This is a genomic window from Chitinophaga sp. CB10 (assembly GCA_001870995.2).
Taxonomy (GTDB): domain Bacteria; phylum Bacteroidota; class Bacteroidia; order Chitinophagales; family Chitinophagaceae; genus Chitinophaga.
Map to the genome: position 1 here is coordinate 1 of MLAV02000010.1, position 57,671 is coordinate 57,671.

Below are 57,671 nucleotides of genomic sequence, written 5' to 3' on the forward strand. Positions count from 1 at the left end.
CAAATTAAAACTGAACGGCTTGAGTCCAGTACAATACCGAACTCAAGCCGCTTAATCAAAAAAGCCGTCCAAACTTTTGGGTTCACTTCACAGGTTCCGGCCTTTTTTATAAGGTAACCTGGTTCTCCGACGGTAATCCTTTTTCGAAGCAGGCGATATTATGCAGCGTTGTTTCCGCAATCTGCGTGAGCGCTTCATGCGTAAAGAAGCCCTGGTGGGAGGTGATGACCACGTTGGGAAAGGTGATCAGCCGGGACCATACATCATCCTGGATGATGGCGCCGGAGAGGTCATGGAAAAACAAATGCTCTTCCTGTTCATACACGTCGATGGCGAGTGCGCCTATATGCCCGCTCTTCAGCGCGTCCACTACTGCCGGGGTATCAATCAGTCCACCCCGGCTGGTGTTGAGCAGGAACACGCCCTGCTTCATTTTCGCAATCGTACCGGCATTGACCAGGTGTTGGGTTGCGGGGGTTAGGGGGCAGTGGAGAGATATAATATCTGCCTGTTCGAATACGGCATCGGCGGAGGCATACGATACGCCGGCTGCTTTAAGCCGGGGGTCTTCATGCATATCATATGCAATCACCCTGCAACCAAAGCCCAGCATTATGCGGCAGAATATGGCGCCGATGTTCCCGGTGCCAATTACCCCTACGGTTTTCCCGTAGAGATCGAACCCTTCCAGGCCGTTAAGCGTAAAGTTATTATCACGGATACGGTTATACGCTTTGTATATTTTCCGGTTGAGGCCCAGCAGGAGGGCCACGGTATGCTCGGCCACGGCGTGGGGCGAGTAAGCCGGTACGCGCACTACCGGCATTTGCAGGCTGGCGGCTGCTTTCAGGTCCACGTTGTTAAAGCCGGCAGCCCGCAGGGCAATGAGCCGGATGCCTTTATCGTACAGTTGGCGGAGGATGGGCGCGTCCAGGCGATCGTTCACAAAGGCGCAGACTACGGTTTCCCCGGGTTTCACGAGGGCGGTGTTATCCGCATTGAGCGGGTATTCCAGGAAGCGGAGGTGGTACCCGTATTTTTCGTTGGCAGCGGTGAAGTACTTTACATCGTAGGGTTGTGCGCTGTAGAACAGGATATGCATGGCCGTTGGGATTGGTTAACAGCAATATACTAAAAGAACGGCGCTCCGGTGGACCGGAGCGCCGTTCTGCAACAGATAAATTTATCTCTTATTTGATTTCGCCTACCATGTGTGCAGGCACTACCCACTCGTCGAATTCAGCAGGGGTTACATAACCCAGTTTCACTGCCATTTCTTTCAGTGTAGTACCTTCTTTGTGGGCTTTCTGCGCGATTTCAGCGGCTTTGTAGTAACCAATTTTGGTGTTGAGCGCTGTAACGAGCATGAGGGAGTTTTCCACGTGCTTTTTGATATTTGCTTCGATAGGTTCGATGCCTTCGGCGCATTTATCGTTGAAGCTTACGCAGCCGTCGCCGATGAGGCGTGCGGAGTGCAGGAAGTTATAGATCATCACCGGTTTGAACACGTTCAGCTCAAAGTGGCCGGTAGCGCCGCCGATGTTGATGGCCACATCGTTGCCCAGTACCTGTGCCGCGATCATGGTGAGCGCTTCGCACTGGGTTGGGTTCACTTTACCCGGCATGATGGAAGAACCTGGTTCATTGTCCGGGATGTGGATTTCGCCGATTCCAGCGCGCGGGCCGGAGCTCAGCATCCGGATGTCGTTCGCGATTTTCATCAGGCTTACGGCAACGGTTTTCAGGGCGCCATGCGCTTCCACGATAGCGTCGTGCGCGGCGAGGGCCTCGAATTTGTTTTCAGCGGTGATGAACGGCAGGCCGGTTAATGCGGCGATATTTTTAGCTACGTTTTCAGAGTAGCCTTTAGGCGTATTGATACCTGTACCTACGGCAGTACCGCCCAGGGCGAGTTCGCTCAGGTGAGGCAGGGTATTGTTGATGGCTTTCAGCCCGTGATCCAGCTGGGATACATAGCCGCTGATTTCCTGGCCCAGGGTGAGCGGGGTAGCGTCCATGAAGTGGGTACGGCCGATTTTTACGATATGTTTGAAGGCTTCCGCTTTCTGGTGCAGGGTATCGCGGAGCTTTTTGATGCCCGGGATGGTGGTTTCCACGAGGATCTTGTAAGCGGCGATGTGCATCGCGGTAGGGAAGGTATCGTTGGAGGACTGTGATTTATTCACGTCATCGTTTGGATGCAGGAATTTTTCTTTATCGGTCAGCTGGCCGCCGTGCAGCACGTGGCCGCGGTAGGCTACCACTTCGTTGACGTTCATATTGGACTGGGTACCGGAACCGGTTTGCCATACTACGAGCGGGAATTCGTTGTCCAGTTTACCTTCCAGGATTTCGTCGCAAACGCGGCCGATGAGGTCACTTTTTTCCTGTGACAGTACTCCTGCCTGGAAGTTGGTCATGGCTGCTGCTTTTTTCAGGTAAGCAAAAGCCTTGATTATTTCCTTAGGCATCTTGTTGATGTCCTGTGCAATTTTGAAATTTTCAATGGAGCGCTGTGTCTGAGCGCCATAATAAGCATTTGCAGGCACTTTCACCTCGCCCATTGTGTCTTTCTCTATTCTGAATTCCATAGCGTAAACTTTTAAGGCTACAAAAGTAGCTATTTCAGGATTATTCGCCTTTGAAATTCGGACGTCTTTTCTCCACAAAGGCGCTGGCCCCTTCCTGGAGGTCTTTGGTGGCGAAGCAGGCCGCAAACTCCTTCACTTCGGTTTCAAACCCGTCCACATCCTTATCCAGTGCGGCATTGGCGCATTTTACGACCCGGGCAACGGCCAGCGGGGCTTTGGCGTGGATCTTTTCCAGCAGGCTTTTGGCTTTGGGCAGCAGTTCCGCCAGCGGGGTTACGTGGTTGACCAGCCCCCATTGCAGGGCTTCGGCGGCGTCGATCATATCGCCGGTCATCATCAGTTCTATGGCTTTTCCTTTGCCGATGAGCTGCGTCAGACGCTGGGTACCGCCATAGCCGGGGATCAGGCCCAGGTTGACCTCCGGCTGGCCAAAGCGGGCATTTTCGCTGGCGAGGCGGAAGTGGCAGGCCATGGCCAGCTCGCATCCGCCGCCGAGGGCGAAGCCGTTTACTGCGGCGATGATGGGCTTGGGACTATTTTCTATCCTGTGGAAGATGACATGGCCTTTTTTAGCCAGTTCTTCACCCTCTTTAGGCGATAATTTGAGAAATTCGGATATATCGGCGCCGGCCACGAAGGCTTTTTCGCCTGCACCGGTGATGATGGCGCTTTTGATGGCAGCGTTGCTATATACCTCGTCTATAGCCAGTGCCAGCTCAGCCATCACCGTCTGGTTCAGTGCATTCATTTTGTCCGGGCGGTTGATGGTAATAATAAGTGTACTATTCTCCAGTTGTGTGCTTATAGTTTGATACATGAACCGTAGTTTTAGTGTATTCAATATTAAGCAATTTGTTTGATCCGCCCTGAACCGGATTTTTCCTAGTATTCGATTTCCATCTTGGCATTGCCGCTCTTAAAGCGCACGTAGTTGCTTTTTTTGTGGGCATGTTTGTAGAGATGTGTATTGAAGCTGTAGCTGAGGGTCACGAAAAGTAGCTTGGCATCGAGGTTTTGATACGGCTTAACGTTGTTGCCGGTAAGCTTATCCTTCATGGTAAAATCCTGATTGAAGAAGTTCTGCGGATAGTACTGTACTTTCAGCCCGAAGCCTGGAGCGAAGCGCATACCGGCGAAAACGGAAGGCATCAGGAGCGGTGTACGGTCGGAGAACCATTCGTTGAATTTATCCACTTTATCGCCGTTTTCGAAGCGTTTTTCCTTGTAGTTGAAGGCCAGGTCGCACTCAGCGCCGGCGAAGAAGAACCAGGTGCCGCGGTGAACGTCCCCTACTTTGAAGCCCAGGGGCACGCCGAGGGTGTACACGCGCTGTTTCAGCTTCAGGCCATCTGCCGGTTTGGTGATGATACCGATATTTTTGATGTTGAGGCCGGAGAAGATCCCGAAGTTACGGCCAAAATCCTTGTTCACATTGGTTCCAACGTTGAAGAAGAAGGTAAAGCGCGGCACCATGGGTACGTGGGCGCCATTATCCTTTACCTGTGCAAACGACAGCAGGGCTCCATCGCCGCCGTTGGTTCTGTAGATGCCGGTACGGGATTTAGGGTATCTACCGAAGATAATACTGAAAATCGCTTCTTTTTTTGAATCAGTCGTGTCTACAGCGGATTTACTTACAGTGGCAGAATCGGATTCCTGGGCAAAAGCCGGGCTGATGGCTGCAATCAGCAGCAAAACAAATAGCGTGATAGATTTAGAGCTCATAAAATGGCGGTTGTTATATTAGGTAATTGGATGATTTCTACCCAAAAGACGACCCACCAATTGAAAAGTTACGGCTACAAGATAAAAATATTAGAAATTTCTGTGAGATGCCACCCAATCGCCGATATAAGCGGCAATGTCCTGGGTACTGGTACCTGGCGGGAACAGCGCACCGACGCCCATTTCCTGTAATGCTTTCATATCTGCTTCGGGAATAATACCGCCGCCTGTCAGCAGTACATCGTTCATATTATTTTCTTTCATCAGGGCTATCAGACGTGGAAAAACGGTCATATGGGCGCCTGAGAGGATACTCACCCCAATGGCGTCCACATCTTCCTGGAGGGCTGCATTTACCACCATTTCGGGGGTCTGGCGGAGGCCAGTGTAAATAACTTCCATACCGGCGTCCCTGAGGGCCGCCGCAATTACTTTCGCGCCCCTGTCATGGCCATCAAGGCCCACTTTGGCTACCAATACACGCACGGGACGATTCAACGGGTTGACCATACCTATTATCGATTAAGTTCCTAAAGGTAAGGAAAACCTTCCCACTATTCCTTACATTTGCAGACACATTTATATACATTATGAGCGAAGAAAGGTCACTCAATTTCATAGAACAAATCGTAGAAGAAGATCTGGCCAACGGATCAACAGGAGGACGCGTACTCACACGCTTCCCGCCGGAACCGAACGGCTACCTGCATATAGGTCATGCCAAGTCCATCGTATTGAACTTCGGCCTGGCACAAAAATACAATGGCGCTACCAACCTCCGTTTTGATGACACCAACCCGGTTACGGAAGATACCGAATACGTGGATTCCATCCGGGAGGACATCAAATGGCTGGGCTTTACCTGGGAAAAAGAACTCTATGCCTCCGATTACTTTGAGCAGCTGTACGAATTTGCCGTGAAGCTGATCAAAAAAGGCCTGGCATATGTGGAAGACGCTACGGCCGAGGAAATTGCCGCCATGAAAGGCACCCCTACCACCCCGGGCGTAAACAGCCCCTGCAGAAGCCGCTCCGTGGAGGAAAACCTCGACCTGTTTGAGCGTATGCGTAAAGGTGAGTTCAAAGACGGGGAAAAAACCCTCCGTGCTAAAATAGATATGGCTTCGCCCAACATGCACATGCGCGACCCGCTGATGTACCGCATCAAGCACGCGCATCACCACCGTACCGGCGATAAATGGTGCATTTACCCGATGTACGACTTTGCGCATGGCCAGAGTGACAGCATTGAGAATATTACCCACTCCATCTGTACCCTGGAGTTCATTCCTCACCGCCCGCTGTACGACTGGTTTATCAAGGAGCTGGACATCTACCCCAGCCACCAGTACGAATTTGCGCGCCTGAACCTGAACTACACGGTGATGAGCAAACGTAAGCTCAAACAACTGGTGGAGGAAAAACACGTGGCCGGCTGGGACGACCCCCGTATGCCTACGATCAGTGGCTTGCGCCGCCGCGGCTACACAGCCGCCAGCATCCGCAACCTCTGCGAGCGGGTGGGCGTGCAGAAACGGGATAACGTGATTGAATACAGCCTGCTGGAGTTCTGCATCCGCGAGGAGCTGAACAAAACCGCCAACCGCGCCATGGCTGTGCTGGACCCTGTGAAACTGGTGATCACCAACTACCCGGAAGGACAAGTGGAAGAGCTGGAAGCAGAGAACAACCCGGAAGATCCCAACAGCGGTAGCCGCAAGCTGCCGTTCAGCAATACGCTTTACATCGAGCGGGAAGACTTCATGGAGAACCCTCCGAAAAAATACTTCCGCCTCGGCCCTGGCATGATGGTGCGCCTGAAAAACGCCTATATCATTAAAGGGGAAGGTGTGGAGAAAGATGCGGATGGCAACATCACTACCATCTATGCGACTTATCTGCCGGAAAGCAAGAGCGGTGGCGACTCATCCGGGCTTACCGTAAAAGGCACCATCCACTGGGTGAGCGCAGCGCATGCAGTAGCCGCCGAAGTACGGTTGTACGACCGCCTGTTTACTGTAGAAAATCCGGGCGCTGAGGAAGGCGACTTCAAATCCTTCATCAACAAGGACTCCCTGCAGGTGATTGAAAACGCGTACGTGGAACCGGGCTTGTTGCAGGCTAAACCGGGCGACAGGTTTCAGTTTATGCGTAAGGGTTATTTCAGCGTTGACCCGGACTCTACCCCTGGGAAGCCAGTGTTTAACCGGACCGTGACCCTGAAAGATGCCTGGGCTAAGGAGTCCGCTAAAGCGGCGAAATAGTAAATTTTCTCCCTAAAAATAAAAAAAATGGTGCCACCGGACGGTGACACCATTTTTTTATGTACAAATTTAAAAATGCGTGTGATTAAGACTGGCTGGCCGCTTCCACCGCTTTTTTGTAAACATCCACGCCAATGGCTATACGCTTTTGGGTTTCAGTAACGCCGAGCGTGGCAGCGATGTCAAACACCGGAGGGCCGAACTTGCCGCCGGTGAGCATGATGCGGAAAGGCAGTTGCAGCTCGCCTACCTTGATGCCCATTTCCGTAGCCAGTTCCTTGAAGCTGGCTTCCAGGTCAGCCGCAGAAGGCTGCTTAGGCAGCTTATCCAGCTTAGGCAGCCAGGTGGTGAAGAACTTTTCCTTGTCGGCGTTCCACTTTGGCGCAACGGCGCCGGTATCGTGTGTGGAAGGCCGCTGGAAGAAGAAGAAGCTGTGGTCCCAGAATTCGGACAGCACGTAGAGGCGCTCTTTTACGAGGCCGGCTACGGTAGCGATAAAACCGAGGTCCGCATGAACGTCCTTTTCTGCCAGCATAGGCTGCAGGAGGGTGGCCAGGCTTTGGTTATCCTTATGATGAATGTACTGGTGGTTGAACCATTTGGCTTTTTCGAAGTCGAATTTAGCGCCTGATTTATGCACACGGTCCATGGAGAATTTCTCTATCAGCTCTTCCATGGAGAAGATTTCCTGTTCGGTACCATCGTTCCAGCCGAGCATTACCAGCATGTTGATAAATGCTTCCGGCAGGAAGCCCAGTTCGCGGAAGCCTTTGGTGAGTTCCTGCGTTTTGGGATCTTTCCAGTTCATGGCATACACGGGGAAGCCGAGGCGGTCCCCATCGCGCTTGCTGAGCTTACCATTGCCATCCGGCTTGAGGATCAGCGGCAGGTGCGCCCATTCCGGCATCTCTGATTCCCAGCCCAGGTATTTCCAGAGGAGGATATGCACGGGAGCGGAAGGCAACCATTCTTCCCCGCGGAAGGCGTGGGTAATTTTCATGAGGTAGTCATCCACTACCACGGCGAGGTGGTAGGTAGGCATACCGTCTGCTTTCAGGAGTACTTTATCATCTACGAGGCCGGTGTTGAAGCTTACTTCTCCCCGGATCATATCGTTGAAGACGAGCGTTTCATTTTCCGGCATTTTGATGCGGATCACATGCGGCGTTTGCGCGTCCAGCAGTGCTTTCAGCTCCGCGTCCGTCATATTGAGGGAGTTCCTCATTTTGGAGCGGGTCCTGTGATCGTACTGTGGAGAAGGATTTTCCGGAGATTTATATTTCTCGCGGAAGGCATCCAGTTCTTCCGGGGTATCAAAAGCGTAGTAGGCGTGACCTGCAGCCACCAGCTGTTCAGCGTACTGGCGGTATAATGCTTTACGTTCGCTCTGGCGGTAAGGCTCGTACGGACCGCCTTTTTCAGGGCTTTCGTCCGGCTCGAGGCCGCACCAGCGAAGGCATTCATTGATGTATTCCTCCGCACCAGGCACATAACGGGTCTGGTCTGTATCTTCGATACGCAGCACAAATTCTCCTTTGTGATGCTTTGCAAATAAGTAGTTGAACAATACGGTGCGCACACCGCCGAGGTGTAAGCCACCAGTGGGACTGGGCGCAAAACGCACTCTTACTTTCCTGTTATTCATAATCGACAAAGTTAAGGGTTTAGGCTATGGCTTCCAGCATTAATCCCGGCCGGATTAAAATTTTTTAATCCTGCGGAGGAGAAATAGGACATTAAGTATATTGCAGCGGGTAGCGTGTTAAAAGCTGCCGGATCCATGTTCTATCTGACAAAAACACCCGCTATACTGAAGGCCGTCTACAGCAGTTGTATCTGGAATATGCCTGCCGGCACCAACGCCGTTTATCTCACTTTCGATGACGGCCCTCACCCCGAAGCAACGCCCTTTGTACTGGACCAGCTGAAGAAGTATGATGCCAAAGCTACTTTCTTCTGCATCGGCAAAAATGTAATTGAGCAACCGGCTATTTACCAGCGTATCCTGGAAGAAGGGCATTCCGTGGGCAACCACACCCACAACCACCTCAACGGCTGGAAAACCGGCACGGATAAATATATCGAAAATGTACTGCTTGCCCGCGAATATATCCAGAGCAGCCTGTTTCGGCCGCCATATGGAAGGATAACACCTTTCCAGATCAGGATGTTGAAGAAGCAGATACCCGGCGCTAAAATCATCATGTGGGACATTCTCAGCGGGGATTTTGACCTGGACATCAACGGAGAAGCCTGTGTGCAGAACGTGGTATTCAAGCTAAAACCCGGCTCCATAGTGGTGTTTCACGACAGTACCAAAGCCTGGGACCGTATGAGTTATGCCTTACCGCGGGTACTGGAATTTTGTAAAAAACGGCAGTACGAGCTGCGGGCTTTGTAAAATAACGGAAGGCGCGCTGATGGTACAGCTGCGCCTTCTCCCCATAAAAAAATTTTAAACAACTTACAGGGTAATTTCTTTCACTTTATCGCCCACTGTAACGGTAGCCTTGTTATCACAATCTCCCGCTCCATAATCGATCACCCCGGATACCATTTCCGTTACCAGCTTTAACTGGCCGGACCTGATGTACTGGCAGTTCCAGGAGGTATGCAGTTTTACGGGGGTAGACAGTGCGATGGTCACGCTGGTACCGTTTTTATGCTTGTACACAAGTGTGCCGGTACCTTCCGTATCATATTCATCATCGCCGGGATTGCCGATGGTGTTGCCGCCGTTGGTTTGCTTCACGGTTTTGGTATGGTTGTACACCGCGGTGATACTATCGTTGAGCTGTACGGTACCATCCGTAATTTTTTGGGTGAAGGAGATGCCGCCCTTCGCGTCTTTCGTATAGCCGGTCACCGTGTACAGGATATTGCCGGTTACAGGCTTGCCATTGATAGTGAAGTTGGTTAACGTCACTTTCACGGTAGTACCCGGCGTGGTGAGGTAGCCGCTGAATACGGCCGTTATCTTCCCGCCACGGACGCGGTTGTTCAGGTTATTGGAGCAGGAGGTGCCGAAATCGATGTTTACGGTAATCGGCCAGGTGAGCGCGCCTTCCACTGACACCGCGGGGCAGGAGGTAGTGGTGAGCAGGCTGGCATCGCCGCCGGAGCGCCGTGCGGAAGGGTCAGGAATCTGCTGTGCAGCGCCTTCGGCCACTGCGTCAAAAATATCGCTGTAATAGAGATCTACCTCTGCCTGGTAGGCTGCGCCGGCCATCACTTGTTTGTCACTTTGCTCCGCTACTACCGGATCAGTATTTTTGGCAGCATCCTTTTTACAGGCGAAGAAGAGCGCTGTTATGGCAATTCCGGTGAACGTCCACGCCAGCACACGGTTTGTGCAGAAATAGCTTTTCATAGTTATAGATTTTTAGCAATTAGGTTTTTCTGGCTGTAACTTTGTACCACCTAAAGATAGGATTTTATATTAAAATAAATATTATGTTTTGGATAGACACCCATGCGCACCTGTATTCAGCGGAATTTGACGCCGACCGGCACGAAATGATTGGCCGCGCATTGTCGCACGGGGTGAACAGGCTGTTTCTGCCCAATATAGACGAGGATTCCATCACAGGCATGCTGGAGCTGGAAAAGGCTTATCCGGAGCATTGCTTCCCCATGATCGGCATACACCCCTGTTATGTAAAGGAGGAGGTAGGCCCGCAGCTGGAGCTGGTAAAAGCCTGGTTGCAACAGCATTCCTTTAAGGCTATCGGAGAGATAGGGCTGGATTTTTACTGGGACAAGACGTACCTCACCCAGCAATACCAGGCTTTCCAGGAGCAGTTGCTGCTGGCCAGGGAGCATAAGCTGCCGGTAGCGATCCATAGCCGGGAGTCCACCCGGGAGTGCATAGACGAAGTGAAAGCCTTGCAGAACGGGGATTTGACGGGGGTATTCCATTGCTTCAGCGGCACGCTGGAAGAAGCCAGGGAGATCATTGACCTGGGCTTTTACCTGGGCATCGGCGGCGTGGTGACGTTTAAGAAGTCGGGATTGGATAAGATAGTGGAGCAGCTTGACTTACAGCAGATCGTCCTGGAAACGGACGCACCTTACCTGGCGCCGGTACCCTACCGGGGCAAACGCAATGAAAGCAGTTACATTCCACTGATCGGTGAAAAGGTGGCAGATGTAAAAAATCTAAAAATCGAAGATGTAGCCGCCATTACAAGCAGTAATGCCCTTAAATTATTCAAAATGCTCTAACCATTTTAAGGATAACTTTGCATGCAACTGGCAGACTACGCACAATGAGTAAAATTCTGATTATTTACACGGGTGGAACAGTTGGAATGATCTATGACGATAAGACCAAAGCGCTTCGCCCGATAGGATTCAATGAGATAAGGAACAATTTACCTGAGCTTTACAGGATGGGAATAGACTTTTACGTCTATGCTTTCAATCCTCCCATTGACTCCTCCGACATGCAACCAGAGATATGGGTAGAACTGGCCAGCATCATCGAAGACAGATATGACCGCTATGATGGGTTTGTGATACTCCATGGCTCCGATACCATGGCCTTCACCGCTTCAGCGCTCAGCTTCATGCTGGAAAACTTATCCAAGCCTGTTATCCTTACCGGCTCCCAACTCCCTATCGGGAAGATCCGTACCGACGCTAAAGAGAACATCATCACGGCAATGGAGATTGCCTGCAGTAAACACAATGGCAGCAACATTGCGATGGTACCGGAAGTATGTATTTACTTCGACTTCTCCTTGTTCAGAGGTAACCGTTCCAAGAAGTACAATGCGGAGAAATTCGAGGCTTTCTACACCATGAATTATCCTATCCTGGCGGAAGCAGGGATTGATATCAAGTACAAGACGCAGGCCATCCTGCCGAATCCTACGGCCCCGCTGAAGGTGCATAAGGAGCTGGAAACAAACATCACGGTGTTGAAACTCTTTCCGGGCATTACCCGCAAAGCGGTGGAAGCCACGCTCAACATACCGGGCCTGAAAGGCGTTATCCTTGAAACATTTGGTAGTGGCAACACCACGACTCAATCCTGGTTTACAGATTGCCTGAAGCGTGTAGCCGACAACGGTGCATTGATCCTGGATATTACGCAGTGCGATGGTGGCAGCGTGGAGCTGGGGAAATACGAAACCAGTCAGCACCTGAAAGACCTGGGCGTGGTAAGTGGCCATGACCTTACGTTTGAAGCGGCGGTGACCAAGCTCATGTTCGTACTGGGCCAGGGCCTTACGCTGGAAGAAAGCAAAGCAATGATGGAAACGCCGCTCCGCGGAGAGCTGACGTTGACGGAAATATATTAGTGTATGGGTAGCAGTTAGCTGCTGCGAAACGGGAAGCCGGTTAGTAGGGCTTCCCGTTTTTTTATGATCTCAGCAATTTGCGATATATTTATATAGCATTTTTTAATTCCTCTATACCCCGCAAGATTTTACTAACCTCTAAACGATTGCTCTATGAATGCTACTCTTTCACAAAAAGCTATTGCTGAGTTTTTTGGCACCTTTGTGCTGGTTTTTATTGGTACCGGCAGTGCTGTGCTGGCCGGCGGCCATGTAGGCTTCCTCGGTATTGCCTTTGCTTTTGGGATTTCCGTACTGGCGATGGTCTATGCCATCGGGTTTATTTCAGGTTGTCATATTAACCCGGCCATTACCATCAGCATGCTGGCCTTCGGAAAGATTTCGGGTAAAGACGCGGTAGCCTATATCATCGCGCAGATTTTGGGGGCTATACTGGCATCCGGCATATTGCTGATGATAGCGCAGGGCAAGGCGGACTATTCCCTGGCGGCCAATGGCCTGGGGCAAAACGGCGTCGGCGATGGCTCTCCGGACAAATATTCCCTGGGAACGGGGCTGCTTGCCGAAGTGGTGCTGACCACGATTTTCCTGATTGTAGTACATGGCAGTACCAGCAAAAACACCGCTAACGGCGGCTTTGCCGGCGTGGCTATTGGTTTGGCGCTGACCATGATTCACATCGTGGGTATCCCGGTAACAGGCGTATCCGTGAACCCTGCCCGTAGCATCGGACCGGCTATTTTTGTAGGCGGCGAGGCGCTGGCCAACCTCTGGGTATTCATCGTAGGACCCATTGTGGGCGGGCTTATCGGCGGCGGAATCTGGAAGCTTTACGATAATAAATAAAAAATTCTTGGAAATTTAAATGAAAGGATTATCTTTGCAACCCTGATCGGAAAAACAACCATTCCGATTTAGTTCAAAGTTAATCACGGAAGAGTGCAGGAGTGGTTGAACTGGCACGCCTGGAAAGTGTGTATAGGTGAAAGCCTATCAAGGGTTCGAATCCCTTCTCTTCCGCAAGCTTTAAGCTCTCAGGTCGAAAGACTTGGGGGCTTTTTGTTTATAGCCGCTACTGTACTGCGTTCTACGCTTTTCCTCTCTGAGATACAGTAAGTAATTTCTACGTGTTTTCGATATTTCACGCTATCATTTCCGCTCTCGTAGGATGTTTTTTACGCTAGCATAAAAACATACTCTTATAAGCTGAATATCAAACTATTACATATTATCTGCTTTATTGTCAATTTTCAGTGCTGCACACAAATTTGCAACCATGCGCATAAATATTAGGCTTTCTTTTTTTCTGTATAAATCACGCAGAGGAAAGAAAGGAACGCCAGTCTACCTACGTATTTTCCTACCCACCGGAGAAGGGCAAATACATACAGGCATTACCGTTATTGAAAAATATTGGAACGATCAGAAAAATACGATTCGTGAAAGTTGCCCAGAACACAGGGAACTGAACAAACAGTTACAACAGCTCAAAAACAAAGTGTTGGCTGTTTTTAACGATTGTACCGAAAAAGATATCCCTGTATCCATCGATCTGATTAAAACCCGAATAAAGGGAGATACAGGAGAAGTACGCACCTTAATTGAAGCACTTCAGGTTCATAACGACGACCTGAAAAAGAAGCTGGGCATTGAAACCAGTAAAGCGACCGTTACCAAATACGAAACGCTTCGCAAAAAAGTAACACAGTTTATTCACCATCAGTACAAAAGGAAAGATATTTTCCTGAAAGAACTGGATCACCGTTTTATCGTCAACTTCGAAACCTACCTGAAAACGGTAGATAGTATTAGCCATAACCCTGTGGTTAGCTACATTCAGCTATTGAAAAAGATCATGAACATGTCAGTAACTTTCGGTTGGCTTCAGTTAAACCCGTTCAGGAGTTTCAAATGCACGAAGAAAGAAACAGCCAGAGGATTTTTATCACTCGACGAAATTCACGCTCTCAGAGATAAGGAAATAGTTAACAGGAGACTGGCAACGGTGAGAGATATTTTTCTTTTCTCCTGCTACACGGGTTTAGCTTATGCAGATGTTGCCAGCTTAACCACTGATAGTATTATCCGTGGGGTGGATGGTAAGCTGTGGATCAACAGCAGCAGAAAAAAAACAGGTGTACGTATTACCGTACCGTTGTTACATCAGTCGCAGTTGATCCTGGACAAATATGTTCCAGATGAAAAGAACAGGTTATTGCCCGTCATTTCCAACCAGAAGCTAAACGCTTACCTGAAGGAGATTGCAGACATCTGTAAAATAACGAAGAAGTTAACTTTCCATCTGGCACGCCATACTTTTGCTACAACCGTAACGCTAAGTAACGGTGTACCCATCGAAACAGTCAGCAAAATGCTGGGCCATACCAACCTGAAAACAACGCAGATTTATGCGAAAGTGGTTGATACGAAGATCAGCAATGATATGTTAATGTTGCAGGAAAAATTATCAGTGAAGTAAATTTTCAGGGGTAGTAATGAAAATTGCTCCCCTGATTATTACTTTCTCTGAGAGGAAGTAATAATACGATGAAAGTTAACACCACAGGATATTACGAAAGAATAACTCAGGAATACTCTGAAAAGAGTTTCAATTCTCACAATATTTTTTCCTCTCTCGGAGGTTCATTTGTAAACTGCGGGAACCTGATTAAGATATTTTACCCTCCTGATTATTCCCTAAAAAACATGTGACGAACACACGCTCAAAAACAGTTCCCATAAACGTTTTGATTGACTGTGTTACTACAGCCCTGCTCCAATACTCAGGAGTGTTGCACCTCCAGACATGAGATGCCTAGAGCCACTGGCACTACGTCATATCATTTATTTTCGTGGTAGTGTGAGCCTGTATTTCGCAGGTACTTTTATCATCCTCAGGTCAGGCAAGACACTGTCCGGATAAGAGATTCATCATAATTTAAATTACGAAGATATATGCAGTTGACGCAATTTAATTTTCAACAGGTGTGGAAAACTAAGACTGAAAAGTTGCCGAATAAGGGCAGCAAAGAATATAATAAAAGTATCAAAATGAAATTAAAACATTCTATTTGAACAAGTTACGGTTATACTCACTAAAATCACTTCAAATGCCCGAAATTACTGCGTTTCCTTTGTGTAACAAGGATATACGAAGGTGCTATTTAATGAAATTAAAATCCTCTCCATGAAAAGAAAATATTCGCTATCTTTTGTACAAAGTTCATCTCGGTGAACGTATCTGCACAATTTCAACTGGGACTGGAAGAAGCAGAAGTAATAAAACAAACGAATAAAGATGGTATTTTTGAAATAAAAAAAACATATTCCGATGATGAAACAAAAGTACCGACGTGGAAAAACAAACGGGAGAAAGCTGCTTTCATAGTGGGCTTTGACCACTATGGTTATTCCTCAATAACGATGATTATGTCTTATTCCTATATCGATTTGGACGCATGGATATTAACACGCAGCAGGTACGCTACATGTCAAAATAAAGAACTCTGGACGGCGCGGATAAAAGGGAAATTCTACACAATCAAACTGAAAAGATTCGATCCTCCGGGAAAGATGGTTTTCGTTATTGAGCAGGTGAAATCTGAAAATTATTAACAGTACTAATATTTTAATGCATATGAATGCGCAAAAAAATATCACACACTTCGCAGTGTTGCCTGATTTATCAAGGAAAGAGTGTTCGTCATTTGAAGAGGCATCCTTAGTTACAGACATACTTTATATCGTTATTCAAGAAGAAGAAAACATCCATGTACCAATGAAATATTCCGGTGGCAGCGGATATTCAGCAGGGACATACACTCATGGAAATGCAAAACTGGATTTAAAAATTGTTGATCGACAAAATCAACAGTTTGTAATAACAGAAAAGAAATGGAGGGCTGTATATCTACAGACGGTATGTAGTAATAGTAAACCGTTCAACATTACTTTCCCTCTGATGAAAATTACAGACCCCAAAGGCCAAAGCATAGAAGTTAGAGCATTAGCGCCATATATCGGAGGCATCATTCTTCTTCATGAACGATTGAGGCAATATTCCAAATATGATAGTTGGGATGATATAATTAAAAAAGTATCACTTGATGATCTCTGATCGCTAAACCCAACAAAACGAATATGCAAAACGAATAAAACGACCCCACATCATCACCCCATAGGGTTTGCTACGCAACGGTGTTGCCCCGAAGGGGTAGCATGCCATCGATGCAATTAATAACAGTAAAACCAGAAAAATGAAGAAGAAAAAAATTACACATTCTCTGAGAGGAAGGTACACAAGAGGCCGTGTATCACGTCCAAACGTACCACCATTCTAATTTTAACACAGTACGTTAATATAGCATTCTGTAGCCCTTAACTGCGTTGGTTAAAAAATAACCATGTGTGTTAGGGGCTTTTTCATTTAAATTTCAAAACGTCGCAAAATGAAATTTGCAGAATTCGTAAAAAGCTGTGTTTTACATGAACAGACGGAAATCGTAAGTGTTCTGATTGCCAACGAAAAAAAAATCGATATTCAGGAGCTGATGTATAATACTGAAGTTTTTACGGTAAATCTTCCCGAAGGGGAAGTTTCCATGGGTTCTACCATTTTCGACAGGAAATATAATAGTCTTGGATACAAAAACAGGGCCTTACATGAGTGCTACGAAAATGCTGGCAGCTATACACGTACCATTTATGCGTGGTGGCTCATTCCTTACTGGTTAGGTGAAAGTCTGATCGATCAGGGAGAACCTGTCTTCAGGCATTATGGCTGTTCATGGTGGGGAATCTACGATTTACAGTACTTAGGTTGGTTCAACAGTAAAGCCCTGCGAGCAGTATTCAATCAACTATACCCATCATGATAATTTCGCCCACACAGATGGAATAATTCCGTTACTACACAAAAACACTTTTTCACCGTGCAGCACTGAAACGCTAACAATTACGCAGACATTTTTACTTATCCTCTCGGAGAAACAATACTGTAGGGCTTTTCAGAAAAGGGTTCGAATCCCTTCTCTTCCGCAAGCTTTAAGCCCTTGTATCGAAAGATGCAGGGGCTTTTTGTTTTAAGGATATCCCATGCAACTTTTATATGCTTCCTGTTTCTTTATAGCATATCAGCTATAAAAAATCGCCCAAATGCCAAGAAAACTGCCTGTTTTACTCTTTTTGTTAACCTGTTCCCTTGTTTGCAGACCCTTAATGGGGCAACAACTGGCCCATCAGGCGGACAGTATTATTTCCACCGTTTTTAGCGATCCCACCGGCCCCGGAGGGGTGTTTATGATCGCACATAAAGGGAAGGTCATCTACCAGAAAAGCGCAGGAAAAGCCAACCTGGAACTACAGGTAGACCTGCGGCCGGAACACGTTTTCCAGCTGGGGTCCATGACCAAGCAATTCACCGCTGTCGCAGTGCTGATGCTGGAACAGGAGGGGAAGCTGAAAACAACTGACCCTATATCTGCCTATATACCGGATTACCCGAACGGCAACCATATTACCATCCACCACCTGCTGACGCATACTTCAGGCATCAGGGATTTTACAAAGATGAAGACGATTTCCACTATTGCCAACCGGGAATTGACTCCGAAAATGATGGTGGACTTTTTCAAGGATGAACCTTGTGATTTTGCACCGGGAGAAAAGTTTGACTACAATAATTCCGGGTATGTGCTGTTGGGATATATCATTGAGCTGGTAAGCGGGGAGACGTTTGAGCACTTCATCGCCAAACGCATCTTTGAGAAAGCCGGCATGACGGACTCCTACTATTGCAGCGACCGGAAGGTAATTACCAACAGGGCATACGGCTACCATAAAAAAGGCCCGGAATACGTCAATAAAACGGTGATCAGCTACAGTGTACCCTATGCGTCCGGGGCATTAATGTCTAACCTAAAAGATATGCTCAAATGGCAGCATGCACTCAATACGAACCTCCTGTTGAATAAGGAAGAATCAGAGAAGGCTTTCAGGGCCTATCAGCTGAATAACGGGACGCCCATAAGCTATGGCTACGGCTGGCATATCAGGGACATCAACGGAACGCCAGACCGGGAACATGGCGGCAGTATTTTCGGGTATAAAAGCATGGGGGTGTATATACCCGGTGAAGATATCTATGTATTAGCACTCAGCAATTGCGACTGCAACTCGCCGACTAAAGTTGCACAGGACATCGCCGGAATGGCGCTGCGAACATTGAGGAAACAAAAATAGTTAACCCTGATGATGTGTGGAATCCGGCAGTTCACTGTCCGGATTTCCCGCTTTATGGGATGGCCGGGGGATGCTTTGGGGATATGGCGGAGTAGCGGTAACTTGAGGGTGTAAATGCCTTATTGGTGGTATTGTTTTGATGGTTGTCAATAGGGAGACGCAGATGTAACGGACCATTTCATGCTTGCTTCATGGTAATAAGCGGGACTTGGAATGATAACCGGTAAGTCTAAATAAAACAATCCTTATGTATTTCTGCCAGTTGCTGTTATCGCTGTTGTCATTTATCCAGCCCATCCCGCAGGTAGATCATCCTGTGCGGGCATTCATGCAGCAATACCATGTGCCCGGAATGGCCGTGGCTATTACCTATCATGGCAAGCTCGTATATGCAAAAGGGTACGGTTACGCCGATACTGCCTCTAAGGAAAAAGTAACACCCCACAGTTTATTCCGGATTGCCAGCGTATCCAAGACTATAACGGCAACGGCTATATTTAAACTTGTGGATGAAGGGAAGCTGAATATCAATCAAACGGTGTTTGGGAAAGAGGGTATTCTTGGTAACAGCTATACGCCTCCCAACGCTAATCCCAACCTGTACAAAATCACCGTAAAGCAGCTCCTGCAGCATACTTCCGGCGGATGGCCGAATGATGGCCGGGATCCTATGTTCCGCTATCCGCACCTGGATAAGGATAGCCTGATCAAACGGATACTCCGGGAGGATAGCTTGAGGTATGCACCCGGTGAAATGTATATGTATTCCAACTTTGGCTATTGCCTGCTGGGAAGGATTATAGAAAAAGTAAGCGGAACAGGGCATGAAGATTACGTGCGTAAGCACGTGCTTCGGCCGGCCGGTATTGAGCACATGCAGATTGGCGGCAATACCATCTCCCAAAAGAAAACCAATGAAGTAACCTATTATGGGCAAAACGGCGAAAAGCCGTATATACACAATATTTCACGGATGGACGCGCATGGCGGATGGATTGCAGATGTGGTTGACCTTGCGCGTTTGTTAGTGGTTATGATGGTTATGGAGATGTTACCGATATCCTGAACAGGGAATCGATCCGGGAAATGACTACCGGTTCCACTGCCAATACAGGATATGCCTGCGGATGGGCAGTAAACATCTATAACAACTGGTGGCATGCCGGTTCCCTGCCCGGCACTGCCAGCGAAATTGTGCGTACTGCCAAAGGTTTTAACTGGGTTATACTCCGTAACACCCGTACGGATAAAGCTTTCTTCAACGACCTGGACGGCCTGCTTTGGAAGGCGGTGAACAACAATAAAACCTCATGGCCACAGCAGGATTTGTTTCTCTCCGAAAAGCAGTAGCGGTCAGCGATTCCCCTCGTCCTTGGTTTTACGGTTGCCCTGCATGACCAGGTACACAATGACCCCAATTATTACGACTATGAGTGCAATGAAAGGTATGAGCATATATCAATGTTTAGTTATCAATGTATCACCTTCCGGTGTTTGCGGTTTATAGTATGGTTCTTCAAAGCCTTTATAGGCTCTTTTTTCGGAAGCCATAGTGATTAATACGGCTGCGGCTCCGAGTATGGTCATCGTCCACGTAGCGGCGCGGCTGAGCCCCAACAGCCATGGCAGCAGGATAAACGCAATGCCGGCTATCATATCAATCCCCAGGTGGACTTTATATGGAATGATCCGAACAAACCCTCCTTCAAATCTTGTAAAGAAGGTCATGATCAATACCAGGGCCGCATAGCCTACTGAAATGAGCGTGGCCAGGTAATCGTGGTTATACAAAACGATCCATGGCGCAGCGGCCACCATCACGCCCATCATATAGTCAGCCGTTGCGTGTGTCGTGCTATTGATAGTCCTTTTCATAATCCAACAATTTTACTTACTGTAAGGCATCCACGAATTGTGCCATTGATCTGCCGGATTCTGCCTGTGGTAAAGGACTCTGCATTATTATCCGGCATGGTTTTACCGATCGTTTTTTCTAAAACAACACTCACAAAAAATCAGCTTATGAAACGCTTGCAAAAAACGATGTTAAGTATCCTTACTATTGCTTTAGTATTTTCTGCCTGTAGCAATGATGACGACGATGTTGTGCCTGGAAACGGCCTGAGCATCATTGACATTGATTTTATGACCAAGGCGGCCGCCGGCAATAAGAATGAGGCAATGGTGGGAACAGTGGCGGCGCAGCAGGGCCGTGATTCCTCCATCCGTTGGTTTGGCAGTATGATGGTTATGGATCACAACGCTGCCTACGATGAACTGTCGAAAATAGCAAACAGCGTGAGTACCAATATACCCACGGATGCAGATTCCGCCCACATCGCCCTAAAGCTGCGCCTGCAGGGGCTAAGCGGTTACAGCTTTGACACTGCTTATATACAATCCCAGATAAAGGATCACAACGAAGCCATCACACTTTACCAACACGAAATAGACGCTGGCAGTCATGCTTCCGTGAAAGCTTATGCAGTGAAAATACTGCCTAAGATCAAGATGCACAAAGCTTCGGCAGACAGTATAGCTGCATTGCTGAGGCCGTAAACTGCTTATTAATTCATTTAAAACAGTATGATTATGGAAAACATCTTAAAAAACGAACACCAGGAAGGACCAGTGGCGAAGGCCATTGAGGACAAAACAGCGAAAATACCAAGCGACTGTTATTTATGGGCAGCGGTAGGCGCGATGGGAGTTTCCCTGACGCTGCAATGCCTCGGCAAGAAGCATGCGAGCCTGTTTATCGGTCAGTGGGCGGCGCCGTTCCTCTTATTCGGTATTTACAATAAGATCGTAAAGACCTCCGGACACGATTAATGGCAGATTTGTGAGGTAGCAATGTACTACTGGCAACATGCTGGTTACATGGGAAGGCGATGCAGCAGTGGAATAAAGTACACTGCTGCATTTTTTTTGTGGATTTGCAGCGCTCAACTCTTTTGCGAAATGTTTGTTTTTTAAGGTAGCAGTCGCTTTTAAAAAGGCTGAAAATGATGAAAAGATTAATTATACTGGTTTATATGTTGCTGCCGCTGATGGCGGTATCCCAATGGAAAACGAATAGTCGCGGCTATGCTTACCTGATGCGGCACGGCCATAACTTTGGCGGCGGCATCCTGTACGATTACGGCTTTAACCCTTTCCTGGCCGCAGGCCTCGGGGTAGAGCTGACCGGCTACAACGGCAACCTGATGATTCCTACCTTTGCCGACCTCAGGGTGAAATACCCTGTGAATAAGGTGGAGCCCTTCATAAATGGGCAATTTGGCTACAACAACTACCGCGTAACGTACCAATATCACTACACTGACGGTAATAATAACGCCCAGGTGACCAACTATCAGAAAACGGGGAAATATTTCTGGGGCGCAGGCGCCGGTGTTTCTTTTTTAATTGGCAAGGTAGGGGTGTTTGCATCGTACACTTACAGGGGATATGTGTATAAGTTCCCGAAATTTATGGCGAATGACACGGAGGTATCGTTTCCGGATGATAAGCCGAATGTGAGTGTGATAAGCGGGGGGATTGTGTTTTAGTGGTGGAGGTGACTGGGGGGGGAGAACCCAATTGCAAAGTAATCACCCTTATAATGTAGTTACCCAAATTATAAAGTAATCATCCTTATAATGTAATTACCCAAATTATAAATATATCAGTCTCTTCCCTCCGTAGAGTTGATTGATTTAGTTAATGGATCGATGTACCCGGGCACGAAATATCATCCTGCACTAATATCAACATTCCTCTATGGACATGAACTATGCATATATTCCTGCAACGCTCTCAAACCATAAGCATTATTCTTCCTGATTTCATTCATCAGCTTTTTATCTGCCGTGCAAAGCTCTTCCGCAAAGCCTGTAATGCCGGCTCTTATTGCAGCGTCCAACAGCTGTGCGAGTGGCTTGGCGGGAGTTTTTGTGAGCTTTAATTCCCGTATGGCCCAGCCGGTATGAATAAATACGTCAGGGTTGTATTTTAGCATGGCATCGAGGACGTTGGTACGTACGCCTACTACATTTTTACCGGCAAGCCAGCCGTAGCAGTATTGCAGAAATGTTCGTCGCCCGTCTTCCATGTCACTGATGGCAGTGATTTTCATTTTGGTGATAGCAGGGTTGCCGGTATAGCCGAAATCCTGCAGGAGGGAGGTGAGGAGTTCGGGGTAATAGTGGTCGACGGGTTTTAGCTGGGAGGCGTCGGAGTAGATGAGGAGTTTGTTGAGGGCGACGAGCTGTTTGAATCTCTCCGGATCCCATTCTTCGAGCGGAATGTCTACAATCCGATGCTTATCATCATAAGTAGCGTAAATAAGACCCAGCTCCTCCTGGTGAATTAATAAACATCCATTCCGGACTGCCCACAATGTAGGAGAGGGCTCCGGAGAGGAGTCCAACTTAACCAGTGCCGCGTTGTTTTTACGCAGGTCAATTCCGAAAATATCCCTGACTTTGTTGAAAAAGGTAGTTGAGTCAGGAAAGGAATAGCCACGGAGTGTCATTCCTTTTTTTAGTTTTTGCAAGTCGGGCTCATTTATTTTCCTTCCTTGGCCATAAGTAAGATTCATAACACATGTAAACAGGATTAGGTAAGAAGTAATTACTCTGGTCATTTTGATTGGGATTAATAATTAATAACTGGTTATTGAAACCTTCAGCAAACTTCAACCGGCACTCGGTAAAAACGTATTAATATTTAAAAGGTTTATTCCAAAAAAACTTAGTGAACGTGGGGCAATTTGCCCGTCCACTTGGTTGTACCCAACTCAGGGTCACCCCACTTCTCACTGTCAACCTCCCGCGGTTCAATAATCAACCGCACATGCCTAACACCCTCATCCTGTACCGCTTTGTCCAACTCCGGTATATTAGCATGCAACTCCTGCACCAGTGGATTCTGTCCAGGCTTATAACCATTTGTATGCGTTGTTAAACAGCCGATGCTTCCAATTGGCCAACCTCCGTGAATAGCTATCCCGCTACGCTGACCATTAGGGCCGTTAATGACCGCGCTGCCTGAACCTGGCGTGTCAGAAACATACATGTTATACTTCTGGCCTTCTATTCCTCTGTTTAGGTAATATTCTCCCGGAGGGCACTCGTTCATACTTCCATAACGCTCGTCAGCGTGCCGGCCGTAATCTTCCCCATGCCCATCACGTGTAAGAAAAGTGACATAATCAGGTGCTGGCAAAGCGTTTTGACGGGAAAGCTGCTTATACAATTCCAATGATAATCGCCTGAAGACTGTCGTTTGATACACTGGCCAGGCTTCACGCTCTCCAACCTTCTTGCCTTTCCTAACATACCTACTCCCTCCAACCCCCTCCGCCTTCCCACTCACCACCACTACCGTATCCGTCACCGGTTCCTGCCACTTCCGCTGATTATAATGCCTGCATGCCTTCACCCCAAACGCCTCCACAGCCTCCCTGAAAAACCGCTTCCTCTCCACAATATTATCCAGCGCCGCATTAATAGGCCTGCTCACACTTTCCACTGCATAATCATCCGCAAATTCTGCACGGAGGAAAAGACTATGCGAACGCCAAAAGATCATAGCGGCCGCCATGGCATCCACCGGCTTTGCGGATATAGCCTCCGGATGCGCTTCCCAGTCCACCTTCCGGTCCGTGATCCACTTATTGAACAACCGGGACGCCTCTTTGTAATTTCCCCTGCCGGTCAGCTGTATAAATCCCCGGCCTTTATACCGGTAACCATCTTTACTTTCGTAATCTCCATTACCATTAATCCTTGCATAAGCCCAATTGGCAATATGCTGTTGATTTTCGGAGGACACCGGCACATCGCTCGTTTCCGGACGCCCCCACTGCGTGGCATTGAAACGCCCCTTCCCCTGGCGGAAGCGCCGGAACTTTTTCACCAGCACTGAGGCCCTGTAATTGAAATTCTCTTCCAGGCTGGCGAACCTCGTTTCTGTCGCCAGCTGCGCCAGGAAGTGCGCTTTGCGGCAACAGGTATCCAACCGGAATTCATGGCGGTATTGATTCAGGAAAGGCAATGCCTCCCTGATAATCCGGTCGTCCTTCAAAAACGGGGTTCCACGGGCATCCACGCACATTTTGCGTATCTGCTCCATGGTCACAGGTTCTCCGCAGGCGCTGCAGATGGTCTTTTTGTAGGATTTGGTAGCAGTATCTATCAAGGCCGGGCTCACGCTCTTCTTTGCCAGTGGAGCAATAACGGGAAATGCGCTCACAGTTTGCCACCAGCTAAGCCAGTTGTCAGTTTTTATCGCCGCATAAAACCGCTGCACTTTTTCCTCGTACTGCTCTTCCCATGCTTTGTCAATAGTGAAATCGAACTGGACATAGCCGTGATCGTTCACCTGGAAAGTATTACTGTACATCACGGTGTCTAACTGTTCGAAGTCATGACCATTCCTTTTTTCCAATCGTTTGATCTGTACGTCTATCTTACGCCGGCACATATTCTGCGCTATAATTTTGCAGGTGAGGGTATCCCCATAACGCGCCGTGATGACTGGGTTATTGTTGCGGGTAAACCTAACTTCGCGGATCCGGGCAGCGTCCCGGAACAGCAGCGGCCGCGCCGGATACAGGGAGCGTAAATTTTTAACAGGGCTGTTACACCGCACCCTTGCGTAGATAAGATCACCATCTTTGAGCCTGGCCTCTTTTGGATGCGCGCGGAAAGGTATCAGTACTTCCCCGTTCGCAACAGTATAAGTCGCGGCTCCGGATAATGTGGAAAACTGTTGCCGCTCACTATCCGTAGCAACTATTGTGATCTCCAACATCAACCCTTCCGCATCTTCCAGGAGCAATTTGAGATAGGATATTTCATGCCAGCCCGTTACGGCTTTTAGCTGCTGTGTGTCATCCTGCCAGTGGGCGTAGCGCATAACCGGGGAGGGGGTAGGCGCCCCTACGGGTAACTGCTTATCATCCGTTACAGCATTTCCCTCCCCCCCCTCAACACCCGTCCCCCCGGATACCATCTCCCCACTCAAATTCCTTTTATCCCCACCACCCGCATCTCCTGACATCAACCTCTCCTTTCCTCCCTCCGCCTGCCCATGCCTTACCACCCTAACGCTCCCCCCTCTACTACAAACCGCACTACTCCTCTCCGTCAACGGATGCACATTCCCCGCCAGGGTAATATTTTCATAAGCATCTTTCCACTGCAGCACCGGCGTGCAGGGCGTCGGATTCTTCGGATCTGGAATTTTACACATCCTGAAGTTCAGCGCTGCGCTGTTAATACCGGCCGTAGTAGCTACCGGCTTGCCGCCGCTGTGTTGCAAATAGAGCTTCTTCTTACCCGGCACCTGCAATGCCACCGGCGCGGGGTTCAGCGCCTGGGAACAGGTACACATAGCGCCTTCGCATACGAGGTGCAATGGTTGGTTAACAACATGCATGATATGGCATTTAAAAGGTTAACAAATCTTCAAAACATCCTGATTTTCTCTTCGCTTTTAATATCCAGTATTTGCGCGGCATGCAGCTCAAGGTCGCCTTTCAGGCTATGCACCTGCACTTCGTCCGCTTTCCCTTTCAGGGTAGCAGCCAATAACGACAACTCCTTATCCGCAATCAATTCAATATTTTTAGCGGATAGCAACGCGCTTTCGGTAGCATGCTGGTGTACATTACCGCCGGCGGCTATGGACACATCCCTGCCGGCATGCAATGCAATGCTCTCCTTAGCATACAGTTGAATGTTATTGGCCTTTATGGTAACCTGCTCCGGAGCTTCCACCAACAAACATTTCCCCGCAGTATCCAGCTGTATCACATTGCCCGCCTTATCCCTAATCGTTATCATCTCCTTGCCCGCCGTATCCTCCAAACTAATAGTATGCCCCGAGCGTGTAGCCACCACCTTTAGGTCATTCCCCGCCGTCCCCCAGTCAGGCTTCGCCTTTCCATGATAGCAGGCGCCTGCTACATAAGGGTACTCCGGATGATCCTCTACAAATCCTACCCACACTTCTTCCCCTTTTTCCGGCAGAAAATAGAAACCTTTCCGGCTACCGGCATGTGGATGCAGCATCCTTATCCACGGGCTCGCGCCCTGCTGCCAATTGAAGCGCACACGTATTCTTCCCAGGTTATCCGGATCGTTATTATCCACTACCATAGCGCTCTGCGGACTACAATACGGTATCCGCGGCGGATCATAAAACTTCACCGGGCTGAGATCCGGTATCCCCGTTAATTCATTCCTATAGTTACCGGCTGCATCGCAGGTATGCACAATCCGGCTCACCAGGAACGCCCCATGCCCCCGCTTTACCGGCTGCTCCTCCCGCACGATCACCATATCCCCCGGCCGGATGCCCGGCTCCGTACTCTGCGCCTGCCACCGCAACGCCGATTGCCGCTGCAATACTCCGGCCGCAGCGCTTTGCAACGCGCCTTCCCGGTGTGCATACCGGCTGCCCTTCATCGCCGGCAGCTGGTTCAGGCAATGTTCCACGATAGGATCACTACAACGCTCCGCCTTGGCCGGGGCCAACTGCGCCACTCCCTGCTCCGCCTCATACCAGCTGTACGCAGGCGCTGCCACAGGCACGCCTGCCTCGATACTGTAACTCCGCAATTCCCGGCCGTAATACAACGTGAGCTTCGCCGGCGAATATTTCCCAAACACCAGCCGCGAGCCATTGTAGAAGAACCATTCCCCATACGTAGCGGCCAGCCGGCGTAAAAAGGCATAATCCGTTTCTTCATACTGCACATGATAGGGGAGCGTGGATGCCCTCTCCGGCTGAATGAGCATATTGGATAAGCGCGTCGGCATGCTCTCCGCTATCTGCGCCAGCGTCTTGTCCTCAAATGAACGGAGCTGCGGCGCTATATCCATCCTGGCGTCAGGGCTCTTTCCCTTCAAAAGGCAATACCCCAGTTCCCGACCTTCCCCACAGCCGGTTTCCACGGCAGTGATATAGCCGTTGAAAGTGGTGTTGCCCAGCTGGATCTGCAAATCCTTCCCTAAAAACTGCTGCACCACCTGCTGCAGGCTGCTGCCGGCCGTATGTAAAAAATTATCCCCTAACTGCACCTCAAAGGCATGCGGGGCGTAAATAGATTGCTCCAATCGGAGGGCATACCAATGCCTGTACTTTTTACCATTTATGGAAATGGTAACCCTGGTAGTTTCCGGCATGGCTACATTATTTGGTCCAGAAATGTTCGTACACACTGCTGTTGAGCGACATCCGCCGCGCCGACAGCTGCAACCTGATCTGCATCGGATGCTCTCCCGCAGCACTGAAGTATTCAGTATATCCCGTGCAGTAAGTGTCCGAAAACTGCAGCTCCTTCAACCGCGAAATGGCATCTCTCCTGAAAAAAATAATACTCCCGTTACGTGTAGCCGTGTCGGTTATCATCCAATCGAACAAATTGGTATCCGCAGTGGACTCCACCAACAACTCGATCGTTCCCCCTTTAGGTCGGGAAACAGGCTTACCGCAGGCATCCGTAGATTGTGAAAAAGAAAAACGGCATTCCAGAACATTCAGTTCATAACCGTCAATTTTACAGCAGGCTTTAAAAGACATGGTCAACAGGTTTAACAAACATGATAGCCGCAATCCTGGAAAATCATCTGCAAGCGTACGCAATGCCATCACAAACCCAGCATAAAAGAATGCAATCAGGATCACCAACTAAAATTACTCCATTCCCACACACAAAAACCAGGCTTTTCAAAAAAATTTCCCCCGAATCAAATTAGATCAAACGCCTGCGCAAACTTCGTCAGGTCATACATCGACTCCGCATTGATCTTCGACTTAATATTCCTCCGGTGCGTAACCACCGTCTTCTCCGAAATATGCAGCTCCCTGGCCATCTCCCCGGCGCTATACCCCAGCGCCGTCAACCGCAGTATCTCCCGTTCCCTTTTGGTAAGCTCCGAAAAGATATGCTGGTGCTGCCGCAGGAACTGGTTCTCCTTCAGCAGCCGGTCCAATTTACTGGTAACATGATGCAACGGATCAATAGGAATCGCACAGGTAATCAAATGCGTAGGCTTCCCCTCCGCATCCCGGCACAATACTTTCGTGGTGCTCAGATGCCACTCCCAGTCATCCTTTTCCGCCAAACGCACCTGCTGAAAAAATGAAACCTCCTTCGCCGCCGTCACCGGGGCATTCACCAGCTCCATGATCCTGGGCAGATAGTCTTCCACGTCATGCGGATTGAAACAACGGGTATAGTACTCCTGGCCCATCGCCCGGATTTCTTCCAGGGTATAACCCAGCTCCCTGCAACCCCTGGCGGACATATGCACCACTCCTCCATCCGGAAAGCTATGCACAATCAGTACCGCAGGCAGTTCATCTTCTATAGTTTGTAATGCTTTTAATTTCTCTTCCAGCGTTACTCCTGACATGTTGGACACGTGTTCTAAACGTTCATTTACAAATAAGAAAAAACGGGAAAAAAACAATAGTGAAGCCCATCTTTAACTATGCTCACATTCCTGGACAGATGGCATGAAGGCTTTTCGCGGTGGTTGATTTTATTATCTGACTGCAAAGGTAATGGAAATTTATAAAAACAGTTTTGGGTCTCTTCCTGTAGAAGGAGACCCAAATTTGGGGGTAACTGACCTTCCGGTCATATTTAACTATTAAGGAAAATGACTCTTATAATAAGTTTGAATTGTCTGATTGCTTCTGCAAAAGTAGACGAACCCCGGATCAGATAAAATACCTACATGTAGGTATTTTTCAATGTCCTGAAAGCCTATTCTTTCCATGTTATGTCGCATTTTGCCTGCCGATTTTAGAAAATATTCTCCCCGGCATTTTCTATCTTCCAGCAGAGAAAAATCCACTATGAAACAAGTTTTATTTACACTCCTGCTGCTGCCGGCCCTCTGCTCCCATGCACAGCAGCTGACCACCGCACAGCCGGAAGCGGCGAATATGTCTGCCGCACGCCTCGCCCGTATCGACTCCCTCGTGAACAGCTACATCCGCAAAGGCTATGTCAACGGGGCTACGGCTATGGTTATACGTAATGGCAAAATCGTTTATAATAAAGCATTCGGGTATAGCGACCTGGAAAAAAAGATCCCGGAAAAAACCGATAACATCTTCCGCATCGCCTCCCAAACCAAAGCCATCACCAGCGTGGCCGCCATGATCCTCTACGAAGAAGGGAAGTTCCAGCTGGACGATCCCGTGTCCAAATACATCCCTGAGTTCGCTAACCCGCAGGTCATCAAATCCTTCAACCCGCAGGATACCACCTTCACTACGGCGCCGGCTACACGCGAAATCACCATACGCGACCTCTTTACCCACACCAGCGGCATCGGCTACGCCCAAATCGGCGGCAGCATGGAAACGGCCATGTACGCCAAAGCAGGCGTCATCGCAGGTATCGGCGTGAAGGACCTCCTCCTGGCCGATAAAATGAAAATCCTCGGGAAACTACCCCTGCTCCACAATCCCGGCGAAAAATGGACCTACGGCATGGGCGTGGACGTGCTGGGATACCTCGTGGAAGTACTCTCCGGTCAAAGCCTCGACCAGTTTATGCATGAACGTATCTTCCGGCCGCTGGGCATGAAGGATACCTGGTTTTACCTGCCGGCAGATAAACAGGCGCGGCTCGTCCCCCTTTATTCTGAAGACAAAAAGGCCCATCAGCTCTACAGAACCCCCAACAGCATTATGTTACACGGCACGGAACTGTATGCGGACTACCCGAAATTCAAAGGCACTTACTACTCCGGCGGCGGCGGATTGTCCTCCACCACGTACGACTACGCCATATTCCTGCAAATGATGCTCAACGGCGGTTCCTATAACGGCGTACGCATCCTGAGCCGCAACAGCGTGCGGATCATGACCATGAACCAAACCGGCGACCTGGCGCTGGGGTCTGACAAATACAATAATTTCGGACTTGGATTTAAAATAACCAGTGAGGCAGGAAGCGCCATCTCGCTGATGCCAGCCGGCGCTTTCCAGTGGGGAGGAATGTTTGCCACCACCTATTGGGCGGACCCCAAAGAGAAGATCGTGGCACTTATATATACCAACGTGTGGCCAACCACACATGGCAGTATGAACGAAACTTTCAAAAACCTGGTCTACCAGGCTATCAATGATTAAGCGCTGATGGCCGCACGGTTCTCAATTGCAGCCAGCAACTCCGCTGGTTGCAGTTGATGCTCCAGGTATTTATCCGCAAACGCATAGCGGATTTCCAATGCCGGCGTAATAATATAAACAGCCGGTACCGGCACATCCTCATTCACGCCCGCCACAAAACCCCAGATCGGGTCGGATTGCTTGTAAATACCCGCTTTCCTGGCGATGGCGAAATCCCGGTCGTACACCACGTCAAAAGGAATTTCCTGCTTGTTCACCGCTTCAAATTGTTTGCGGCCCTCGCTGGAAATCAGTAACAGCTTCGCCCCGGCCGCCTCGATGGCAGGATGCAACGCTATAACCTGGTCCAGCAGTTCATCTGCATACCCGTTCCAGTGGATGGAATAGAATACAACTACCAGCGGCTGCGCCGTTAATGTGTGAATACTCGCCCCCTGTGTTAACAAACCGGCGTCTTTGATCACCTGGTCCGCCTCCAGGTAAAATTCAGGAAACTGCTGCCCCGCACCCAGTGGCGCTATCTTCTCCCTATGATATCCCGTCTTTGGAAAGTTCTCTGGAACAGGCTGTTGCAGGTAATCGGCGTAACGGTAAAGTGTGGACATTTCCTGAAATTTTTATAGGTTGGTAAATGATCCGGTAAGCGTTTGATGCCTATCGTGAAACAAATATACGGGGAAAATTTTAATTTCCTACTAATCCTATAGACTAATAGGCTAAATATTTTATAACATATTGAGTATCTAGGGGGATGGGGGGAGAAAAAATATTTGCATTTCGTCAAACCGCATCGTCCAATCGTCAATTTCACCCGGAAAATGCCAGGGCAACAGGGTATGTTTACGGCCGTCATCCATCATTTTTACCCATGGCAATAACTTCCCCTTCACGGGAAACCGCCGCAATCATAAATTTATTATCTTGATAAAAATGAAAAATATCCGGACAATCCACTGGCTCCCCGCCGTTTACGGCCTCCTGGTGTACGCCAGCATGAGGCTGGTCAACGACGTGATCAGCGAAACCAGGTTCTGGCTCCGGCCCCTGCATACCAACCTCATAGAAATAGCAGTTTCCCTGGCCGCCGCCTATATCACCTTATATATCATCCGCCGGATCGTAAAACGGCAGCAGCAACGGGCAATCCCCCTGCCGGTCTGGAAGGAGTACGGACAGGTAGCCCTCGTCATCACCACCCTGTCCTATACCACCATCATCCCCATGGCCGCCCTGACGGACGATGGCTGCCAGTGGTACGACGTCGTGAATATCACCCTCATCCCGCTGCTGTACGGCCTCCTGGCCTACGCCATCCTCCGGGCATCCGCCTCCCTGCGCAAAAATTATGAACAACAGCTCCTCCTGGAAAAAATCAGTAACGATACCCTGCAAACAGAACTGCAGTTCCTCAAAGCCCAGTTCCACCCGCACTTCCTCTTCAACGCACTCAATATGATCTATTTCCAGATGGACGAAAATGTACAGGCAGCCAAACACACCGTGGAACAGCTGTCCGAACTATTGCGTTACCAGCTGTACGACCAGCAGCAAATGGTGCCCGTACGCAAAGAGCTGCAATACCTCCAGTCCTATATCGACCTCCAACAACAAAGAATGAACAGCCACCTGCAACTGAAAGTCAGCTTCGACCCGGCATTACAGCAACAAACCGTGTATCCGCTGCTGTTACTCCCCCTGGTGGAAAACGCCTTTAAATATACCGGGGGCGACTATTGGATCAATATCGCCGCCACCCTGCAGGAACAACACCTGTACTTTCACGTCAGCAACGCCGTACCGGCCATCCAGCAGGTAAAAACCGGGGGCATAGGGCTGGAAAACCTCCGCCGCCGCCTCCAGCTGCTCTACCCGGGGCAACATGAACTCACCACCGCCCATAACGGCAACAACTATACGGCCACCTTAAAACTAAGCATATGAAGATCCGCTGCGTAATCACTGACGACGAACCGGTAGCCCGTAAAGGCATCGCCAGCTATGTGGAAAAAGTGGATTTCCTCGAGCTGGTAGGCGTTTGCGAAGATGCCGTTTCCCTGAACAACCTCCTGCTGCAACAACCGGTAGACCTCCTGCTGCTCGATATCGAAATGCCCTATATGACCGGGCTGGAACTGCTCAGCAGCATCCCCCGGCCGCCCAAAGTAATTTTTATCACCGCCTACGAACAGTATGCCATCAAGGGATTTGAGCTGCAGGTGCTGGATTACCTCCTAAAACCCGTCTCTTTCGAGCGCTTCCTCAAAGCTGCCAACCGGGCATTGGAAAGTTTCCGGCAAACAATCCCACCCGATTCAGCGTATATATTTATAAAGTCGAACGACAAACTCGTTAAAATTTTCTGGGAGGATATCTTATACCTCGAAGCCATGGAAAACTACGTGAATATTTATACCGACAATGCCCGGCATATGATTCACGCGACCCTGAAATCGGTAGTTGAAAGCATAAACAGCCATGAATTTGTGCAAATACACAAATCCTATGTCGTCAACACAGCCAAAATTACCGGGATCGACGGGAATATAGTCGAGATGGGAAAGGCCACAGCGCCCTTTTCCCGCGGGATGAAGGAGGCCGCCATGGAAAAGATACTCCGTAACAGGTTATTAAAAAAATAGATCCGTTTATGCTGATTAAGTCCAGGCTCTCGTTAATGCAGGTCTTTTCCTTCACCTGGAAGGTCGACCTGCTGCTCTTACTCTGTTGCACAGGCGTTTACTACCTGGATGTCTACTGGCTCAGCGATCATATAAATATCCCCGGCGCCATCTCCACCGTACTGGGTACCGCCATCGCCTTTTTCATCGGGTTCAATAACAACCAGGCGTACGACCGCTGGTGGGAGGCCAGGATCATCTGGGGAGCGCTCGTAAACGATTCCCGCTCCTGGGCCCGTTGCCTGCTCTATTTTTACCAGACGGACAATGACATCCAGCGCCAAACCACCGCCCGCAACATGATCTACCGCCACCTGGCCTTCCTCTACGCCCTGAAATCCGCCCTCCGCAACCGCCCCGATGACTACTACCACCGCTACCTGTCCGCCGAAGAAATTGAGATAGTAAGCCGCCAAACCAATAAACCCAACGCCATCCTCAACCTGCAGGCCCAGGACCTGCAGCGCCTCAGGCAAACCGGCACTATCGACGGCTTTCAGTTCATCGAAATCAACGACCTCCTGGTCAGGAATACCGACAGCATGGGCAAATGCGAGCGGATCAAAAACACCGTTTTCCCCACCAGCTACGTCTATTTCACTAAAATGTTCATCTGGTTTTACGTCATCATGAATACCCTGATGATGACCGAATCCATCGGGGCCTGGTCCATCCTTTTCGGATGGGCGTTCGGGTTTGTTTTCCACACCACCCACCTGAACGGGATCAACCTCATGAACCCCTTCGCCTACAACCCGCTGGCCATGCCGCTGGACAGCATTTCCAGGACCATAGAGATCAACCTCCTGGAAGCCCTGGGTGAAACGGATATCCCCGCGCCTGTAGAAGCCCGTGCAAATGGACTTTATATCATGTAACGGAATACCTTTTTTCCTTATTTTTACCGAATGACGTATGAACAATTATGTTTGCTGTTTGCCCAGTCTGTAACGCTGAAAATACTACGGGCCCGCAGTGCGCCAATGATGTTGTCATTTTTTCACACCGTATTCAAAGAAAAAAACCAGACAATCATTACCAATGCCGAACTGGTAACCCGCTTGTCAGATTATCTTACGCATACCGGCTACCGCGCCACCGACGATGAGATCGATGCGGCCTCCCTGCTGGACGACGATGATACCAAAGCAAAAAAATACATTGACCAGTGGAGCAACCAGGGGTTTCTCCGCAAATACCCGGACGATGAAGGTATTGACATCCACGAGCTGAGCAGCGATACGGAAAAGGTGCTCCACTGGATCACCACCCTGCAGAAACGCGAATTCATAGGCACCGAAAGCCGCTTTAAGGATATTTTTGCCAAACTGAAAGAACTGGTGGACCAGAGCAACAAAGATCCGGAACAGCGTATCCAGGAACTGGAAAGAAAGAAATTTGAAATAGAACAGGAAATACAAGCCATCACCATCACCGGTAAAGTGCAGGTCTTTGACGATACCCAGATCAAGGAAAGGGTGTACGACGTAAACCGCATGGCCCGCGAGCTGCTGGGGGATTTTAAGGAAGTGGAAGCCAACTTTGAACAAATCACCCAGGACATCTACCGCAAACAAAGTGAAAGGGATGTGGCCAAAGGTACCCTGCTCGCCTATACGCTGGACGCCTTCGAAGCGCTGCGCCAGAAAGACCAGGGGAAGAGCTTTTACTCCTTCTGGCAGTTCCTCATGGACGAAAACAAACAGTCGGAAATGCGGGAGCTGATCGATAAGCTCTATGCCCTCCTGGAAGACCGCGACATCGAATACAAAAACGATCGCTTCCTCCGCAAGCTCAAACAATCCCTCCATGCCTCCGGCAAAAAGGTGATCGACGCCAATAAAAAACTGAGCGATAAACTCAGCCGCGTCCTCAACGAGCGCAATATGACGGAAAGGCGCAAAACCATGGAGCTGATCAACGATATCCGCCTGCTGGCCTTCCAAACACTGGGCAACCACCCGTCGGAAGAGGATTTTATTGAAATAGCAACCGATCCTGAACTGGACCTGCCGGACCGTTGGGAACTCTCGGACGAAAAGGCCGCCAGCCCTGCCTTCCAGCTGCCTGAAGGCCTGGGAGGGGAAGATTATTCCCTGGAAGATATGCAGGCGCTGTTCAATCATTTTCATATCGACCGCGCCCAGCTGGAAGAACGCATAGCCGTACAGCTGCAAAACAAAAAGCAGATCAGCCTGAAAGAACTGGTGGAGATCTACGGCACGGAGAAGGGGCTCACCGAGCTGATCACCTACTTCGCCATCGCCAGCCAGTCGTCCAGCCATATCATCCTGGACACCGCTGATCCCGTGAAACTGGGTAACCGTATCATCAACCTGCCGATGGTACTGTTTACCAATTCAAAAAACTAACCTTTATGTCTGAACGAAATATAGCACCCTTTGCACATGTTTTCCTGAAACTGATGCAAGGCGTCATTTACGAAGAAGAACGCGCCTACTGGAAGGACCTCCTGGGCTGGCAAACAGAACTGCATAAATACCTGCAACATGTAGGCCTGCAGCTCGTGATCAATGAAGCGGACGGCTTTGCCCGTATCGTACAACCGGACAATGACGAAAATGCGGACCGCCCGCTGCCACGCCTCATGCGCAAGTCCAAACTCACCTACGAGGCCACCCTGCTTTGCATCGTACTGCGGGAAGCCCTGGAAGAATTTGACCTCAAAGGCACTGGCACCAAACTGTTTATGACGCAAAAAGAAATCAAGGAACGGCTCGCCCTCTTCTTTAAGGAACGCCATAACCGCTCCAAACTGCTGAAAGACCTGAATAAACCAATTAACAGCCTGTTAGGGGTAGGCATTCTCCGCATCAGCCGGGAAGACGTTACCAACAAGGAAATGCAGCAATACGAAGTAAAACGCGTTATCAAAGCCATTGTGAACAACGAGAAACTGGAAGAAATCAAAACAAAATTAAATCTGCATGTCAACCCTGTTCAATAGTGATTCCAAGGAAAGCGGTTTCCGCCTGCAATATTTTGAAGTGTACAACTGGGGGACCTTTCATAATAAAATTTACCGGGTTAACACCAACGGGCAAACCTCCCTGCTCACAGGCGCCAACGGTAGCGGTAAAACCACGCTGATCGATGCCCTGCTAACATTGCTGGTGCCCTCCGGAAAGCGTTTTTATAACCAGTCGTCCGGTACGGAACAACGCCGCGACCGCGGGGAAGAGTCGTACTTCTGGGGCTACTACGGGAAAACATTCTCCGAAGAGTCCCTCCAGTCCAAAACAGAACAACTCCGCCATAAGGAGCAGAATCCTTATTCCGTACTGCTTGCCTACTTTTACAATGCCGCTACCATGCACACCATCACCCTGGCGCAGGTACGCTGGTACGCAGGCGAGCTGAAAAGACAATACATCGTATCTCCCCATAAACTCAATATCAACGACCACTTCGGCAACGGGAAATTTGACGCCAAAGGCGACTGGAAAAAACGCCTGAAAATGGAATTCCCGAAAACCGAAGTGACCGACAGCTTTAAGGAGTATTCCACCCTGTTCAGTAACATCTTCGGGCTGCGCAGCGAAAAAGCGCTGGCGCTCTTTAACCAAACGGTGGGTATCAAGGTCCTGGGAGACCTGAATACCTTCATCCGCCAGCATATGCTGGAAGAAACAGACAGCGAGGCGGAATTCCTGAAGCTGCGGGAAAACTATGACAGCCTGCTGAGCAGCCACCGCGCCATCCAGAAAGACGAAATGCAGCTGCAAATGCTGGAACCGATCGTCCAGCAGCGGGCGGAATGGGAAAGCCTGCAAAACAAAGGCCGGGAGCTGCTTTCCCTGCAAGACACCCTGCCCGTTTATTTCAACCGCCAGGAACGGGAAATTGTACAACAGGAAATTCAACAACTGGAACAGGAGCTAAGCGTCACCGCCAGCACCCTCATGTCCATCAACTCCAGGCTGGAACAGCTTCACCTCCGCAAGGAGGAGCTGATCGCCCAAAAGGCCAACAACAGTGTGGATGAGCAGCTGCGCTCCATCGAAAAAACCATCCACTACGAGCAGAAAGCGCTGGAAGCCAAGCGCAGCAAAATGGAGGATTACAATAAGCTCGCAGAGCGGTTGGAACTGATTACCTCTCCGGATGAACAGCAGTTCCATGACAACATCAGGGGCGCAGAGAAGAAGCTCAAAGGCATCGAAAAGCAACTGGACGCCCTGCAGGAAGACATATTCCTCCACAAGAGCAACCTCACCGCCGAAAAAAATCACGCGGCCGCCATCAACGAAGAAATCGAATCCCTCCTGAACAGGAAAAACAATATCCCGTATGAGCTGATCCGCATCCGCCAGCAACTGGCGGATATGCTGGATGTGCCCGAGGAAGACCTGCCGTTCGCCGGGGAACTGCTGCGCGTGAAAGATGATGAATCCCACTGGGAATACGCCATCGAAAAAGTGCTGCACAACTTCGCCCTGCGCCTGCTGGTACCGGAAGGCTATATCAGCCGTATCAACCGGTATATCAACGAAAATAACCTGCAAACAAGGCTGGTGTACCATAAGATCGGGGACGAATCTTATACCATGCTGCGCATGCCCAAGGAAGAAGATAGCTTATTGCAGAAGATAGAGATCAAGCCGGGCACGGAGTTCAGGGAATGGCTGCAAAACCAGCTGCTGGACCAGTTTGATTACATCTGCACCGATGATATGAACCTCTTTGGGCGCGCCCGTAAGGCCGTTACGTCCAAAGGCTTAACCCGCGTGGCGTCCAAACATGAAAAGGACGACCGCCCCGGCCGCTCCCAGCAAAATAACTTCGTCCTGGGCTGGAACAACAAAAATAAACTGCGCCTGCTGAAGGAGGACCTGGAAGAATGCAGCTCCGCCATCGATGAACTGCAGGCCGGCCTGAACGAGCTGGAAGCTACCCGCAAATCCCTCAGCGCCATGCAAACGGTGCTGAGCGCATTCCTTACCCAGCGCAACTTTGACGATATCAGTTGGCAGCAACATGCCGCCGTTATTGAACAACATGTGCGGGAAAAAGATATGCTGCTGCAAGCCAGCGATAAGTACAAAGTCATCTGCGAACAGCTGGACGAGGCCACTGCCGGCATCCGCGAGCTGGAAGAAAACAAGGCGGATACCCTGCAGCAAAAAGGCCACCTGGATAATAAACTGTCCGAAAAACAGCACTATTACTCCCAGCTGAAAGTGACCAATACGGACGAAATAGCGCTGCAACGCGCGCTGGACTTCCTCGCGGAACTGGCCATCACCACGCCGGCTACCAACGCATCCCAGCTGTACAGCTACCGTAAACGCGCGGAGGAAAGCCTGAACGTATCTCTGAAAGAGGCGCTGCGCAACAGTGCGGAAAAGCAAACGGAAATCACCCGCCTGCTGGCCGCATTCGTGAACCCGCCCAAGTCCATACACGACACCTTCCCTGACTGGATCGGGGATGTGACGGACCTCCGCCCGCATGTGGAATACCTCGACGAGTTTACCGCCCTCTACGAACAGATCAAATACCAGCGCCTCATTGAGCATAAAGAGCGTTTCCGCAAATACATGGATACCAGTATGCTCAACGCTATCACCAACTACCGGGCATGGATATACGGCCAGGAAGATGCGATCCGCGAGGTGATGGAAGACCTGAATGAACCGCTGCGCAATATCACCTTCAATAAAAACCCGGATACCTACCTCCAGCTGGAATGCCGCCATGTGCGCGACGTAGAGATCCGCAACTTCAAGGAAAAACTCAGTTTAGCCGTTCCCGATACGGTAAAATACCAAACGGAAAAAGACGAGGCTTACGGGGAGCAGCTCTTCCAGAATATCAAAACATTGATCACGGAGCTGCAGCAAAACGAAGCCTGGCGCAGGAAAGTAACCGATGTGCGGAACTGGCTCGACTTCGGCGCAAAAGAATTCTACATCTCGGACAACAAGGCGTTTAAATATTACGAAGATACCAGCAGCCTGTCCGGAGGGGAGAAGGCGCAGTTTACCTACACCATATTAGGCGCGGCTATTGCCTACCAGTTCGGTATCAATGAGGCCAACAGGCAACACCGCAGCTTGCGGTTTATCACCGTGGATGAGGCCTTCAGTAAGCTGGACCCTGAAAAGAGCCACTACCTGATGGAGTACTGCGGGCAGCTGAACTTACAGTTGCTGGTGGTAACGCCATTGGATAAGCTGAATATCGCGGAGCCTTACATCCATGCCTGCCACTTTGTAGCCAATAAAAACAAGCGCGATTCCGTAGTGTACAACTTCACTATGGAAGAATACCGCGAGCGCAAAAAGGAGATTGAAAACATGGCGATGGCATAGCCAGCCGCCAGGGGTATAAACGATATGATTCCGGAACGCCTGTCCAGGACCGGCTGCCGCCGGTTTGGGATAGGCGTTACCGTTTTTGCTGCGCCATCTTACTCTTTCCCCAGTCCGCCAGCATGGTGATGACCGGCACCAGCTCCCTCCCGGTATCCGTTAAGGAATATTCCACCCGGGGCGGCACTTCCAGGTACACTTTTCTTTCCACCAGCCCATCTTCCTCCAGCTCCCGCAGTACCTGCGTCAGCATTTTAGGCGTGATGCCGGTGATGCGGCGCCCCAGTTCCCCATACCGCAGCGTATTCCGGGAAAGTTGATACAGCACGCGGCCTTTGTGTTTGCCCCCGATGCGCTGAAAGGCATAGTCTACGGCGCACAACGTTTCGGGATGCGAACTATTTTTGAGCTTTGGCATAATTATCTTATTGATTATCAGTAATACTACCCATTTGGCATATACGCAACAAAAGTATATTAAGTCAGCGATATCCGCACGTTAAATAAAAAAGAGTCCTGATACAAATCAGGACTCCCGTTACAGGTTATCACCAAAACAACCTATAAGATTTGATGGTTACGAAGTGGCTATGGGAGCACTCCATAACCGGTGTAGGTGTATTCAAAGGAAAATAACTGCCAATTAGAAGGGCCCTGATAGAGATCGGGGCCCGCGCGTAATACCATTTATAAGATATTGTATTGTCATTTGCCAACTAGTAACTGATGCATTAAAATTACCAGCCGTTGCATTTCCATTCCTTTACCAGATGTTAACGGCATAATACTATTTTAACAACTCCGCTGAAACCCAATACCTGCGGGCACTGCAGGGGAAAAAATTTTCTATTTTTTTAAATGACTGATAAACAAATAGTGAAAAAAGGAGTTTATAAGGTTAAATTTTGGGAACCTGATAAACATCAGTTTCGTGGATGATCGATGTCAATAACTTTGTACTATATCTGTAGAAATTATGCCGTCAGTTGAGATACTTTCCCGCATTCAGTTCGCCTTTACAGTGGCTTTCCACTACATCTACCCCCCGCTGAGCATTGGGCTGGGCCTGTGTTTGGTCATAATGGAAGGGATTTACCTGAAAACAGGCCTGCCGGTCTACCGCGACATTACGCGGTTCTGGATAAAGATATTCGCCCTCATTTTCGGGATAGGCGTGGCCACCGGTATTGTGATGGAATTCGAGTTTGGCACCAACTGGGCTACCTACTCCCATTACGTGGGAGATATATTCGGGAGCGCGCTGGCGGCGGAAGGGATATTTGCCTTCGCCCTGGAATCCGGCTTCCTGGGCGTACTGCTCTTTGGCTGGAACCGCGTGAGCAAAGGCGTTCACTTCTTTTCCACCATCATGGTGGCTTTGGGCTCCATCTTTTCGGCCCTTTGGATTGTGATTGCCAACTCCTGGCAGCAAACGCCGGCAGGGTTCAGGATCGAAGGGCACGACCTGGGCGCACGCGCCGTCGTGACGGACTTCTGGGAAATGGTATTCAACCCCTCTTCCGTGGATCGCTTTTCGCATGTGATCATCGGTTCGTTCCTGGCGGGGTCGTTCCTCGTGATGAGCGTAGGGGCCTGGTATATATTAAAAGGCAGGTATATCAAACACGCCCAGGCCATGTTTAAAGTAGGCCTGAGCGTAGCTGTGGTGGCGGCCCTGATGCAACTGTTTACCGGCCACCGGTCCGCTGAATATGTGAGCAAATACCAGCCGGCCAAACTGGCCGCCATGGAAGGGCATTATGATAGTTTAGCCGTGGCCGATATGTACCTTATCGGCTGGGTAGATAATAAAAATGAAAAAACTACCGGTATCAAAATCCCGGGCGGCTTATCGTTCCTGACCCACGGCAGCTTCAGCGCGCCTGTACAGGGGCTGCATGCCACTCCGCCGGCGGACAGGCCGGGCGCGGTAAACTTCGTATTCCAAACCTATCATTTCATGGTAGCCATCGGCATTACCCTCATAGGCCTCACCCTCCTGGCAGTATTCCTCCTCTGGAAAAAACAGCTGTTTAACCACCGCTGGCTGATGTGGATATTCGTACTGGCGGTACTGTTACCCCAGGTTGCCAACCAGCTGGGCTGGTATGCTGCGGAAGTGGGGCGGCAGCCATGGGTGGTGTATGGCCTGCTCCGCACCTCGGATGCCTTGTCCAAAAAAGTTACGGCGGACCAGGTATTATTTTCACTCATCCTCTTCACTTTCGTATATGTGTTGCTGTTTGCCCTCTTCCTGTTTTTACTGAACCGTAAGATCAGCCATGGGCCGGATGTGACGGAAGATGAAGCAACCGACAGCGAACATTTTTCCAAACGGAATATTGCTAACATACCGTCTTAATTCATAGCGCATGGAAACAATTCTCGGATTAGATCTTCCTACCTGGTGGTTTTTGGTGATCGGCGGCCTGATCACCGGTTATGGTGTGCTGGATGGGTTTGACCTCGGCGCCGGCGCCTTGCATCTATTCTTTAACAAGGAGGAGTCCAGGCGGCTGGTCCTGAATGCCATCGGACCCGTTTGGGATGGTAATGAAGTTTGGCTCGTCATTGCCGGAGGAGCCTTATTTGCCGGCTTCCCGCTCGTGTACGGCGTCTTATTCTCCACCTTCTATATCCCTTTCATGCTGTTCCTCGTCAGCCTTATATTCAGGGCCATTTCCATTGAGTTCAGGAGTAAGGAGCCCTGGGCCTGGTGGCGTAAAATGTGGGATATCAGCTATTGCGTATCCAGCATATTCATCACCTTCCTCCTGGGGCTGGTGCTGGGGAACCTCATCCACGGCCTGCCGGTCAACAAGGCGCATGAATTTACAGGCAACCTGCTGACCTTCTTTAATCCTTACGCCATCCTGATTGCGTTCACCACGCTGTCCCTCTTCATGCTGCACGGGGCTATTTACCTGGTGATGAAGACCGAAAACCGGTTGTATGCCAAGCTAACAGTACTGGTTAACAACTGCAGTAAATTTTTTATCCTTTGCTTCATCCTAACGTCAATGGCTACACTGATATATGTGCCCCATATGACGCAGGCATTCAAGCATCACCCGGAGCTGTTTATCCTGCCGCTGATCGCCGTGCTGACGCTTCTAAACATTAAAAGGAACATCGATAGCCGCAAGTACTTTACGGCATTCCTGTTTTCATGCATCATCATGTCGTGCCTGCTGATCCTCTTTGCCATTGGCCTGTACCCGAATATTATCATTTCATCCACGGATCCGGCCAACAGTATCAGTATTTATGCAGCGGCCTCTTCCAATAAGTCTTTGAAAATAATGTTGCTGATTGCCGCCATTGGCACCCCGCTGGTGATTTCCTATACCGTATTTGTATTCTGGACTTTCAGGGGAAAGGTGAAGCTGAACGAGATGAGTTATTAGAGGCGAATGCATCTTTAAACAAACAATTACTAACAAGGATATTCCTAAAAAAACAGGCCCCCGCAAGAAATTGCAGGGGCTTACCATTTAACCTATATTCTGTACTGTAGCATCGATTTAATGATCTCTCAGGAATCCACTATGACTTTCATTCTCAAATTCTTACGTTTCCCGAAAGATTTCTTTCCAATATAAGACCCTTTACTTTTCAGAAAGTTTAATCGGATAGAAAAAAAATTTAAAAATAATTCCGGGGAGCCCGACCTTAGTGGTAATTTTCTAATCCCATGAACCGTATTGACCGGCTTACAGCCATTTTAATCCAGCTTCAGAGTAAACGGATAGTGAAGGCAGCAGAGATTTCTGACCGCTTCAATATCAGTTTGAGAACTGTTTACAGAGATGTCAAAGCCTTGCAGGAGGCAGGCGTACCGATCGGGGCAGAGGCCGGCACCGGCTACTACATTGTAGACGGGTACCACCTGCCTCCCGTGATGTTTTCCAGGGAGGAGGCCGCCGCACTGCTTACTGCCGAGAAACTGATGGAGAAGTACAGCGACCACTCCAATGAAAAGCAGTTTGGCTTTGCCATGCAAAAAATCCGTTCCGTACTCCGCGGAGGGGATAAGGACTACCTGGAAAACCTGGACGAAAACATTGCCGTACTGCGGTTTACGCCCCTGCACCTCCAGGATGGAAGCTTCCCCAACCGCTTCCTCAGCGATATCCAGGCCGCGCTGGGCAACCAGCAGGCCCTGAGCATGGAATACTTCTCCATAAAGGATGAAGTAGCCACCCGCAGGGAAGTAGAGCCGGTGGGCATCTTCCACAGCAGCAACAGCTGGCACCTCATCGCCTGGTGCCGCCTCCGCAAAAGCTACCGGGATTTCCGGGCGGACCGTATCCGCAAGCTCCATCTGCTGAGCGAGCGCTACGATAAATCCAGGCACATTACCCTGAAAGAATACCTGGAACAGCAGCACCGGGATCACAGGGAAGCCCTGGAAGAGTATAAAATATTGATGGACAATGAAATGCTCCGTTATATCTCCGAACAGAAGTATTATTTCGGCCTCGTGTCCGAGAAGAACCTGGGCGATAAGACGGAAATGACCTTTATGCAAACCTCCCACGAGTATTTCCGGCGCTGGCTGATCACCTTCGGGAAATACGTGGAGATCCTTTCCCCCCGGCACCTCAAGGATTCCATGTATGAGCTTGCTATGGAATTACACGGGCATTACATCGAAAAATACCGGCAAAAATCCTCCTGACATAAGGCTGTCACACCGGCTTCGTTGCTTTGTATTGTCAAATAACCCATTGCTTCACTAAAACGACTGAAAAATGGAAAAACTGGACCTTACCAAAGCGTACAAAAGCTACTATACGGCCGGCAAGGCGGTAGAATTGGTGAACATTGAAGACGCCCTCTTCCTGGCCATCACCGGGAAGGGCGATCCGGACGGCCCCAACTTTGCCCGGGACATCACCGCACTGTACACGATAGCCTATGCGATCAAATTTTTAAACAAGGCCGCCGGGCAGGACTTTGTAGTCAGCAAGCTGGAAGGCTACTGGTGGGTGGACGACTCGGCTACCGACCCGCTGCAGGTACCCCGGCATTTATGGAATTATGAGCTGGTACTGCGTTTACCGGATTACGTGACCCATCAGCAATTCATCCAGGCGGTAACCACCGCGGAAAAGAAAAAGAACAATCCCCGGCTGCGGGCAGTAGACCTCAAGACCATCGAAGGCGGCATGGCCGTGCAGATCATGCACAATGGCCCTTTCAGCGAGGAACCTGCCAGTTTGGAACAGCTGGACGCGTTTATGCGTTCCCGGCATTTGAAGTTCCATGGCCGGCATCATGAAATTTACCTGTCCGACTTCCGGAAAACGGCGCCGGCCAAACTAAAGACCATACTGCGTCATTCCGTCCGGTAACGGGTCAGTGAAGGGCAACGGTAGAATTAGTGGAGGAAAGGGGCTTAGTTGTCGTCCGAGAGGCCGAGGATCTGGATAGCCTGTGCGGCGGCTATCTGGCTGGCGTCTTTTTTATTGAAGGCTTTGCCGCTGCAAATGAGCTGGCCGTCGACCACGGCGCCTACGGTGAAGATGCGGCGGCCGTTGTCCATTTGTTCTTCCAGCAGTTCAAACTCGAGGGCTTTGCCGTTTTTGTTGGCCCAGCCATAGAGCTTGTTCTTGTGGTTCATTTCCACGGATTCGAGCTGCTCCAGGTCTATGTAGGGCATAATGATCCGGCGGTGCACGAATTGCTGGGTTTTGTTATACCCTTTGTCCAGGTACACCGCGCCTACGAGCGCTTCCAGGGTATTGCCGAAAATCTGCGAAATCTTGAGAAAACTGTTGTATTTATCGTAAATGGTGAGTTTGCGCAGCCCCATTTTGATAGCGATATCATTGAGTTGCTGGCGGTTTACGATCTTGGAGCGCATCTCCGTCAGGTAGCCTTCCGTTTTGTAAGGATACTTTTTAAAGAGGTAGTCGCCCACGATTGCTCCCAGGATGGCGTCACCGAGGTATTCCAGCCGTTCATTGCTTTCGAGAAACTTCTCTTTGCTGGAACGGTGGCTCAGGGCTACCTCGTACAGCGCAAAATTACCTGGCGCAAATCCAAGTAAGTTATGCAGCTCTTTGTACAAGTGCCTTTTTCTGGATATTAGTCGATATAAGAATCCTGGCAGTAATTTCACACAATCAAGGTCAGATCAAGGAACAAATTTTTTGAAAATAACGGAGGCGTTGTGCCCGCCAAACCCGAAGGTATTGGAGAGTCCGGCCCTTACTTCTCTGTGTTGTGCGGTGTTAAAGGTAAAGTTTAATCTTGGATCCAGCTGGGGATCGTCGGTAAAGTGGTTGATAGTCGGAGGTACGATGCCATGAATGATGGACAGGATAACAGCGATGGACTCCACTGCACCGGCTGCGCCGAGGAGGTGGCCTGTCATGGATTTGGTGGACGAGATATTCATGTTATATGCATGTTCGCCAAATACATGTTGTACGGCCTTGATCTCAGCAACGTCTCCCAGCGGGGTGGAAGTACCGTGTACGTTGATGTAGTCGATGTCGCTGGCCTGCATGCCTGCGTCCAGGAGGGCCTGGGTCATTACATTGCGGGCGCCTAAACCTTCCGGATGTGGAGCGGTGATATGGTATGCATCGGCAGTAGCGGCGCCACCGGCCAGTTCTGCATAGATATGGGCTCCTCTTTCCAACGCGTGATCCAGGGATTCCAGTACCAATGCACCGGCGCCTTCGCCCATTACGAAACCATCGCGATCGAGGTCGAAGGGACGGGAGGCTGTTTTAGGATCATCATTTCTTTCGGATAGGGCCTTCATGGCGTTAAAACCGCCAACACAAGGCTCATTGATGACGTTTTCCGAGCCGCCGGTGATCACCATATCCGCTTTACCATAACGGATATTGTACATCGCCTCAATGATAGCATTGGTGGCGGATGCGCAGGCAGAAGCTACGGAGAAGTTCGGCCCCCTGAAACCGTGGCGGATAGAGATGGAACCCGCTGCGATGTCAGTAATAAGCCTGGTAATAAGGAAAGGGCTGAAACGGGGAGTCCCGTCGCCGGTATAGAATTCTTTCAGCTCGTTACTGTAATTGATCATACCACCCACACCGGTACCCCAGATCACGCCGACTCTGTCCGCGTTGATCCTGGAGGTATCAATCTTGGCATCAAGGATTGCCTGATCTGCGGATATCACCGCCGTTTGGGTAAAGGGGTCCATCTTACGGGCCTCCTTTTTGTCCAGGTAGTTAGTAGGATCGAAATTCTTCAGTTCGCAAGCAAAACGGGTTTTGAACTTGGAAGCGTCAAATTGCTTGATGAAATCCGCGCCGGATACACCGTTCGCCAAACCGTGCCAATAATCGGCCACAGTATTGCCGAGCGGTGTAAGAGCGCCTAAACCTGTAACGACAACTCGTCTTGGTTGCATTAAAACAATTCTGATTAGTAGGATTATTTTACGTGTTCTTCCAGGTAAGCAACTGCCTGGCCAACAGTAGTAATAGTTTCAGCTTGTTCGTCAGGAATGGAGATGTTGAATTCTTTTTCGAATTCCATAATCAGTTCTACCGTATCCAAAGAGTCAGCGCCTAAGTCGTTGGTGAAGCTGGCTTCAGGAGTTACCTCGGCTTCGTCAACGCCCAATTTGTCAATGATGATCTTTTTAACTCTTGATGCAATGTCTGACATAATTTTAAGTGTTTTTGGTTTAAAACTTGACTGCAAAAATATAATTTTTATTGAATTGCCAACAGGAAGGGGAAATTTTGTGCGCCTTTTGGCCCCTTTAATCGCTGCAAAACCAATACAGTGAATACTTTACGGATTTCCTGATTTTAAGATTTAATACCGCAAACACCCCATTTCCACCCCTTATTCTTACCACTTATAAAATAAGAAGGCCATTATTTCCACTCAAACGTATTTTTGGCCACTTATCTAAACCCTTAACGCTAATTAACAGTTGCGGGGGTGCTAGTGCCTCATCCATTTATTAAATTTGTCAGGCTTGTGAGGAATCTATCGTCGTTAGCCCATGCTTGCGCGGATAACTCCGGAGACCTGTGAAGTGAACACACCGTGGCTCTTCAGATCCCTCTATGGTATAATCGAAATTCTAAACGCTAATCATTTAATGGCCAACACCAAACGTACGTTCCGCACCATTGCAATTGTAGGGATTGCTGGCATCGCCGCCTTTCTGGTTTACCAGAAGGTAAAAGGCAGCAAAGCAGCCGAGCCAGCCGCCGCCGCGCCTAAAGGCGGCCCGGGCAAATCCCAGGTGATGATCGATGCATGGGTGGTAAAAACCGCCCCTATCGACCAGTTTATTGACGCAAGCGGAACGCTCCAGAGTAACGAAGAAGTAGAGATCAAACCGGAAATCAATGGCCGGATCACACACCTTTATTTTAAAGAAGGCACCAATGTGAAAAAAGGCGACCTCCTCGTAAAGATCTATGACGAAGACCTGAAAGCGCAACTTCAGAAACTCAGATTACAGCAACAGCTGGCCAAAACCACCCTGGAACGCCAGGAAAACCTCCTCAAAATCAATGGTATCAGCCGCCAGGATGTAGACGTTACCCGTAACCAGGTGAGCGCCTACGCAGCCGATATCGACTATACGCAAACACAGTTGCAGAAAACCGAACTGCGCGCCCCTTTCAGCGGCCGCCTCGGCTTACGTAACGTCAGCGAAGGCGCCATCGTATCCTCTGCAGTGGTAATCACCACTCTGCAGCAGATCGATCCGCTGAAAATAGACTTCACCGTACCTGAAAAATACCGGAACCTGATCAAAAACGGCGATAAAGTGAAATTCACCGTTGCCGGCGACCAGCAGGAACATAACGGCAGCATCTACGCCATCGACCCGAAAATCGACCTGGCTACCCGCACCGTAAAGCTCCGCGCCATCGTGCCCAACAGCGGCGCTACCCTCTTCCCGGGCTCGTTTGCGCAGGTGCGCATCAACCTGAAAGACCTGCCGGATGCCATCATGATCCCATCCCAGGCCGTAATACCAGGCACCCGCGATAAACGTGTAATCGTTGCCGATAGCGGCAAAGCCAAATTCGTAGTGGTGGAAACCGGTATCCGCGACCAGAACAGCGTGCAGATCGTCAGCGGCCTCAAACCGGGCGACACGGTCATCACTACCGGCATCCTGCAACTGAAGCCAGGCATGCCACTGAAATACAATAAGATCCAATAACCTGATTATTTATATATGAGTCTGCCGTCCTTATCGCTTAAACGGCCCGTGCTGGCAATTGTGATGAATATCATTATCGTGATATTCGGTCTTGTGGGCTTTACCTTCCTGGGCGTGCGGGACTTTCCTGCCATCGACCCGCCAATAGTGAACGTGCGCACCTCTTATGCAGGCGCCAACTCCGATATTATCGAAACGCAGATCACCGAGCCACTGGAAAAACAAATCAATGGTATCGCGGGGATCAAAAACATATCTTCCAGCAGCAGCCAGGGTAGCAGCAATATTACCGTGGAGTTTGAACTCGGCCAGGACCTGGAAGCCGCCACCAACGACGTGCGCGACAAGGTATCCCAGGCGCAGCGCAGCCTCCCGCCAGACCTGGATGCGCCGCCGGTGGTATCCAAACAGGATGCTAACTCCGACGCCATCATCTCCATGACGGTGCAGAGCAACACCCGCAACCAGCTGGAAGTAACGGAATACGGTACCAACGTACTCCTGGAAAAACTGCAAACCATCCCCGGCGTCAGCCAGATACAGATATGGGGCGAAAAACGCTACGCCATGCGCATCTGGATGGACCCGGCCAAACTCTCTTCGTACAGCCTCACTCCATCGGACGTGCAGGCAGCCCTCCAACGGGAAAACGTAGAGCTGCCATCCGGGAAAATCGCCGGTAACGCTACCGACTTCACCGTGCGCACCTTTGGCCGCCTCGTGAGTGAAGAAGATTTCAATAACCTGATCATCCGCAACGTCAACGGTTCCGAAATCCGCATACGCGACATAGGCCAGGCCGTACTCGGCCCGGAAAACGAAGAAACCGTACTGAAAGAATCCGGCGTACCCATGATCGCGCTGGCGCTCATCCCGCAGCCAGGCTCCAACTACGTGGCCATTGCGGACGAGTTCTATAAAAGGTATGAACAACTCAAACACGAAGTGCCGGAAGATATTTCCCTGAATATCGCCATGGATAACACCCGCTTCATCAAAAAATCCATCGAAGAGGTGGAGGAAACCCTGATCGTAGCGCTGGTACTCGTAATTATTATTGTGTACCTCTTCTTCCGCGACTGGCTCATGGCCTTCCGCCCGCTGATCGATATCCCCGTATCCCTCATCGGCGCTTTCTTTATTATGTACGCCTGCGGCTTTACCATCAACATCCTCACCCTGCTGGCCATCGTACTGGCTACCGGCCTCGTGGTGGACGATGGTATCGTGGTAACGGAAAATATCTATAAGAAGATCGAGGCCGGCATGCCCCGCATGCGCGCTGCCCGGGAAGGGTCCGAAGAAATCTTTTTCGCGGTAATAGCCACGTCGATTACGCTGGCATTCGTATTTCTGCCTATCATCTTTTTGCAGGGCTTCGTCGGCCAGCTGTTCCGGGAATTCGGTATAGTAGTGGCCGGAGCGGTATTAATCTCCGCATTTGTATCTCTCACCCTTACCCCTGTATTAAACGTGAAACTGGGCCGGGATACCCATACCCACTCCTGGTTCTATACCAAAACAGAACCTTTCTTCCGCTGGATGGAAGATGGCTATAAAAATTCCCTGGATGCGTTTATGCGTTTCCGTTGGACGGCCGTACTCATCGTACTGGTATGTTTGGGCATGATATACGGACTGTTTAAAACATTGCAGTCGGAACTGGCGCCGCTGGAAGACCGCAGCTCCTTCCGCCTGTCAGTGACAGCGCCGGAAGGTACCTCCTTCGACTACATGGATGATTATGTGGATAAACTCACGCAGTTCATGGCCGACTCCGTACCGGAGCGCAAGATCGTACTCAGCGTTACCTCTCCGGGCTTCAGCGGCGCGGGGGCGGTCAACAGCGCTTTCGTAAACGTGATGCTAACGGAGCCGACTGAACGACATCGGTCCCAGAAGGAAATCGTAAACATGGTGAACCGGAATATGAGCCGCTTCCCCACCGGTAAAGTGTTTGCCATCGAGCAGCAAACCATACAGGTGGGCCGCCGCAGCGGTTTGCCGATCGCGTTTGTACTCGAGCATATCAACTTCGACTCCCTGGCCGCCGTACTGCCGGTGTTCATGGAAGAAGTGGGCAACAGCCCGGTATTCCAGGGTACGGACGTGGACCTGAAATTCAATAAACCGGAACTCCGCATCCATATCGATCGTAACAAGGCTACCCAACTGGGCGTATCCGTGCAGGATATTTCCCAGACGCTGCAACTCGCGCTCAGTAACCTCCGCTATGGTTACTTTATCCGCAACGGTAAGCAATACCAGGTGATGGGCCAGGTGTTCCGCAGTGACAGGGATGACCCTATGGACCTGCAGAACCTCTACGTGCGCAACAGCCGCGGCGAAGCCATCCAGCTGGACAACGTGGTGAGCATTGAAGAGGAAACCAGTCCGCCGATCATCTACCACTTCAACCGTTTCAAATCAGCCACCATTTCCGCGGGCCTTGCTCCCGGCAGAACCATAGGCGACGGTATCAAGGAAATGAACCGCATCTATGAGAAACTGAAAAAGGAAAATGTGCTGAACGATAACTACAGCACCGCACTCTCCGGCGCTTCCCGCGACTATGCGGAAAGCGGCTCCAACACCATGTTTGCACTCACGCTGGCGCTGGTGCTGATTTACCTGGTACTGGCCGCGCAGTTCGAAAGCTGGGTGGACCCGCTGATCATCATGATCACCGTACCGCTGGCCTTTGCCGGCGCCTTGCTGTCGCTCTGGATATTCGGTCAAACCTGGAATATCTTCTCGCAGATCGGGGTAATCATGCTCATTGGCCTGGTAACGAAGAACGGTATCCTCATCGTGGAGTTCGCGAACCAGAAGCGGGACGAAGGGCTTGGCAAATCCGATGCGGTGGTGCTGGCATCTTCGCTGCGTTTGCGCCCGATCCTGATGACGAGCCTGGCAATGGCGCTGGGCGCGCTGCCCATCGCATTATCGCTCGGCGCGGCGGCTACCAGCCGTATCCCGCTCGGTATAGTGATCGTAGGTGGTATCGTGTTTTCGCTGGTACTGACCCTCTACGTGATCCCCGCAATGTACACCTTCCTGAGCCGCCGTCGCCCCGGCAGCCAGCAGGAAACGACAGTGGAAGAAGACGAAGCCGCGATGGCCGCGCATGCATAAATTTTTCTCAGTAAATAATATGAAAAGATATATAGCTAAAATTTGTTTGTCTGTCTGCTGCCTTATCGCCTCCGCTACCGTGGCGATGGCGCAGCGGGAAGTGCTTACCCTGGAACAGGCAATAGATGTGGCGTTGAAAAACAACTACGATATCAGGCTGGCAAAAAACAGCGCGGAAGTAGCGGCTAACGATTTCGCCTATGCGAACTTTGCCTTTGCGCCCCGCCTCAATGCCACCGCCGGTACCAACTGGAGCAATACCGCGCTCAAACAGGAATTTGCCAACGGCAGCAAACGCGATACCAGCGGCATCAAAAGCCGGGTGTTAAATGCCAGCGCTACGCTGAACTGGACGCTATTTGACGGGTTGAAAATGTTTGCCACCCGGGATAAAATAGAGGCCATGAAAAACCTCGGCGAGCTGGCAATCAAAGATCAGATTCAGAATACCATCGCCACCGTCATCGGCGGGTACTACAATATTGTACAGCAAAAGCAGCAGCTGAAAGCGCTGGCCGAGCAGATGTCTATTTCCCAGGAAAGGGTTACCCTTTCGGATGCAAAATTCCAGACGGGGCTCGGGCCTAAAACGGACCTGCTGCAATCCAAGGTGGACCTGAATGCGCAGAAAGCGTTGTACCTGCGCCAGCAAACCATCATCGAGCAGAGCAAAGCCCTGCTGAACCAGCTGATGGCGGTGCCTACCAGCGCTACCTTCTACGATGTTACGGACTCTATCCCCGTTACTGCCAACATCTCCCTCGGGGAACTGCAGGAAAACGTGGCTAAGAACAATACCAGCCTGAAAGTGCAGCAGCAAAACATCGCTATTTCAGCGCTGGCCATCAAGGAAAGCCGGGCGGATTACTTCCCGACCATCTCCTTCAATTCCGTGTATTCGTTTAACAGGAACGTGGCCAATGCCGCTACGAACAACTTCAGCCCGAAATTCAACCGCAACAACGCTTTCAACTATGGCTTTACTGCGGCCATTCCTATTTTCAACGGCTTCAACGTAAAACGCCAGGTGAAAAACGCGCAGCTGAATTACGACTACCAGCGGATCACCATGGAAAACGTGAAATCCCAGGTGGAAGTATCGCTGATCAATGCGTTTAAAGATTATGAATATTATAAACAGGCGCTGGCACTGGAGGAAGAGAACCTGGAACTTGCAAAGGAAAACATGATGGTAGCTTTGGAAAGATTTAAACAAGGCGTGTCCACTACAATAGAGGTTAAACAAGCACAACAAAGCCTGGAAGACTCCTACTACCGGCTGATCCAGGCGCGTTACAACACGAAGCTCGCGGAAACTGAATTGAGGCGGCTCAACGGGTCGATCATTCAATAGACTGATTCAGTGAAAAGAAAAGAGCGCAATGATCGTTGCGCTCTTTTTTATTTGTACTGTTGTTATTGATAGCTGCCCGTCAGCTGGATCAAGCGGTCAGGATAATTGGTGATAATCCCGTCTACTTTCATATCCAGCATACGTTGCAGATCGGCAGTTTCATCCACCGTCCACGGTAATACTTTTACTTTCATGGCATGCGCTTCCGCAATCAGTTCCGGCGTTACGAGCTGGAAGGCAGGACTGTAGATATCCGGCGTGAAGCCGAGGTCCCTGATGTTCTCCGCGAAGGTTTGCTTATTGGCAATCAGCCAGGCAGTGGTTTGTTTGGGATATTTTTTATGCAGTTCCTGCAAGGTACGTTTATCGAACGACTGTATCGTTACCCGCTTAGCGATCTTCTTCTGATTAATCACTTCCATCACCAGCTTTACAAATACATCCGGGGTAGGGTTGAGGCGCCCGTCGGCCTTAGGGTCCGATTTGGTTTCCATGTTATAGTACACCGGTTTCAGGTGATGCTTTTTCACGTAGGCCTCTACGCTGTCGATCAGCTCAGACAGCAGGGGGCGGTAGGTTTTGAATTTCTGTTGCTGCGGAAACCTGTCGTAAGGTTTGGTGCCGGCATCGTATTTCCGGATGCTGTCGTACGGCATGGAATAGAGGATCAGGTCCTTTTGTTCCTCTTTGGAGATCTCCGACCCGTCCGGCTTGCGCATGAATGCGGCGGACATATACGCGTCGTGCGACACCACTACCTTATTATCCGCTGTGATGATGCAGTCCAGCTCCAGCGTGCGTGCGCCCAGCTTTACGGCATTGATCATGGCGGGGATGGTATTTTCCGGCATCAGCCCCATACCGCCGCGGTGCGCCTGCACATCGGGCTTATATTGCGCCTGCGTACCGGCAGCAGTCAGTACGGCGCCCAGTAAGAATGGTACGAAAGTTTTCATGTAATGGCTAATTCATTGTTGTTGAATGACGAAGATACATATTTCAGGATGCGTTACTAAGCGCCGGGTGGCCATATGAAAATCATAAAAATTAATTAACGTACCCTGCCTGCGTCCCACGGTGGGTCATTTATCTGTAAAGCTATGCTGGGAGGGCATGTACTTAACATTGTTATAACATTGGGGTAGTATGTTTATACTATCCAAACACGATCCTGCGAACTTATGTCTGATAGCCCTCTACAAATCAAATTCGAACAACTCTTTGCTACCAACAAAGATAAGATCTACCGGTTTGCGCTCAAGCTTACCGGCGATGATTCGCGGGCGAAGGAAATAACCCAGCAATGCTTTATCCGCCTGTGGGAGAATATGGACAAGGTGAAGGACGGACAGGATATATTCCCGCTCCTGTTTGTATATGTAAAAAACCTCGTGATCGATGAGGCCCGCAAGTATTACCGCGAAAAAGAGATGATCAGCAAAGCCGCCACGGAAGAGCAATCCCGGCCACAGTCGGAAGATGGCGGGGACCGTTACATGATGCGCAAAGAGTTTGACCTGCAGGTATATAAAGTGGTGGGCGCCATGCCGGAGCAGCGCCGCCATGTATATGAGCTTAGCCGCTACCATGGCTATAACCACAAACAGATAGCCGACAAACTTTCCATTTCGGTGGCCACGGTAAAAAGTCACCTGGGCACGGCCCTGCAAACGCTGCGTGAACAATTGCAATCCCATTTCGATATCCACAATTCAAAATAATCATGCGTACCCGACAACTTTTGTTTACCACCGGTATGCTGCTGCTGGCCGCCTGCCGGAAGGACGCCCCCGTAGCGCCGCCCGCTCCCACGGGGCCGGTAACGCAAGCGGAGATCAACGCCTGGATGCTGGATAGCATGCGCTACTTCTACCTCTGGAACCAGGAGCTGCCGGCCAAAGCGGATACGGACCTGCTTCCGCAGCCCTATTTTTACAGTTTGCTCCACCAGCCGGACCCGTTTTCGTACCTGTACAATCCTGACGATCCCGCTACGGTGGCCACTTCCCTGTACCGCAATTACGGGCTAGACATCAGCGTGGTGCAATTGCCGGGTACCGCTGCGCCTGTAGGCGTCGTGAAGCTGGTGGCCAGTGGCGCTACCCTCGCGAAATCTAAGTTTAGCCGTGGCAGTTATATCTCGCGCATCAATGACGTCCCCTTAACTCCTGACAATGCGGGGGAGTTAATTGCTAGGGTGTTGGGAGAAAAAAAAGGCCGCTTTACCCCCGCCACCCGTTCTAACAACGGGTTTACCGATGAAGCTGCCGTGGAGTTAACCTTCGCTTACCCGGCCGAGTCCCCGGTAAACGTGCAACTCTTTACCGCAGCCGGTAAGAAAGTGGGCTACCTGTATTACAATACCTTCGCGGACCGGTATAATACGGACCTGATCAACATCTTCCGGAACTTCGTGAGCAACGGGGTATCGGAACTGATACTGGACCTGCGTTATAACACCGGCGGCAGCATTGCCGCGGCCGCGTTAATGACCGCTTTAATTGCGGACGGCGTGTCCGAAGGCAGCGCATTTATCCAGTTAAGCGGCAATAACCGCCTGGGCAGTTATAAAATGACTTTCGGGGAAACGCTGGCAGTGCCGGAAAGCGGCAGCCCCATTAGCTTCAGCGCCCTGCTGCCGGCAAGGCTACGCCTGCCGCGGGTGTATGTACTTACGGGGCATCAAACCATTTCAGCGGCGGAGTTGGTGATCAATAACCTCAAGCCCTATACGAATGTGATACAGGTGGGCGCTACTACTTACGGTAAGGACAAGGGCGCCATCGTCATCCGGGACCAGCGCAGCCCTAAACGCATCCCCTGGGTGATGCAGCCCATCACCTACCGCCTGGCCAACGCCAATGGCCAGGGCGGTTATACAGCCGGCATTCCCCCGCAGTACGCCGTAGATGAAATGGCCGTACAGCCATTGCCTGCCATCGGCGCCGCCAGCGATGCCCTTATTGCCAAAGCGCTGGCGCTGATCAGCGGCAATGCAAGAAGCGCCGGCAGCGCGCCCTCCGTGCCGGTACTGTATGAGGCCAAACCTGTTATAAACGAAATGATTATCCCGAGAGTAAAATAAAAAGAGCCGCTTCCAGAGGGAAGCGGCTGATTCCAAGGAATGCGAATTGCACACAGTAATTCAACGATTGTCTAAGTTTTTTATAGTCGGTTTATTGCAGTTTAATCGTTTGTGTGATCATCGTGCCTCCATCCCCGTCGTAGATATTGGCAATAAAGTTTCCGTAGGTGGGCACATTGCTCAGTACAAACCTGTTATTGGCATTGGGAATGGCAATGGGTTTACCGGTAGCGGGGTCTATCAGTGTAAGCCAGTACTGCGTTTGCACGGAACCGGTATTGAGCTTCTGCGGCAGGATGAGTATTTCGGAGAAGAACGCTTTATTCTTCACATTTTTAATGGTAGCGATATCCGTAATGGTATTGTTGGACCTTTTCAGGTATTGCAACTGCAGGTCCACGGTATTGTATTTATAAGCGGAGCTCAGATTAAGGTATAGCATGAAAGCCAGCGTATCCTTCACGGCAGGCTTCATATCAATGAAGGTGGAGCTGCCCAGCGATGGCACTGCCAGCACGTTGAAGGTCTGGGTTGTATTGGGCTGCACATTCACGAGTGTATCAATGATCAGCGAATCGGTACCGGCCTTGTAAAAGGCCAGCTTACCTGGCATACCGGCTTTCAGGATGGCAGTTTTACCAAGCTTGTCTGTCAGCGAGTCCAACAGCTTTCCTTCAAACTTAACGTCCATTTTGGGCGTTCCTGCCAGTTGTACCGCCACAAAACTAATCTTTCCAAAATACAGATCGGCAGGTTCAGTTCCTTTCCTACAACCGGTAACCAGTAAAAATAATACCGCAAGAAGCGCTAATGGTTTGAAACACATAAAAATGATTTTTTTAAAAAATGGAACCGGTCAGTAACCGGCTCCAGGTATTAGTATTAAGATTTTATATTAGGATCGGATAGTACCAAACACCTGTGTATGTCTATAAGACTTGCAGCTTTTTAAAAAAGGAGCCGGCCTTTTACCGGCTCCCTGAAAAACCTATATCAACGAACAATTAAAATACAGTCCAGGTAGAAGCCCAGGCCTGACCACCGGAACCAGGACCAAATGCGCCAACAGCAGCAGAGGAAGAGTAATCGAAATCAGCAGCGCTGTTACGATCAAACGGAGCGGATAACCCGATGAACTCATTACCGTAAGATGCAGTGTAAGGCACGTTGGTAGTGCAACCAACATTCATAGTGTAAGCAGTGAAGCTGGCGAAGTTAACTTCAGTTGAAGTTGGATAAATGTAACCTTCTACGCGGTTGTTGCAGAATACATCCACACCGGCAGCGTATTTACCAGGCGTGTTACCTTTCTGGCTATCGAGGGAAACACCCCATCTGTAACCCAGGAATACGGAGTTGCTGATTTCGAACTCAGTATTTCTTCTCAGGTGAGCAGCGCGGCCGTAGATACCGGTACCGGTTGGAGCCTGTGTCTGATCAGCAGCCTGTGCAGGATCAGGAACGCCAATGATGGTAACATAGTTGTACTTAGGACGGGTGATAGGGAGGTTATTGGAACCATCCGCATCGTTATCACTCTCAAAACCGTTAGCCTGGCTGAAGTCAGCACGGGTGCCGTCAGCAAGACCCAGCGCATAAGTGATGGAACCGGTGTAACCGTTGTCAGTAT

The 57,671-nt window shown here is 49.9% G+C and carries 52 protein-coding genes and 1 tRNA gene (1 of these 53 running past the window's edge); 32 read left to right on the forward strand and 21 right to left on the reverse strand.

The window, feature by feature from the left end; all coding sequences use genetic code 11:
• Positions 1–106: 106 nt before the first annotated feature.
• The 5 genes from BOC67_RS15175 to BOC67_RS15195 form a co-directional block, all read right to left on the reverse strand.
• Positions 107–1,102, reverse strand: coding sequence for a 2-hydroxyacid dehydrogenase (locus tag BOC67_RS15175; RefSeq protein ID WP_291911432.1), 996 nt, complete (start codon positions 1,100–1,102; stop codon positions 107–109).
• Between the two features lie 88 nt (positions 1,103–1,190).
• The gene (gene fumC, locus BOC67_RS15180; RefSeq protein WP_291911433.1) at positions 1,191–2,591 is read right to left on the reverse strand and encodes a class II fumarate hydratase; all 1,401 of its coding nucleotides are present in this window, start codon (positions 2,589–2,591) and stop codon (positions 1,191–1,193) included.
• Between the two features lie 40 nt (positions 2,592–2,631).
• The gene (locus tag BOC67_RS15185) at positions 2,632–3,408 is read right to left on the reverse strand and encodes an enoyl-CoA hydratase-related protein (protein ID WP_291911434.1); all 777 of its coding nucleotides are present in this window, start codon (positions 3,406–3,408) and stop codon (positions 2,632–2,634) included.
• A 65-nt stretch (positions 3,409–3,473) separates the two neighbouring features.
• Positions 3,474–4,316: a hypothetical protein gene (locus tag BOC67_RS15190; RefSeq protein WP_291911435.1), complete on the reverse strand. Its 843-nt coding sequence runs from the start codon at positions 4,314–4,316 to the stop codon at positions 3,474–3,476.
• Between the two features lie 90 nt (positions 4,317–4,406).
• Complete coding sequence (locus BOC67_RS15195; protein ID WP_291911436.1) at positions 4,407–4,826, reverse strand: cobalamin B12-binding domain-containing protein; 420 nt, start codon at positions 4,824–4,826, stop codon at positions 4,407–4,409.
• A gap of 80 nt (positions 4,827–4,906) precedes the next feature.
• Here BOC67_RS15195 and BOC67_RS15200 point away from each other — a divergent pair, with 80 nt between their 5' ends.
• The gene (locus BOC67_RS15200) at positions 4,907–6,580 is read left to right on the forward strand and encodes a glutamine--tRNA ligase/YqeY domain fusion protein (protein WP_291911437.1); all 1,674 of its coding nucleotides are present in this window, start codon (positions 4,907–4,909) and stop codon (positions 6,578–6,580) included.
• 85 nt (positions 6,581–6,665) lie between these two features.
• Here the strand turns inward: BOC67_RS15200 and gltX are convergent, their stop codons facing one another.
• A complete protein-coding gene (gene gltX, locus BOC67_RS15205; RefSeq protein ID WP_291911439.1) occupies positions 6,666–8,225 on the reverse strand; it encodes a glutamate--tRNA ligase in 1,560 nt (519 codons plus the stop codon).
• A gap of 135 nt (positions 8,226–8,360) precedes the next feature.
• Between gltX and BOC67_RS15210 the strand changes: the two genes are divergently transcribed.
• On the forward strand, positions 8,361–8,981 hold the full coding sequence (locus tag BOC67_RS15210) for a polysaccharide deacetylase family protein (RefSeq protein ID WP_291911440.1): 621 nt from the start codon (positions 8,361–8,363) through the stop codon (positions 8,979–8,981).
• 63 nt (positions 8,982–9,044) lie between these two features.
• Here the strand turns inward: BOC67_RS15210 and BOC67_RS15215 are convergent, their stop codons facing one another.
• Positions 9,045–9,950 (reverse strand): hypothetical protein, encoded by a 906-nt coding sequence (locus BOC67_RS15215; RefSeq protein WP_291911441.1) that lies wholly within the window; start codon positions 9,948–9,950, stop codon positions 9,045–9,047.
• Between the two features lie 83 nt (positions 9,951–10,033).
• Between BOC67_RS15215 and BOC67_RS15220 the strand changes: the two genes are divergently transcribed.
• The 11 genes from BOC67_RS15220 (at position 10,034) to BOC67_RS15270 (ending at position 19,476) form a co-directional block, all read left to right on the forward strand.
• Positions 10,034–10,804 (forward strand): TatD family hydrolase, encoded by a 771-nt coding sequence (locus tag BOC67_RS15220; protein ID WP_291911442.1) that lies wholly within the window; start codon positions 10,034–10,036, stop codon positions 10,802–10,804.
• A gap of 44 nt (positions 10,805–10,848) precedes the next feature.
• The gene (locus BOC67_RS15225) at positions 10,849–11,886 is read left to right on the forward strand and encodes an asparaginase (protein ID WP_291911443.1); all 1,038 of its coding nucleotides are present in this window, start codon (positions 10,849–10,851) and stop codon (positions 11,884–11,886) included.
• Between the two features lie 153 nt (positions 11,887–12,039).
• Positions 12,040–12,732 carry an aquaporin Z gene (gene aqpZ / locus BOC67_RS15230; RefSeq protein WP_291911444.1) on the forward strand — a complete coding sequence of 231 codons (693 nt, stop codon included), beginning with the start codon at positions 12,040–12,042 and terminating at the stop codon, positions 12,730–12,732.
• 87 nt (positions 12,733–12,819) lie between these two features.
• Positions 12,820–12,906: transfer RNA gene (locus BOC67_RS15235), tRNA-Ser, on the forward strand.
• A gap of 256 nt (positions 12,907–13,162) precedes the next feature.
• Positions 13,163–14,365 (forward strand): site-specific integrase, encoded by a 1,203-nt coding sequence (locus BOC67_RS15240; RefSeq protein ID WP_291911445.1) that lies wholly within the window; start codon positions 13,163–13,165, stop codon positions 14,363–14,365.
• Positions 14,366–15,117: 752 nt separating this feature from the next.
• Complete coding sequence (locus BOC67_RS15245) at positions 15,118–15,501, forward strand: hypothetical protein (RefSeq protein WP_291911446.1); 384 nt, start codon at positions 15,118–15,120, stop codon at positions 15,499–15,501.
• Between the two features lie 22 nt (positions 15,502–15,523).
• Complete coding sequence (locus BOC67_RS15250) at positions 15,524–16,003, forward strand: hypothetical protein (RefSeq protein WP_291911447.1); 480 nt, start codon at positions 15,524–15,526, stop codon at positions 16,001–16,003.
• Positions 16,004–16,334: 331 nt separating this feature from the next.
• Positions 16,335–16,760 (forward strand): hypothetical protein, encoded by a 426-nt coding sequence (locus BOC67_RS15255; RefSeq protein ID WP_291911448.1) that lies wholly within the window; start codon positions 16,335–16,337, stop codon positions 16,758–16,760.
• Between the two features lie 343 nt (positions 16,761–17,103).
• Entirely contained in the window at positions 17,104–18,126 is a 1,023-nt protein-coding gene (locus BOC67_RS15260) for a serine hydrolase (RefSeq protein WP_291911449.1), read from the forward strand.
• 247 nt (positions 18,127–18,373) lie between these two features.
• A complete protein-coding gene (locus BOC67_RS15265) occupies positions 18,374–19,192 on the forward strand; it encodes a serine hydrolase (RefSeq protein WP_291911450.1) in 819 nt (272 codons plus the stop codon).
• 20 nt (positions 19,193–19,212) lie between these two features.
• Positions 19,213–19,476, forward strand: coding sequence for a hypothetical protein (locus BOC67_RS15270; RefSeq protein WP_291911451.1), 264 nt, complete (start codon positions 19,213–19,215; stop codon positions 19,474–19,476).
• A gap of 108 nt (positions 19,477–19,584) precedes the next feature.
• On the opposite strand, the gene BOC67_RS15275 is transcribed toward BOC67_RS15270, so the two are convergent.
• Complete coding sequence (locus BOC67_RS15275; protein WP_291911452.1) at positions 19,585–20,001, reverse strand: hypothetical protein; 417 nt, start codon at positions 19,999–20,001, stop codon at positions 19,585–19,587.
• A gap of 147 nt (positions 20,002–20,148) precedes the next feature.
• On the opposite strand from BOC67_RS15275, the gene BOC67_RS15280 reads away from it, so the two are divergent.
• The 3 genes from BOC67_RS15280 (at position 20,149) to BOC67_RS15290 (ending at position 21,677) form a co-directional block, all read left to right on the forward strand.
• A complete protein-coding gene (locus BOC67_RS15280) occupies positions 20,149–20,685 on the forward strand; it encodes a DUF4142 domain-containing protein (protein WP_291911453.1) in 537 nt (178 codons plus the stop codon).
• Between the two features lie 33 nt (positions 20,686–20,718).
• The gene (locus BOC67_RS15285) at positions 20,719–20,958 is read left to right on the forward strand and encodes a hypothetical protein (protein ID WP_291911454.1); all 240 of its coding nucleotides are present in this window, start codon (positions 20,719–20,721) and stop codon (positions 20,956–20,958) included.
• A gap of 173 nt (positions 20,959–21,131) precedes the next feature.
• Positions 21,132–21,677 carry a hypothetical protein gene (locus tag BOC67_RS15290; RefSeq protein ID WP_291911455.1) on the forward strand — a complete coding sequence of 182 codons (546 nt, stop codon included), beginning with the start codon at positions 21,132–21,134 and terminating at the stop codon, positions 21,675–21,677.
• Between the two features lie 209 nt (positions 21,678–21,886).
• On the opposite strand, the gene BOC67_RS15295 is transcribed toward BOC67_RS15290, so the two are convergent.
• The 5 genes from BOC67_RS15295 to BOC67_RS15315 form a co-directional block, all read right to left on the reverse strand.
• A complete protein-coding gene (locus BOC67_RS15295) occupies positions 21,887–22,663 on the reverse strand; it encodes a hypothetical protein (protein ID WP_291911456.1) in 777 nt (258 codons plus the stop codon).
• A gap of 197 nt (positions 22,664–22,860) precedes the next feature.
• Positions 22,861–25,551 carry a PAAR-like protein gene (locus tag BOC67_RS15300; RefSeq protein WP_291911457.1) on the reverse strand — a complete coding sequence of 897 codons (2,691 nt, stop codon included), beginning with the start codon at positions 25,549–25,551 and terminating at the stop codon, positions 22,861–22,863.
• A 29-nt stretch (positions 25,552–25,580) separates the two neighbouring features.
• A complete protein-coding gene (locus BOC67_RS15305) occupies positions 25,581–27,302 on the reverse strand; it encodes a phage baseplate assembly protein V (RefSeq protein ID WP_291911458.1) in 1,722 nt (573 codons plus the stop codon).
• Between the two features lie 7 nt (positions 27,303–27,309).
• Complete coding sequence (gene tssD, locus BOC67_RS15310; RefSeq protein WP_291911459.1) at positions 27,310–27,699, reverse strand: type VI secretion system tube protein TssD; 390 nt, start codon at positions 27,697–27,699, stop codon at positions 27,310–27,312.
• Between the two features lie 167 nt (positions 27,700–27,866).
• Positions 27,867–28,535 (reverse strand): LuxR C-terminal-related transcriptional regulator, encoded by a 669-nt coding sequence (locus tag BOC67_RS15315; RefSeq protein WP_291911460.1) that lies wholly within the window; start codon positions 28,533–28,535, stop codon positions 27,867–27,869.
• Positions 28,536–28,983: 448 nt separating this feature from the next.
• On the opposite strand from BOC67_RS15315, the gene BOC67_RS15320 reads away from it, so the two are divergent.
• Positions 28,984–30,270: a serine hydrolase gene (locus BOC67_RS15320; protein ID WP_291911461.1), complete on the forward strand. Its 1,287-nt coding sequence runs from the start codon at positions 28,984–28,986 to the stop codon at positions 30,268–30,270.
• Here BOC67_RS15320 and BOC67_RS15325 read toward each other — a convergent pair.
• Complete coding sequence (locus BOC67_RS15325) at positions 30,267–30,875, reverse strand: redoxin domain-containing protein (protein ID WP_291911462.1); 609 nt, start codon at positions 30,873–30,875, stop codon at positions 30,267–30,269. The two genes, BOC67_RS15320 and BOC67_RS15325, sit on opposite strands and share 4 nt — an antisense overlap.
• A 325-nt stretch (positions 30,876–31,200) precedes the next feature.
• On the opposite strand from BOC67_RS15325, the gene BOC67_RS15330 reads away from it, so the two are divergent.
• Genes BOC67_RS15330 through BOC67_RS15355 form a run of 6 tightly spaced genes read left to right on the forward strand, consistent with a single transcriptional unit; the run spans position 31,201 to position 39,283 of the window.
• Positions 31,201–32,211, forward strand: coding sequence for a sensor histidine kinase (locus BOC67_RS15330; RefSeq protein ID WP_291911464.1), 1,011 nt, complete (start codon positions 31,201–31,203; stop codon positions 32,209–32,211).
• Positions 32,208–32,909, forward strand: a complete 702-nt coding sequence (locus BOC67_RS15335; RefSeq protein WP_291911465.1) for a LytTR family DNA-binding domain-containing protein — start codon at positions 32,208–32,210, stop codon at positions 32,907–32,909. Before BOC67_RS15330 ends, BOC67_RS15335 begins: the two co-directional genes overlap by 4 nt.
• Positions 32,910–32,917: 8 nt before the next feature.
• Positions 32,918–33,826: a bestrophin family protein gene (locus tag BOC67_RS15340; RefSeq protein WP_291911466.1), complete on the forward strand. Its 909-nt coding sequence runs from the start codon at positions 32,918–32,920 to the stop codon at positions 33,824–33,826.
• Positions 33,827–33,856: 30 nt separating this feature from the next.
• Positions 33,857–35,320 (forward strand): DUF3375 domain-containing protein, encoded by a 1,464-nt coding sequence (locus BOC67_RS15345; protein WP_291911467.1) that lies wholly within the window; start codon positions 33,857–33,859, stop codon positions 35,318–35,320.
• 5 nt (positions 35,321–35,325) lie between these two features.
• A complete protein-coding gene (locus BOC67_RS15350) occupies positions 35,326–35,916 on the forward strand; it encodes a DUF4194 domain-containing protein (RefSeq protein WP_291911469.1) in 591 nt (196 codons plus the stop codon).
• Positions 35,897–39,283, forward strand: a complete 3,387-nt coding sequence (locus BOC67_RS15355) for an ATP-binding protein (RefSeq protein WP_291911471.1) — start codon at positions 35,897–35,899, stop codon at positions 39,281–39,283. The genes BOC67_RS15350 and BOC67_RS15355 overlap by 20 nt, the downstream gene beginning before the upstream one ends.
• Before the next feature lie 76 nt (positions 39,284–39,359).
• On the opposite strand, the gene BOC67_RS15360 is transcribed toward BOC67_RS15355, so the two are convergent.
• Positions 39,360–39,701 (reverse strand): helix-turn-helix domain-containing protein, encoded by a 342-nt coding sequence (locus BOC67_RS15360; RefSeq protein WP_291911472.1) that lies wholly within the window; start codon positions 39,699–39,701, stop codon positions 39,360–39,362.
• A gap of 558 nt (positions 39,702–40,259) precedes the next feature.
• Here BOC67_RS15360 and BOC67_RS15365 point away from each other — a divergent pair.
• The 4 genes from BOC67_RS15365 to BOC67_RS15380 all read left to right on the forward strand — a co-directional run bounded on the left by BOC67_RS15365 (position 40,260) and on the right by BOC67_RS15380 (position 44,640).
• Entirely contained in the window at positions 40,260–41,645 is a 1,386-nt protein-coding gene (locus BOC67_RS15365; protein WP_291911473.1) for a cytochrome ubiquinol oxidase subunit I, read from the forward strand.
• Positions 41,646–41,655: 10 nt separating this feature from the next.
• Positions 41,656–42,690, forward strand: a complete 1,035-nt coding sequence (gene cydB, locus BOC67_RS15370) for a cytochrome d ubiquinol oxidase subunit II (protein ID WP_291911474.1) — start codon at positions 41,656–41,658, stop codon at positions 42,688–42,690.
• Positions 42,691–42,977: 287 nt separating this feature from the next.
• Positions 42,978–43,964, forward strand: coding sequence for a YafY family protein (locus tag BOC67_RS15375; protein ID WP_291911475.1), 987 nt, complete (start codon positions 42,978–42,980; stop codon positions 43,962–43,964).
• A gap of 73 nt (positions 43,965–44,037) precedes the next feature.
• Positions 44,038–44,640, forward strand: a complete 603-nt coding sequence (locus BOC67_RS15380) for a GyrI-like domain-containing protein (RefSeq protein WP_291911476.1) — start codon at positions 44,038–44,040, stop codon at positions 44,638–44,640.
• Positions 44,641–44,684: 44 nt separating this feature from the next.
• On the opposite strand, the gene rnc is transcribed toward BOC67_RS15380, so the two are convergent.
• The 3 genes from rnc to BOC67_RS15395 form a co-directional block, all read right to left on the reverse strand.
• Complete coding sequence (gene rnc / locus BOC67_RS15385; RefSeq protein ID WP_291911477.1) at positions 44,685–45,359, reverse strand: ribonuclease III; 675 nt, start codon at positions 45,357–45,359, stop codon at positions 44,685–44,687.
• A gap of 66 nt (positions 45,360–45,425) precedes the next feature.
• A complete protein-coding gene (gene fabF / locus BOC67_RS15390) occupies positions 45,426–46,679 on the reverse strand; it encodes a beta-ketoacyl-ACP synthase II (RefSeq protein WP_291911478.1) in 1,254 nt (417 codons plus the stop codon).
• 23 nt (positions 46,680–46,702) lie between these two features.
• The gene (locus BOC67_RS15395; protein WP_012788038.1) at positions 46,703–46,939 is read right to left on the reverse strand and encodes an acyl carrier protein; all 237 of its coding nucleotides are present in this window, start codon (positions 46,937–46,939) and stop codon (positions 46,703–46,705) included.
• A gap of 445 nt (positions 46,940–47,384) precedes the next feature.
• On the opposite strand from BOC67_RS15395, the gene BOC67_RS15400 reads away from it, so the two are divergent.
• Genes BOC67_RS15400 through BOC67_RS15410 form a run of 3 tightly spaced genes read left to right on the forward strand, consistent with a single transcriptional unit; the run spans position 47,385 to position 52,956 of the window.
• Complete coding sequence (locus BOC67_RS15400; protein ID WP_291911482.1) at positions 47,385–48,467, forward strand: efflux RND transporter periplasmic adaptor subunit; 1,083 nt, start codon at positions 47,385–47,387, stop codon at positions 48,465–48,467.
• Positions 48,468–48,482: 15 nt separating this feature from the next.
• Positions 48,483–51,602 carry an efflux RND transporter permease subunit gene (locus BOC67_RS15405; protein ID WP_291911483.1) on the forward strand — a complete coding sequence of 1,040 codons (3,120 nt, stop codon included), beginning with the start codon at positions 48,483–48,485 and terminating at the stop codon, positions 51,600–51,602.
• Positions 51,603–51,621: 19 nt separating this feature from the next.
• Positions 51,622–52,956 (forward strand): TolC family protein, encoded by a 1,335-nt coding sequence (locus BOC67_RS15410; RefSeq protein ID WP_291911484.1) that lies wholly within the window; start codon positions 51,622–51,624, stop codon positions 52,954–52,956.
• 62 nt (positions 52,957–53,018) lie between these two features.
• Here BOC67_RS15410 and BOC67_RS15415 read toward each other — a convergent pair whose 3' ends face one another.
• Positions 53,019–53,912 (reverse strand): glycerophosphodiester phosphodiesterase family protein, encoded by an 894-nt coding sequence (locus BOC67_RS15415; protein WP_291911485.1) that lies wholly within the window; start codon positions 53,910–53,912, stop codon positions 53,019–53,021.
• Between the two features lie 225 nt (positions 53,913–54,137).
• On the opposite strand from BOC67_RS15415, the gene BOC67_RS15420 reads away from it, so the two are divergent.
• Positions 54,138–54,677, forward strand: coding sequence for an RNA polymerase sigma-70 factor (locus BOC67_RS15420; RefSeq protein WP_291911487.1), 540 nt, complete (start codon positions 54,138–54,140; stop codon positions 54,675–54,677).
• A 2-nt stretch (positions 54,678–54,679) separates the two neighbouring features.
• Positions 54,680–56,041, forward strand: coding sequence for a S41 family peptidase (locus tag BOC67_RS15425; protein WP_291911488.1), 1,362 nt, complete (start codon positions 54,680–54,682; stop codon positions 56,039–56,041).
• A 91-nt stretch (positions 56,042–56,132) separates the two neighbouring features.
• On the opposite strand, the gene BOC67_RS15430 is transcribed toward BOC67_RS15425, so the two are convergent.
• Together BOC67_RS15430 and BOC67_RS15435 are read right to left on the reverse strand one after the other, a co-directional pair.
• On the reverse strand, positions 56,133–56,762 hold the full coding sequence (locus BOC67_RS15430) for a hypothetical protein (protein ID WP_291911490.1): 630 nt from the start codon (positions 56,760–56,762) through the stop codon (positions 56,133–56,135).
• A 283-nt stretch (positions 56,763–57,045) separates the two neighbouring features.
• On the reverse strand, positions 57,046–57,671 hold the 3' portion of the coding sequence (locus BOC67_RS15435; RefSeq protein WP_291911491.1) for a hypothetical protein. Its footprint extends 739 nt past the window's final position; the window shows 626 of its 1,365 coding nt (coding positions 740–1,365); its start codon lies beyond the right edge, outside the window; it ends in the stop codon at positions 57,046–57,048.

Bases quoted from the DNA above. Each gene is read 5' to 3' on its own strand.
- BOC67_RS15365 (WP_291911473.1), top strand. From the start codon at position 40,260: ATGCCGTCAGTTGAGATACTTTCCCGCATTCAGTTCGCCTTTACAGTG.
- BOC67_RS15405 (WP_291911483.1), top strand. From the start codon at position 48,483: ATGAGTCTGCCGTCCTTATCGCTTAAACGGCCCGTGCTGGCAATTGTG.
- gltX (WP_291911439.1), bottom strand. From the start codon at position 8,225: ATGAATAACAGGAAAGTAAGAGTGCGTTTTGCGCCCAGTCCCACTGGT.
- BOC67_RS15415 (WP_291911485.1), bottom strand. From the start codon at position 53,912: ATGAAAACTTTCGTACCATTCTTACTGGGCGCCGTACTGACTGCTGCC.
- BOC67_RS15355 (WP_291911471.1), top strand. From the start codon at position 35,897: ATGTCAACCCTGTTCAATAGTGATTCCAAGGAAAGCGGTTTCCGCCTG.
- BOC67_RS15300 (WP_291911457.1), bottom strand. From the start codon at position 25,551: ATGCATGTTGTTAACCAACCATTGCACCTCGTATGCGAAGGCGCTATG.
- BOC67_RS15225 (WP_291911443.1), top strand. From the start codon at position 10,849: ATGAGTAAAATTCTGATTATTTACACGGGTGGAACAGTTGGAATGATC.
- BOC67_RS15240 (WP_291911445.1), top strand. From the start codon at position 13,163: ATGCGCATAAATATTAGGCTTTCTTTTTTTCTGTATAAATCACGCAGA.
- BOC67_RS15250 (WP_291911447.1), top strand. From the start codon at position 15,524: ATGAATGCGCAAAAAAATATCACACACTTCGCAGTGTTGCCTGATTTA.
- BOC67_RS15190 (WP_291911435.1), bottom strand. From the start codon at position 4,316: ATGAGCTCTAAATCTATCACGCTATTTGTTTTGCTGCTGATTGCAGCC.
- BOC67_RS15200 (WP_291911437.1), top strand. From the start codon at position 4,907: ATGAGCGAAGAAAGGTCACTCAATTTCATAGAACAAATCGTAGAAGAA.
- BOC67_RS15260 (WP_291911449.1), top strand. From the start codon at position 17,104: ATGGGGCAACAACTGGCCCATCAGGCGGACAGTATTATTTCCACCGTT.
- BOC67_RS15410 (WP_291911484.1), top strand. From the start codon at position 51,622: ATGAAAAGATATATAGCTAAAATTTGTTTGTCTGTCTGCTGCCTTATC.
- BOC67_RS15425 (WP_291911488.1), top strand. From the start codon at position 54,680: ATGCGTACCCGACAACTTTTGTTTACCACCGGTATGCTGCTGCTGGCC.
- BOC67_RS15280 (WP_291911453.1), top strand. From the start codon at position 20,149: ATGAAACGCTTGCAAAAAACGATGTTAAGTATCCTTACTATTGCTTTA.
- BOC67_RS15265 (WP_291911450.1), top strand. From the start codon at position 18,374: ATGTATTTCTGCCAGTTGCTGTTATCGCTGTTGTCATTTATCCAGCCC.
- fabF (WP_291911478.1), bottom strand. From the start codon at position 46,679: ATGCAACCAAGACGAGTTGTCGTTACAGGTTTAGGCGCTCTTACACCG.
- BOC67_RS15395 (WP_012788038.1), bottom strand. From the start codon at position 46,939: ATGTCAGACATTGCATCAAGAGTTAAAAAGATCATCATTGACAAATTG.
- cydB (WP_291911474.1), top strand. From the start codon at position 41,656: ATGGAAACAATTCTCGGATTAGATCTTCCTACCTGGTGGTTTTTGGTG.
- BOC67_RS15175 (WP_291911432.1), bottom strand. From the start codon at position 1,102: ATGCATATCCTGTTCTACAGCGCACAACCCTACGATGTAAAGTACTTC.
- BOC67_RS15215 (WP_291911441.1), bottom strand. From the start codon at position 9,950: ATGAAAAGCTATTTCTGCACAAACCGTGTGCTGGCGTGGACGTTCACC.
- BOC67_RS15325 (WP_291911462.1), bottom strand. From the start codon at position 30,875: ATGTCCACACTTTACCGTTACGCCGATTACCTGCAACAGCCTGTTCCA.
- BOC67_RS15285 (WP_291911454.1), top strand. From the start codon at position 20,719: ATGGAAAACATCTTAAAAAACGAACACCAGGAAGGACCAGTGGCGAAG.
- BOC67_RS15290 (WP_291911455.1), top strand. From the start codon at position 21,132: ATGATGAAAAGATTAATTATACTGGTTTATATGTTGCTGCCGCTGATG.
- BOC67_RS15305 (WP_291911458.1), bottom strand. From the start codon at position 27,302: ATGCCGGAAACTACCAGGGTTACCATTTCCATAAATGGTAAAAAGTAC.
- BOC67_RS15270 (WP_291911451.1), top strand. From the start codon at position 19,213: ATGACTACCGGTTCCACTGCCAATACAGGATATGCCTGCGGATGGGCA.
- BOC67_RS15315 (WP_291911460.1), bottom strand. From the start codon at position 28,535: ATGTCAGGAGTAACGCTGGAAGAGAAATTAAAAGCATTACAAACTATA.
- BOC67_RS15345 (WP_291911467.1), top strand. From the start codon at position 33,857: ATGACGTATGAACAATTATGTTTGCTGTTTGCCCAGTCTGTAACGCTG.
- BOC67_RS15350 (WP_291911469.1), top strand. From the start codon at position 35,326: ATGTCTGAACGAAATATAGCACCCTTTGCACATGTTTTCCTGAAACTG.
- BOC67_RS15185 (WP_291911434.1), bottom strand. From the start codon at position 3,408: ATGTATCAAACTATAAGCACACAACTGGAGAATAGTACACTTATTATT.
- BOC67_RS15380 (WP_291911476.1), top strand. From the start codon at position 44,038: ATGGAAAAACTGGACCTTACCAAAGCGTACAAAAGCTACTATACGGCC.
- BOC67_RS15420 (WP_291911487.1), top strand. From the start codon at position 54,138: ATGTCTGATAGCCCTCTACAAATCAAATTCGAACAACTCTTTGCTACC.
- BOC67_RS15255 (WP_291911448.1), top strand. From the start codon at position 16,335: ATGAAATTTGCAGAATTCGTAAAAAGCTGTGTTTTACATGAACAGACG.
- BOC67_RS15360 (WP_291911472.1), bottom strand. From the start codon at position 39,701: ATGCCAAAGCTCAAAAATAGTTCGCATCCCGAAACGTTGTGCGCCGTA.
- BOC67_RS15275 (WP_291911452.1), bottom strand. From the start codon at position 20,001: ATGAAAAGGACTATCAATAGCACGACACACGCAACGGCTGACTATATG.
- BOC67_RS15340 (WP_291911466.1), top strand. From the start codon at position 32,918: ATGCTGATTAAGTCCAGGCTCTCGTTAATGCAGGTCTTTTCCTTCACC.
- fumC (WP_291911433.1), bottom strand. From the start codon at position 2,591: ATGGAATTCAGAATAGAGAAAGACACAATGGGCGAGGTGAAAGTGCCT.
- BOC67_RS15210 (WP_291911440.1), top strand. From the start codon at position 8,361: ATGTTCTATCTGACAAAAACACCCGCTATACTGAAGGCCGTCTACAGC.
- BOC67_RS15320 (WP_291911461.1), top strand. From the start codon at position 28,984: ATGAAACAAGTTTTATTTACACTCCTGCTGCTGCCGGCCCTCTGCTCC.
- BOC67_RS15330 (WP_291911464.1), top strand. From the start codon at position 31,201: ATGAAAAATATCCGGACAATCCACTGGCTCCCCGCCGTTTACGGCCTC.
- aqpZ (WP_291911444.1), top strand. From the start codon at position 12,040: ATGAATGCTACTCTTTCACAAAAAGCTATTGCTGAGTTTTTTGGCACC.
- BOC67_RS15375 (WP_291911475.1), top strand. From the start codon at position 42,978: ATGAACCGTATTGACCGGCTTACAGCCATTTTAATCCAGCTTCAGAGT.
- BOC67_RS15335 (WP_291911465.1), top strand. From the start codon at position 32,208: ATGAAGATCCGCTGCGTAATCACTGACGACGAACCGGTAGCCCGTAAA.
- tssD (WP_291911459.1), bottom strand. From the start codon at position 27,699: ATGTCTTTTAAAGCCTGCTGTAAAATTGACGGTTATGAACTGAATGTT.
- BOC67_RS15195 (WP_291911436.1), bottom strand. From the start codon at position 4,826: ATGGTCAACCCGTTGAATCGTCCCGTGCGTGTATTGGTAGCCAAAGTG.
- BOC67_RS15220 (WP_291911442.1), top strand. From the start codon at position 10,034: ATGTTTTGGATAGACACCCATGCGCACCTGTATTCAGCGGAATTTGAC.
- BOC67_RS15400 (WP_291911482.1), top strand. From the start codon at position 47,385: ATGGCCAACACCAAACGTACGTTCCGCACCATTGCAATTGTAGGGATT.